Origin of the sequence: Pseudomonas donghuensis (genome assembly GCF_000696345.2) — a bacterium.
In the GTDB taxonomy this organism is placed as follows: domain Bacteria; phylum Pseudomonadota; class Gammaproteobacteria; order Pseudomonadales; family Pseudomonadaceae; genus Aquipseudomonas; species Aquipseudomonas donghuensis.
The window spans coordinates 4,716,552-4,773,417 of sequence record NZ_CP071706.1 but is presented as its reverse complement, the minus strand read 5'-3'; the positions used below and the strand labels follow the sequence as shown (position 1 = coordinate 4,773,417).

Below are 56,866 nucleotides of genomic sequence, written 5' to 3'. Positions count from 1 at the left end.
CTGATGCTTCTGCTGTTCGTTGCCGTGCTCGTTTCTTCGGTAGCGGTGTCCTACAGCGCGCACTGGAACCGTCAGTTGCTCAACTCCCTGTACGGCGAACTCAACGAGCGCGACAAGGCTCAGGCCGAGTGGGGCCGGCTGATTCTCGAGCAGAGCACCTGGACCGCCCACAGCCGTATCGAGAACCTTGCCAGCGAGCAGCTGAAAATGCGCATCCCGGCGGCTGACGAAGTACGGATGGTGGCGCCATGATGAAGCTTGAAGGCGCACTCTACCCGTGGCGGTTTCGCGTGGTCATCGCCCTGCTGGCGCTGATGGTCGGTGCGATTGCCTGGCGCATCATCGACCTGCAGGTGGTCGACCGTGACTTCCTCAAGGGGCAGGGCGATGCCCGCAGCTTGCGGCATATTCCTATTCCTGCGCACCGCGGGCTGATCACCGACCGTAATGGCGAGCCGCTGGCAGTCAGTACCCCGGTGACCACCCTGTGGGCCAACCCCAAGGAGATGCAGGCTGCCAAGGACCGCTGGCCGGCCCTGGCTGCCGCGCTCAAGCAGAACCCGCAGCAACTGGCAGCGCGCCTGGAGCAACAGGCCAGCAAGGAATTCATCTACCTGGTCCGCGGCCTGACCCCGGAGCAGGGCCAGGTGGTGCTCGATCTTAAAGTCCCCGGTGTCTACGGCATCGAGGAATTCCGCCGTTTCTACCCGGCCGGCGATGTCGCCGCGCACATGGTCGGCTTTACCGACCTCGACGACCACGGTCGCGAAGGGGTGGAGCTGGCCTACGATGAATGGCTGGCCGGCGTGCCCGGCAAGCGACAGGTGATCAAGGACCGGCGCGGCCGGCTGATCAAGGACATCCAGGTAACCAAAAACGCCAAGGCCGGAAAGACCTTGGCGTTGTCGATCGACCTACGCCTGCAATACCTGGCCACCCGCGAACTGCGTAACGCCATCGCCGAACAGGAAGCCAAGGCCGGCAGCCTGGTGATCATGGACGTCAAGACTGGCGAAGTGCTGGCGATGGTCAATCAGCCGACCTACAACCCCAACAACCGTCGCAGCATGTTCCCGGCGGCCATGCGCAACCGGGCGATCATCGACGTGTTCGAGCCAGGCTCGACGGTAAAACCGTTGTCCATGAGTGCCGCCCTGCAGAGCGGACGCTGGAAGCCCACCGACAAGGTCGAGGTGTACCCGGGCACCCTGCAGCTGGGCCGTTACACCATTCGTGACGTATCCAAGAGCGAAGGCCCGATCCTCGACCTGACCGGCATCCTGATCAACTCCAGTAACGTCGGCATGAGCAAGATCGCCTTCGATATCGGTGGCGAATCCATCTACCGCGTCATGTCCCAGCTGGGCCTTGGCCAGTACACCGGCCTTGGCTTCCCTGGCGAGCGCGTCGGCAACCTGCCCAACCACCGCGAGTGGCGCAAGGCCGAGACCGCGACCCTGTCCTATGGCTACGGCCTGTCGGTGACCGCGCTGCAACTGGTGCATGCCTACGCCGCGCTGGCCAACGACGGCAAGATGGTGCCGCTGAGCATCCTCAAGGTCGACAAGACGCCGGAGTCTACCCAGGTGGTGCCCAAGGATGTTGCCGAGACCGTGCAGGGCATGCTCCAGCAGGTGATTGAAGCGCCGCGCGGCGTGTTCCGCGCCCAGGTGCCGTCGTACCACGTTGGCGGCAAATCGGGTACCGCGCGTAAGGCCACCATCGGCTCCAAGGGCTACACCGAAAATGCCTATCGCTCGCTGTTCGCCGGCTTCGGGCCGATGAGCGACCCGCGCTATGCGGTGGTGGTGGTCATCGACGAACCGAGCAAGGGCGGTTACTTCGGCGGCCTGGTATCGGCGCCGGTGTTCAGCAAAGTCATGTCCGGCACCTTGCGCCTGATGAATGTTCCGCCGGACAACCTGCCGCCGGCAACACCACCGCAGCAAGTCAACGTTGCACCAGTCAAGGGAGGACGCGGTTGATGACAATGCCATTGAGCAAGCTTTTTACCCAGGCCAGTCGCGATCCGTCGATCCGCGAGCTGACCCTGGACAGCCGTAACGTGCGCCCGGGCGACCTGTTCCTGGCGGTACCGGGTACGCGCATGGATGGTCGTGAGCACATAGCCGACGCGCTCAGCCGCGGTGCGGCAGCGGTCGCCTACGAAGCCGAAGGCGCCAGCGTGTTGCCGATCACCGACGTGCCGCTGATTCCGGTCAAGGGCCTGGCGGCGCAATTGTCGGACATCGCCGGGCGTTTCTATGGTGAGCCGAGCCGTCTGCTCGACCTGGTGGGCGTCACCGGCACCAACGGCAAGACCAGCGTTACCCAGCTGGTGGCCCAGGCGCTGGACCAGCTCGGTCAGCACTGCGGCCTGATCGGCACCCTGGGTACCGGTTTTTATGGCGCGCTGCAAAACGGCCGCCTGACCACTCCGGACCCGATCGCCGTGCAGGCGACCCTCAACGACCTGAAGAAGGCCGGGGCCAAGGCCGTGGCCATGGAAGTCTCTTCCCATGCCCTGGACCAGGGCCGGGTCGCGGCCCTGGCATTCGACATTGCGGTGATGACCAACCTGTCGCGTGATCACCTCGATTACCACGGCAGCATGCAGTCTTATGAAGACGCCAAGGCGCGCCTGTTTGCCTGGCCGAACCTGCGTTGCCGGGTGGTCAACCTCGATGACGAGTTTGGTCGTCGTCTGGCGGCCGAGCAGGGCGAGTCGCGCCTGATCAGTTACAGCCTCAAGGATCCAGCCGCTTCGTTGTACTGCCGCGAAGCGCATTTTGACGACGATGGCGTGCGCGCCGTGATCGTTACCGCGCAGGGCGAGCACTCCCTGCGCAGCCGCCTGCTCGGGCGCTTCAACCTGAGCAACATGCTGGCGGCGGTCGGCACCTTGCTGGCCCTGGATTACCCGCTGGACGAAATTCTCAAGGTCACCCCGACGCTGGAAGGCCCGGTCGGGCGCATGCAGCGCCTGGGTGGCGGCCTCAAGCCGCTGGTGGTGGTCGATTACGCGCATACTCCCGACGCCCTGGAGCAGGTGCTGCAAGCGCTGCGTCCGCATGCCAAAGGCCAGTTGCTGTGCCTGTTCGGCTGCGGTGGCGACCGCGATCGCGGTAAGCGTGCGCTGATGGCGGAAGTGGCCGAGCGCCTGGCTGACCGCGTCCTGGTCACCGACGACAACCCGCGCAGCGAAGACCCGCAGCAGATCTTCGCCGATATCCGCCCTGGCTTTGCCCAGGCCGATAGCGTCGAGTTCGTTGCCGGTCGCGGCGCGGCCATCGCACAGTTTATCGCCAGCGCCGGCGTTGACGATGTCATCGTCCTGGCTGGCAAGGGGCATGAGGACTATCAGGAAATCAACGGCGAGCGCCACGACTTCTCCGACCTGGTCGAAGCCGAAAAAGCCCTCGCCGTGTGGGAGGCCCCCCATGCTTAAGCCATTGTCCCTCAGCCAGCTGACCGCGCCGCTCAATGGCCGCCTGCACGGCCAGGACGCAACCTTCAATGGCGTCAGCATCGACAGCCGCGCAATCACGGCCGGGCAGCTGTTTGTCGCCCTGGCCGGGCCGCGCTTCGACGGCCACGATTACTTGAACGACGTCGCCGCCAAAGGCGCGGTCGCCGCCCTGGTGCAGCGCGAAGTGCCGGGTAGCAACCTGCCGCAGCTGGTTGTGGCCGATACCCGTCTGGCCCTGGGCCAGTTGGGCGCGCTGAACCGCGCCGCATTCGACAAGCCGGTCGCCGCCATTACCGGTTCCAGTGGCAAGACCACGGTCAAGGAAATGCTCGCCAGCATCCTGCGTACCCGTGGCCCGGTATTGGCCACCCGTGGCAACCTCAATAACGACTTCGGTGCCCCGCTGACCCTGCTCGAACTGACCCCGGAACATACTGCGGCGGTCATCGAGCTGGGCGCCTCGCGCATCGGCGAAATTGCCTACACCGTCGGTCTGACCAAGCCGCAAGTGGCACTGATCAACAACGCCGGTACCGCTCATGTCGGCGAGTTCGGCGGGCCAGAGAAGATTGTCGAAGCCAAGGGCGAGATCCTCGAAGGTCTGGGTCAGGATGGCGTGGCCGTATTGAACCTTGATGACAAGGCCTTCGGCATCTGGAAAAAACGCGCCGGCAATCGCCCATTGCTGACCTTCGCCCTGAACAACGCAAATGCCGACTTCCACGCCAGCAGCATTGCTCACGACCCGCGCGGTTGCCCGTCGTTCGACCTGCACAGCCCGCTGGGCGTGGCGCGGGTCCAGCTCAACCTGCTCGGTACCCACAACGTTGCCAATGCACTGGCCGCCGCCGCTGCCGCGCATGCCTTTGGTCTGACGCTGGATGGCATCGTTCAGGGCCTCAATGCCGTGCAACCGGTCAAGGGCCGCACTGTGGTGCAGATGGCGCCCAACGGTGTGCGGGTAATTGATGACACTTACAACGCAAACCCCACCTCCATGTGCGCTGCCGTTGATATACTCGCCGGCTTTTCCGGCCGCACCGTCCTGGTGCTCGGGGATATCGGCGAATTGGGCCAGTGGGCTGAGGAAGGGCATCGGCAGGTAGGCGAGTACGCCAAAGACAAGGTTTCGGCACTCTATGCGGTGGGCACCAACATGGCCCACGCGGTAGCAGCGTTCGGCGCCAATGCCCGACATTTCGCTAATCAAGCTGACCTGATCGACGCCGTTCGCGCCGCGGAGCAGGCCACCAACACCACTATTTTGATCAAGGGTTCGCGCAGCGCTGCGATGGAGAACGTCGTGGCGGCTTTGTGCGGTTCCAGCGGGGAGAAACATTAATGCTGCTGCTGCTGGCTGAGTATCTGCAACAGTTCTATAAAGGCTTCGCGGTCTTCCAGTACCTGTCCCTGCGCGGGATTCTCGGTGTCCTGACCGCGTTGTCGCTGGCCCTTTGGCTGGGCCCATGGATGATCCGTACCCTGCAGATTCGCCAGATCGGCCAAGCGGTCCGTAACGACGGCCCGCAATCGCACCTGTCCAAATCCGGCACCCCGACCATGGGTGGCGCACTGATTCTCTCGGCTATCGGCATCAGCACTCTGCTGTGGGCCGACCTGACCAACCGCTACGTGTGGGTGGTGCTGATCGTCACCTTGCTGTTCGGCGCCATCGGCTGGGTCGATGACTACCGCAAGGTGATCGAGAAGAACTCGCGCGGCCTGCCCAGCCGCTGGAAGTATTTCTGGCAGTCGGTGTTCGGCCTGGGCGCGGCGATCTTCCTGTACATGACCGCCCCGACCAGCGTCGAAACCACCCTGATCGTGCCGATGCTCAAGGACGTCACCATCCCGCTGGGGATCGGTTTCGTGGTGCTGACCTACTTCGTCATCGTCGGCTCGAGCAACGCGGTCAACCTCACCGACGGCCTTGATGGCCTGGCGATCATGCCGACGGTCATGGTTGGCGGCGCCCTGGGTATCTTCTGCTACCTGTCGGGTAACGTGAAATTCGCCGAATACCTGCTGATCCCTTACGTGCCGGGCGCAGGTGAGCTGATCGTGTTCTGCGGCGCGCTGATCGGTGCCGGCCTGGGCTTTCTGTGGTTCAACACTTACCCGGCCCAGGTGTTCATGGGCGACGTCGGTGCGCTGGCACTGGGTGCGGCACTGGGCACCATCGCCGTGATCGTGCGTCAGGAAATCGTCCTGTTCATCATGGGCGGTGTGTTCGTCATGGAGACCCTGTCGGTGGTGATCCAGGTGGCCTCCTTCAAGTTGACCGGCAAGCGCGTGTTCCGCATGGCGCCGATCCATCACCACTTTGAACTCAAGGGTTGGCCCGAGCCTCGGGTGATCGTCCGCTTCTGGATTATCACCGTGATTCTGGTGCTGATCGGCCTTGCCACCCTGAAACTGAGGTAGAAACGCGTGTCCTTGATCGCTTCTGACCACTTCCGCATCGTTGTCGGCCTCGGCAAGAGCGGCATGTCCCTGGTTCGCTTCCTGGCGAACCGGGGCATTGCCTTTGCGGTTGCCGACACCCGTGAGAACCCGCCGGAACTGGACACCCTGCGCCGCGATTTCCCGCAGGTGGAAGTGCGTTGTGGCGAGCTGGACGTAGAGTTTCTTTGCCGTGCCGACGAACTGTATGTCAGCCCCGGCCTGGCCCTGGCCACGCCTGCGCTGCAGCAGGCCGCTGCCCGTGGCGTGAAGCTGTCGGGCGACATCGAACTGTTCGCCCGCAACGCCAAGGCACCGATCATTGCCATCAGCGGCTCCAACGCGAAAAGCACCGTCACCACCCTGGTCGGCGAAATGGCCGCCGCGGCTGGCAAGCGTGTGGCGGTCGGCGGCAACCTCGGTACCCCGGCGCTGGACTTGCTCAGCGATGATGTCGAGCTGTACGTGATGGAACTGTCGAGCTTCCAGCTGGAAACCACCGACCAGCTCAATGCCGAAGTGGCCACCGTGCTCAACGTCAGCGAAGACCACATGGACCGCTACAGCGGCCTGCCGGCCTATCACCTGGCCAAGCACCGGATTTTCCGTGGCGCGCGGCAGGTGGTGGTCAACCGCCAGGACGCCCTCAGCCGTCCGCTGCTGGCTGAAGGCCAGCCGGTATGGACCTTCGGTCTGAACACTCCCGACTTCAAGGCCTTTGGCCTGCGCGAAGAGAACGGCGAGAAGTACCTGGCCTTCGAGTTCCACAACCTGATGCCGGTACGCGAACTGAAGATTCGCGGTGCCCACAACCAGTCCAATGCCCTGGCGGCCCTGGCCCTGGGCCATGCCGTTGGCCTGCCGATGGATGCCATGCTCTCCAGCCTGCGCAGCTTTGCGGGCCTGGCGCACCGTTGCCAGTGGATTCGCGAGCGCAACGGCGTGAACTGGTATGACGATTCCAAGGCGACCAACGTCGGTGCCGCCCTGGCAGCCATCGAAGGCCTGGGCGCCGATATCGACGGCAAGCTGGTGCTGGTCGCCGGTGGCGACGGCAAAGGTGCCGACTTCAGCGCTTTGACTGCGCCGGTCGCCGCCAATTGCCGCGCCGTCGTGCTGCTGGGGCGCGACGCCGAGCGTCTGGCCGAAGCGCTGGGTGACGGCGTGCCGCTGATCCGGGTGAAAACCCTGGATGAAGCGGTGCAGCAATGCGCCGAACTGGCCCGGCCCGGCGACGCGGTGCTGCTGTCGCCGGCGTGCGCGAGCCTGGATATGTTCAAGAACTTCGAAGAGCGTGGGCGCCTGTTCGCCCAGGCCGTAGGAGGGCTGGCATGATCTTCGGCATCATCAAGCCTTACCCATCGCCGCTGATCAGCGGTCGCGGCATCGACCTTGATTTCGCCATGCTCGCCGGTTGCCTGGCGCTGCTCGGCCTTGGCCTGGTGATGATCACCTCGGCGTCTTCGGAAGTGGCCGCCGCGCAGTCGGGCAACCCGCTGTACCACATGTTCCGCCACCTGGTGTACGTGGCCATCGGCGTCTTTGCCTGCATCGTCACCATGATGGTGCCGATCGCCACCTGGCAGAAGATGGGTTTCACCATGCTGGTTGGCGCCTTCGCGTTGCTGGTGCTGGTACTGGTGCCGGGCATTGGCCGTGAAGTGAACGGTTCGATGCGCTGGATCGGCTTCAGCTTCTTCAACGTCCAGCCCTCGGAGATCGCCAAGGTTTTCGTGGTCATTTATCTCGCCGGCTACCTGGTGCGTCGTCAGCAGGAAGTGCGCGAAAGCTGGATGGGCTTCTTCAAGCCGTTCATCGTGCTGCTGCCCATGGCCGGCCTGCTGCTGATGGAGCCGGACTTCGGTGCCACGGTGGTGATGATGGGCGCGGCGGCGGCGATGCTGTTCCTCGGCGGCGTCGGCCTGTTCCGTTTCAGCCTGATGGTGGTGCTGGCGGTGGCGGCGGTGTTCATCCTGGTCCAGGCCCAGCCCTACCGGATGGCGCGCCTGATCACCTTTACCGACCCCTGGTCGGATCAGTTCGGCTCCGGCTACCAGTTGACCCAGGCGTTGATCGCCTTCGGTCGTGGTGAGTGGCTCGGCGTTGGCCTGGGCAACAGCGTGCAGAAGCAGTTCTACCTGCCCGAAGCGCACACCGACTTCGTTTTCTCGGTACTGGCCGAAGAGCTGGGCGTGGTCGGCTCGCTGATCACTGTGGCGCTGTTCGTGTTCGTCACCGTGCGCGCGCTGTACATCGGCCTGTGGGCAGAAAAAGCCAAACAGTTCTTTGCCGCCTACATGGCCTTCGGCCTGGCGTTCCTGTGGATTGGTCAGTTTTTGATCAATATCGGCGTGAACGTCGGCCTGCTGCCGACCAAGGGCCTGACCCTGCCGTTCCTCAGTTACGGCGGTAGCTCCCTGGTGATCTGCTGTGCCTGCGTCGGTTTGCTGCTGCGCATCGAGTGGGAGAGCCGCACGCACCTGGGCAGTGAAGAACACGAATTCAATGAAAGCGATTTTGCCGAGGAGCCGAATCATGGCCGCTAACGGCAAGAACGTACTGATCATGGCAGGCGGCACCGGGGGCCACGTGTTCCCGGCGCTGGCCTGTGCCCGTGAATTCCAGGCGCGCGGTTACAGCGTGCACTGGCTGGGCACCCCGCGCGGTATCGAAAACGAGCTGGTGCCCCAGGCCGGGCTGCAATTGCACCTGATCCAGGTCACCGGCCTGCGTGGCAAGGGCAAGCTGTCGCTGCTCAAGGCGCCGTTCACCCTGGTCAAGGCGGTGCTGCAGGCGCGGCGGATCATCCGTCAGCTCAAGCCGGTGTGTGTGGTCGGCTTTGGCGGTTACGTGACCGGCCCGGGCGGCGTTGCGGCCCGGCTGTGCGGCGTGCCGGTGGTGATTCACGAGCAGAACGCCCGTGCCGGTACCGCCAATCGGCTACTGGTGCCTTTGGCTGGCCGAGTCTGCGAAGCTTTCCCCGACACCTTCGCGGCGTCGGACAAACTGCGCACCACCGGTAACCCGGTGCGCAGCGAACTGTTCATGGAAACCCTGCGCGAGCCCCTGGGCGTGCGCAAGCCTCGTTTGCTGGTGCTCGGCGGAAGCCTGGGCGCCGAACCGCTGAACAAATTGCTGCCCCAGGCTTTGGCCTTGGTGCCTCAGGAGATTCGTCCCGAGGTATTCCATCAGGCTGGCAAGCAGCATGACCAGATTACCGCCGAGCGTTACCGCGAGGCCGGTGTCGAGGCTCAGGTAGAACCGTTCATCAAGGACATGGCCCACGCCTATGGCTGGGCTGATCTGGTGGTCTGCCGCGCGGGTGCGCTGACTGTCAGCGAGCTGGCTGCGGCCGGCTTGCCTTCGATGCTGGTGCCCTTGCCCCATGCCATCGACGACCACCAGACCCACAACGCCCATTATCTGGCCCGTGAAGGCGCTGCCTTCCTGATGCCACAAGCGACAACTGGCGCAGCGCAACTCGCTGAACGCCTGAACGAGGTGCTGATGCAACCGGAAAAACTCATCACCATGGCCGCCACTGCCCGGCGCCTGGCCAAGCCCGCTGCCACCCGCACCGTGGTCGATATCTGCCTGGAGGTGGCCCATGGTTGAAAGTCAGAAAGCCATCCCGCAACCGGAAATGCGCCGTATCCGCCGCATCCACTTCGTCGGTATCGGCGGCGTGGGCATGTGCGGTATTGCCGAAGTGCTGCTGAACCTGGGTTACCAGGTGTCGGGCTCCGACCTCAAGACCTCGCCGGTCACCGAGCGCCTGGAATCCTTCGGTGCGCAGATCTTTATCGGTCACCGTGCCGAGAACGCCGCCAGCGCCGATGTGCTGGTGGTGTCGAGCGCCATCAATACTGCCAACCCGGAAGTGGCCACGGCGCTTGAGCGACGCATTCCGGTGGTGCCGCGGGCCGAGATGCTCGCCGAGCTGATGCGCTATCGCCATGGCATCGCCGTGGCCGGTACCCATGGCAAGACCACCACCACCAGCCTGCTGGCCTCGGTATTCGCCGCCGGTGGCCTGGACCCGACCTTCGTCATCGGTGGCCGCCTCAATGCCGCCGGCACCAATGCCCAGCTCGGCACCAGCCGCTACCTGATCGCCGAAGCCGATGAAAGTGACGCCAGCTTCCTGCACCTGCAACCGCTGGTGGCCGTGGTCACCAACATCGACGCCGACCACATGGCGACCTACGAAGGCGACTTCAACAAGCTGAAGAAAACCTTCGTCGAGTTCCTGCACAACCTGCCGTTCTATGGCCTGGCGGTGATGTGCCTGGACGACCCGGTGGTGCGCGAGATCCTGCCGCAGGTCAAGCGTCCGACGGTGACCTACGGTTTCAGCGAAGAAGCCGACGTGCGCGCGATCAATGTCCGCCAGTCGGGCATGCAGACCCACTTCACCGTGCTGCGCCGCGATCGCGAGCCGCTGGACGTGTCGGTCAACATGCCGGGCAACCACAACGTGCTCAACGCCCTGGCGACCATCGCCATTGCCACCGACGAGGGCATCAGCGATGAAGCCATCGTCCAGGGCCTCTCGGGGTTCCAGGGGGTAGGGCGGCGCTTCCAGGTCTATGGCGAGCTGCCGGTAGACGGCGGCAGCGTGATGCTGGTCGACGACTACGGCCACCACCCGACCGAAGTCGCGGCGGTGATCAAGGCCGTGCGCGGTGGTTGGCCTGAGCGGCGCCTGGTGATGGTGTACCAGCCGCACCGTTACAGCCGCACCCGCGACCTTTACGACGATTTCGTCCAGGTCCTGGCCGACGCCAACGTGCTGCTGCTGATGGAAGTCTACCCGGCCGGCGAAGAACCGATCCCAGGCGCCGACAGCCGTCAGCTGTGCCACAGCATCCGCCAGCGCGGCCAACTCGACCCGATCTACATCGAGCGCGGCATCGAGCTGGCGCCGCTGGTCAAGCCGCTGTTGCGCGCTGGCGACATCCTGCTGTGCCAGGGTGCCGGTGACATCGGTGGCCTGGCCCCGCAATTACTCAAGAGTCCGTTGTTCGCTGGTGCTGTTGCCAGTCAGGGGAAGTCGAAATGACTGATAACGCATACGCTACATTGCACTCGACCATTGATCCGAAAGCCTTCGGCCGCGTAGCCGTGCTTTACGGCGGCAAGAGCGCCGAGCGCGAGGTTTCGCTGAAGTCCGGCGCCGCGGTTATCGAGGCGCTGAGCGGCGCTGGGGTCGACGTGGTCGCCATCGACGTCGGCGACGACCTGCTCGATCGCCTGCAGCGCGAGAAGATCGACCGCGCCTTCATCATCCTCCACGGCCGTGGCGGTGAAGACGGCAGCATGCAGGGCCTGCTGGAGTGCCTGGGCATTCCTTACACCGGCAGCGGCATCCTCGCTTCGGCGCTGGCCATGGACAAGCTGCGGACCAAACAGGTCTGGCACAGCCTGGGTATTCCGACCCCGCGTCACGCCGTGCTCTCCAGCGAAGTTGACTGTATTTCTGCAGGTGCGGAACTGGGCTTCCCTTTGATCGTCAAACCGGCCCATGAAGGTTCCAGTATCGGTATGGCGAAAGTGAGCAGCGTCGAAGAATTGATCGTTGCCTGGAAGGACGCTGCCACCTACGACTCGCAAGTGTTGGTTGAACAATGGATCAAGGGTCCGGAGTTCACTGTGGCTGTGCTGCGTGGCCAGGTTCTGCCGCCAATCGCCCTGGGCACCCCGCACACGTTCTACGACTACGACGCCAAGTACATCGCCAACGATACCCAGTACCGCATCCCGTGCGGCCTGGACGCGGCCAAGGAACAAGAGCTGATCGACCTGACTGCACGTGCCTGCGACGCCATCGGCATTGCCGGCTGGGGCCGCCTGGACGTGATGCAGGACGAGCAGGGGCGTTTCTGGCTGCTCGAGGTCAACACCGCACCAGGCATGACTGATCACAGCCTGGTCCCGATGGCGGCACGCGCGGCCGGCCTGGACTTCCAGCAGTTGGTGCTGGCGATCCTGGCGGCCAGCGTAGAGGCGCGAGGTTAAGCCCATGCAAGGCGCGATGTTACGTCATCAGCAACCCGCCCCCGGCCGTAACAAGCCGGTGCCGCGTGGTGCCAGCCGGATGGTGGCCAAAGAGCCGCTGTCGGCGCGCCTGCCCAAGGCCAACTTTAGCGTGTTCAAGCGTCTGCTCTGGCCGGTGTTGCTGGTCGCCGCAGGGTTTGCTGCCTACGAGGGTGCCCAGCGCCTGATGCCGTACGCCGACCGGCCGATTACCAAGATCGCCGTGCAGGGTGATCTGAGCTACATCAGCCAGCAGGCGGTGCAGCAACGGATCGCCCCGTACGTGGCGGCAAGCTTCTTCACCGTCGACCTGGCGAGCATGCGTGCGCAGCTGGAGCAGATGCCCTGGATCGCCCACGCCGAAGTGCGCCGGGTGTGGCCGGATGAAGTGGTGATCCGCCTGGAAGAACAGTTGCCAGTGGCGCGCTGGGGCGACGAAGCCTTGCTCAATAACCAGGGCCAGGCCTTCACCCCGCGCGAACTGGCCAACTATGAGCACCTGCCGCAGCTGTTCGGGCCGCAGCGGGCGCAGCAAAAAGTAATGCAGCAATATCAGGTACTGAGCCAGATGTTGCGGCCGATGGGCTTTTCGATTGCCCGGCTGGAGTTGCGCGAGCGCGGCAGCTGGTTCCTGACCACCGGTGCCGGTAGCGCCGGGCCAGGTATCGAACTGCTGCTGGGACGCGATCATCTGGTGGAAAAGATGCGCCGTTTCATTGCCATTTACGACAAGACACTCAAAGAACAGATCACGAACATCGCCCGCATCGATCTGCGTTACGCCAATGGCCTGGCCGTTGGCTGGCGGGAACCGATTGCACCGACGACGGCCCAACCCGCCGTTGCGAAGAATTAGAGAGAGGCAGGACCCATGGCAAATGCGCATAGCGGCAAAATGATCGTCGGGCTGGATATCGGCACCTCCAAGGTTGTGGCCCTGGTGGGCGAAGTCGCCGCCGACGGCACCCTGGAAATCGTCGGTATCGGCACTCACCCATCGCGCGGGCTGAAGAAGGGCGTGGTGGTCAATATCGAGTCCACCGTGCAGTCGATCCAGCGCGCGGTCGAAGAGGCCCAGCTGATGGCGGGCTGCCGGATTCACTCGGCGTTCGTCGGTGTTGCCGGCAATCACATCCGCAGCCTGAACTCCCACGGCATCGTCGCCATCCGTGATCGCGAAGTCAGCGCGGCGGACCTGGAGCGCGTGCTCGACGCCGCCCAGGCCGTGGCCATCCCGGCCGATCAGCGGGTCCTGCACACCCTGCCGCAGGACTACGTGATCGACAACCAGGAAGGCGTGCGCGAGCCGCTGGGCATGTCCGGCGTGCGTCTGGAAGCCAAGGTCCACGTGGTCACCTGCGCCGTCAATGCCGCGCAGAACATCGAGAAGTGCGTGCGTCGCTGCGGCCTGGAAATCGACGACATCATCCTTGAGCAACTGGCTTCGGCCTACTCGGTCCTGACCGATGACGAGAAAGAACTGGGCGTATGCCTGGTCGACATCGGCGGCGGCACCACCGACATCGCCATCTTCACCGAAGGCGCGATCCGTCATACCGCGGTGATCCCGATTGCCGGCGACCAGGTGACCAACGACATCGCCATGGCCCTGCGTACGCCGACCCAGTACGCCGAAGAGATCAAGATCCGTTACGCCTGCGCCCTGGCCAAGCTGGCCGGTGCCGGTGAAACCATCAAGGTGCCGAGCGTCGGCGACCGTCCGCCGCGCGAACTGTCGCGCCAGGCCCTGGCCGAAGTGGTCGAGCCGCGTTACGACGAGCTCTTCACCCTGATTCAGGCCGAACTGCGTCGCAGCGGCTACGAAGACCTGGTACCGGCGGGCATCGTCCTGACCGGCGGTACCTCGAAAATGGAAGGCGCGGTGGAACTTGCCGAGGAAATCTTCCACATGCCGGTACGCCTGGGCGTGCCGCACAGTGTTCGCGGCCTTAGCGATGTGGTGCGCAATCCGATCTATTCCACCGGTGTGGGCCTTTTGACCTACGGCCTGCAGAAGCAGTCCGACGGCTTGACCCTGACCGGTATCAGCAGCAGCAACAACGGCTATGGCGATGAACCGAAGGCTCCAGCGTTTGAACGCTTCAAACGTTGGGTCCAGGGCAACTTTTAAAGTTTCAAAGCAGTAGTAGTAGGCGCAAAAAACTAGAGAACTGTAAGGAGAGGGAAAATGTTCGAGCTCGTAGACAACGTCCCGCAAAGTCCGGTCATCAAAGTGATCGGTGTCGGTGGCGGCGGCGGCAACGCCGTCAATCACATGGTCAAGAGCAACATCGAAGGCGTCGAGTTCATCTGCGCCAACACCGATGCTCAAGCGCTGAAAAACATCGGCGCGCGTACCATCTTGCAACTGGGTACCGGCGTCACCAAAGGCCTGGGTGCCGGTGCCAATCCGGAAGTCGGCCGTCAGGCCGCGCTGGAAGACCGTGAGCGTATCGCCGAAGTGCTGCAAGGCACCAACATGGTGTTCATCACCACCGGCATGGGCGGCGGTACCGGTACCGGTGCGGCGCCAATCATCGCCGAAGTGGCGAAAGAGCTGGGCATCCTCACGGTTGCCGTGGTCACGCGTCCGTTCCCGTTCGAAGGCCGCAAGCGCATGCAGATTGCCGACGAGGGCATCCGTGCACTGGCTGACAGTGTCGACTCGCTGATCACCATCCCCAACGAGAAGCTGCTGACCATTCTCGGCAAGGACGCCAGCCTGCTGTCGGCTTTCGCCAAGGCTGACGACGTACTGGCCGGTGCCGTTCGCGGTATCTCCGACATCATCAAGCGTCCGGGCATGATCAACGTCGACTTCGCCGACGTGCGTACCGTGATGAGCGAGATGGGCATGGCCATGATGGGTACCGGCTGCGCCAGCGGTCCTAACCGTGCACGTGAAGCGACCGAGGCAGCCATCCGCAACCCGCTGCTCGAAGACGTCAACCTGCAGGGCGCCCGCGGCATCCTGGTCAACATCACTGCAGGTCCTGACCTGTCGCTGGGCGAATACTCGGACGTCGGTAGCATCATCGAAGCCTTCGCTTCCGATCACGCCATGGTCAAGGTCGGTACCGTTATCGATCCTGACATGCGCGACGAGCTGCACGTTACCGTGGTTGCCACTGGCCTGGGTGCGAAAATCGAGAAGCCGGTCAAGGTTATCGACAACACCATGCAGGCCGCTGCGGCGCAAACCCCGGCACCGGCGCCTGTGCGCAACGAGCAGTCTTCGGTGAACTACCGTGACCTGGAGCGTCCGACCGTGATGCGCAACCAGGCTCACGCCGGTGCTGCCGCTGCTGCAAAACTTAATCCGCAAGACGATCTGGACTACCTGGACATCCCGGCATTCCTGCGTCGTCAGGCCGATTAATGAAATTTATCAGGGGTATAAGGGTGATTGGTGTTCAGCAAAGGCCGGGTCTGGTATTATCCTCAGCCTTTGTTGATACCAGTTCGCAATTTGCGCTGAAGCGGCCAATGCCATGATTAAACAACGCACCCTGAAGAATATTATCCGTGCCACAGGTGTCGGCCTGCACTCCGGGGAAAAGGTTTACCTGACCCTCAAACCTGCACCTGTGGATACCGGCATCGTATTTCGCCGTGCCGACCTCGACCCCGTGGTGGAAATTCCCGCCCGTGCGGCCAACGTCGGCGAGACCACCATGTCGACGACACTGGTCAATGGCGATACCAAGGTAGACACGGTTGAGCACTTGCTCTCGGCCATGGCTGGCCTGGGCATCGATAACGCCTACGTCGAGCTCTCCGCGTCCGAAGTGCCGATCATGGACGGTAGCGCAGGACCCTTTGTATTCCTGATTCAATCTGCCGGCCTGGAAGAACAGGACGCAGCCAAGAAGTTCATCCGCATCCTGCGCGAAGTGACAGTGGAAGACGGCGACAAGCGCGCCACTTTCCTGCCGTTCGACGGGTTCAAGGTGAGTTTCGAGATCGATTTCGATCACCCGGTGTTCCGCAACCGGACTCAAAGTGCCAGCGTGGACTTTTCCAGCACCTCGTTCGTGAAGGAAGTCAGCCGCGCCCGTACCTTCGGGTTCATGAGTGACATCGAGTACCTGCGCAAGCACAACCTCGCACTCGGTGGCAGTGTGGAAAACGCCATCGTGGTCGACAAGGACGGCGTGCTCAACGAAGACGGTCTTCGCTACGAAGACGAATTCGTCAAGCACAAGATCCTCGACGCCATCGGCGACCTCTACCTGCTGGGCAACAGCCTGATCGGCGAGTTCAAGGGCTACAAGTCCGGACACGCGCTGAACAACCAGCTGCTGCGCAAGCTGATCGAGGAAAAAGACGCCTGGGAAGTGGTGACTTTCGAAGATGCCAGCACGGCACCGATCTCTTACATGCGTCCAGTTGCGGCAGTGTAAGTACGAACACTCTCTTCTTTAGTTTTTTTCGGCCACCTTCGGGTGGCCTTTTTTATGCCTGGTTTTTGTGTGGGAGCCGGTCTTGCCGGCGATGGGCTGCGCAGCAGCCCCATGCACGGAATATCAGCCGTCCGCCGCATCCTTGTCCCGCGCATGACTGGCCAACCGCTCCAGCGCCGCCCGCAGCTTGGGATCGCTGATGCCTTCAGCGGTCGCCTGAATGCTCTCGGCCGCCCGGCTCGACAAGTCTGCGGTGTGCCCGACTGCCCGGCTCTGGGTGGTCGGTGGCTGCACCTTGAACAGGATCCGGGTCAGGCTGGCAAAGGCTTCGAGTGTCTGCAACTGGCGCTGCAGGCGTTTTTGCTGGTAGCGCAGGCGGGTGGCCCAGTGGCCGTCGGTGACGATCAGCAGCAGCGTGCCCTCGCGCCAGGAGGCGATATGGCAATGTTCGCGGGCCGCCGGCTGCAGCTGGCTGTCGAGCAGCTTCTGCAGTTGCGCCAGGCGCTGGGCCTGGCTGAACAGGGCTTTGAGCGGCCGGGCTTCGCGCAGAAGAACAGCGGGGGCGCGGGCTGGCGAGGGGCGAAAAGCCATGAAGGGACACCTGAAGTTACAGAGCTGCCATCTTAGCAGATCGCCCGTGCCAGGCCTTGTTTGGGCTGCGAGGGTAAAACTTCATGTTGCAATGGGTTGAAGTTGGCGAAAAAGGCCTTATTTTAACCAGGCCCCGTCAAAGCGCTGTGCCAGCATCGTGGAAATCCGCCACTTTCCTCACCATCGTTTCCGGGTAGAATGCTCGTTCGCATGCGGCCATAAGGGCTGCACGGGCGACTTACGGGGCCGCCCTCCATCCCCACGTGTGGAAGATCCTGCCGATATGTTTGCGCCTTTGTTAAAAAAACTTTTTGGAAGCAAGAACGAGCGTGAAGTCAAACGCATGCTCAAGACGGTACAGATCGTCAATGCCTTCGAAGAGCAGATGGTGGCCCTCTCGGATGAGCAGCTGCGCGCCAAGACCGCAGAGTTCAAAGAGCGCCTGGCCAAAGGCGAGACCCTCGACCAGCTGTTGCCTGAAGCCTTCGCGGTCGCCCGTGAAGCGGGCAAGCGGGTCATGGGCATGCGTCACTTCGATGTGCAGCTGATCGGCGGCATGACCTTGCACGAAGGCATGATCGCAGAAATGCGTACCGGTGAAGGCAAGACCTTGGTCGCAACCCTGGGCGTATACCTCAATGCCCTGTCGGGCAAAGGCGTGCACGTGGTCACGGTGAACGACTACCTGGCCCGCCGCGACGCCAACTGGATGCGTCCACTGTACGAATTCCTCGGCCTGAGCGTCGGTGTCGTCACACCGTTCCAGCCGCCGGAAGAGAAGCGCATCGCCTATGCCGCCGACATCACCTACGGCACCAACAACGAATTCGGGTTCGACTACCTGCGCGACAACATGGCGTTCAGCATGGAAGAGAAATTCCAGCGTGAGCTGAATTTCGCCGTGATCGACGAAGTCGACTCCATCCTGATCGACGAAGCGCGCACCCCGCTGATCATCTCCGGCCAGGCCGAAGACAGCTCCAAGCTGTACATCGAGATCAACAAACTGATCCCGCGCCTCAAGCAGCACATCGAGGAAGTCGAGGGCCAGGTTACCCAGGAAGGCCACTACAGCATCGACGAGAAGAGCCGCCAGGTTGAACTCAACGAAGCCGGTCACCAGTTCATCGAAGAGATGCTCACCCAGGTCGGCCTGCTGGCCGAGGGCGAGAGCCTCTATTCGGCACACAACCTGGGCCTGCTGACCCACGTCTACGCCGGCCTGCGTGCGCACAAGCTGTTCCATCGCAACGTCGAGTACATCGTCCAGGACGGCCAGATCCTGCTGATCGACGAGCACACCGGCCGTACCATGCCGGGCCGCCGTCTGTCCGAAGGCCTGCACCAGGCGATCGAAGCGAAAGAGAACCTGAACATCCAGGCCGAGAGCCAGACCCTGGCCTCGACCACCTTCCAGAACTACTTCCGCCTGTACAACAAGCTGTCCGGCATGACCGGTACCGCCGACACCGAGGCCTTCGAGTTCGCCCAGATCTATAACCTCAACGTTATGGTCATCCCGCCGAACAAGCCACTGGCGCGCAAGGACTACAACGACCTGGTGTACCTGACCGCGGAAGAGAAGTACGCCGCGATCATCGCTGACATCAAGGAAAGCATGACCCAGGGCCGTCCGGTGCTGGTGGGTACCGCTACCATCGAGACCTCCGAGCACATGTCCAACCTGCTCAAGCAGGAAGGCATCGATCACAAGGTCCTCAACGCCAAGTACCACGAGAAAGAAGCCGAGATCATTGCCCAGGCCGGTCGCCCGGGTGCGCTGACCATCGCCACCAACATGGCCGGTCGCGGTACCGACATCCTCCTGGGCGGTAACTGGGAAGTCGAAGTCGCCGCCATGGAAAACGCGACGCCTGAGCAGGTCGCGCAGATCAAGGCCGACTGGCAGAAGCGTCACCAACAGGTGATCGAGTCCGGTGGCCTGCACGTGATCGCCTCCGAGCGTCACGAATCGCGCCGTATCGACAACCAGCTGCGTGGCCGTTCCGGCCGTCAGGGCGACCCGGGTTCGAGCCGCTTCTACCTGTCGCTGGAAGACAGCCTGATGCGTATCTTCGCCTCCGACCGGGTGAAGAACTTCATGAAGGCGCTGGGCATGCAGTCCGGTGAAGCCATCGAGCATCGGATGGTCACCAACGCCATCGAAAAGGCCCAGCGCAAGGTCGAAGGCCGCAACTTCGACATTCGCAAGCAGCTGCTCGAATTCGACGACGTCGCCAACGAGCAACGTAAAGTCATCTACCACATGCGTAACAGCCTGCTGGCAGCCGACAACATTGGCGATACCATCGCCGACTTCCGCGAGGAAGTGCTCGACGCCACCGTCGCCCTGCACATTCCGCCGCAGTCGCTGCCCGAACAGTGGGACGTGGCCGGCCTGGAAGCGGCACTGGCCAGCGATTTCGGGGTCAAGCTGCCGATTCAGCAATGGCTCGACGAAGACGACCACCTGTACGAAGAAACCCTGCGTGCCAAGCTGATGGCCGAGCTGCTGGCGGCCTACAACGAGAAGGAAGAACAGGCCAGCGCCGAAGCGCTGCGCACCTTCGAGAAGCAGATCCTGCTGCGCGTACTCGACGACCTGTGGAAAGACCACCTGTCGACCATGGACCACCTGCGTCACGGTATCCACCTGCGCGGTTATGCGCAGAAGAACCCGAAGCAGGAGTACAAGCGCGAGTCGTTCAACCTGTTCCAAGAGCTGCTCGATTCGATCAAGCGCGATACCATCCGCGTGCTCTCGCACGTTCAGGTGCGCCGCGAAGATCCGGTCGAGGAAGAAGCCCGTCTGCGCCGCGAAGCCGAAGAACTGGCCGCACGCATGCAGTTCCAGCACGCCGAGGCTCCGGGCCTGGAAGCTGAACCGCAGGAAGAGGGCGCTGACGTTGCCGTGGCCACCGCGCCCGTGCGCAACGAGCAGAAACTGGGCCGCAACGAGCCATGCTGGTGCGGTTCGGGCAAGAAGTTCAAGCAGTGCCACGGCAAGATCGACTGATCACACCGTCGTTGCACCCCGCTGACATCTGAACACCGCGCCGCGACTGGTCCTGACCGTCGCGGCGTTGTTCCATCTCAAGCGCCGGTTATCTTGATCCGACGCATTTTTTCTAGGAGCGCTTTCATGGCTGTTGGTCTTGGTCCTTTGCCAACGTTGCACCCGGTTCCAGGTTTTGAACTCGGCATTGCCTCTGCGGGCATCAAGCGCCCTGGGCGCAAGGACGTGGTGGTAATGCGCTGCGCCGAAGGCTCCAGCGTTGCCGGCGTGTTCACCCTGAACGCTTTCTGCGCCGCCCCGGTGATCCTCGCCAAGCAGCGCGTGCAGGGCAGCGTGCGCTACCTGCTGACCAACACTGGCAATGCCAACGCCGGCACCGGTGCCCCGGGCCTGGCCGCGGCCGAGCGCACCTGCGCGAAGCTCGCCGAGCTGACCGGCGTTGACGCCAGTGCCGTGCTGCCGTTTTCCACCGGCGTGATCGGTGAGCCACTGCCGGTCGAGAAGATCGAAGGCGCCCTGCAGGCAGCCCTTGATGACCTGTCGGAAAACAACTGGGCCGCTGCCGCCACCGGCATCATGACCACCGATACCCTGCCCAAAGGTGCCAGCCGTCAGTTCCAGCATGACGGCGTGACCATTACCGTCACCGGTATCAGCAAGGGTGCGGGGATGATCCGCCCGAACATGGCGACCATGCTAGGCTATATCGCCACCGACGCCAAGGTGGCCCCGGCGGTGCTCAAGGACCTGATCCTCGACGGCGCCAACAAGTCGTTCAACCGCATCACCATCGACGGCGATACCTCGACCAACGACTGCTGCATGCTGATTGCCACCGGCAAGGCCGATGTCGCCGAAGTCACCGAAGCCAGCGGCCCATTGTTCGACGCGCTGAAAAAGGCCGTGTTCGAAGTGTGCATGGAGGTGGCCCAGGCCATCGTCCGTGACGGCGAAGGCGCGACCAAGTTCGTCACCGTTGAAGTCAACGGCGGCGGCAACCCCCAGGAGTGCCTGGACGTCGGCTATGCCGTGGCCCACTCGCCGCTGATCAAGACCGCCCTGTTCGCCTCCGACCCGAACTGGGGCCGTATCCTTGCCGCCGTCGGCCGTGCCGGCGTGCCGGACCTGGACGTCAGCCTGATCGACGTTTACCTGGGTGATGTGTGCATCGCCAGCAAGGGCGGGCGCAGCGCCAGCTACACCGAAGCCCAGGGTTCGGCAGTCATGGCCAAGGAAGAGATCACCATCCGTATCGAGCTGGGCCGTGGCCAGTGCAGCGAAACCATCTGGACCACTGACCTGTCCCACGAGTACGTGAAAATCAACGCCGAATACCGTACCTGACCGACTGCAATACCGGCTCCCACAATGCCTGTGGGAGCTGGCTTGCCAGCGATAAGGTCCGCAGGACCTTTTCTCCACTCCATCTGGAGCCGAACCATGAGCTATCACCTGATCATCGGCGACAAGCTGTATTCCTCCTGGTCGCTGCGCGCCGCCCTGGCCCTTGAGCTGGCCGGTGTTTCCTATGAAGAAACCCTGATCAAACTCAACCAGCCCGATACCCGCCAGCGTCTGCTCGAGCATTCGCCCACCGCCAAGGTGCCACTGCTCAAGAGCGAGCATGGTGTGATCGCCGACTCCCTGGCGATCGCCGAGTACCTGGCAGAGCGTCACCCCGAAGCCAATCTCTGGCCAACCGACATCGCTGCCCGGGCCCAGGCCCGTTCGGCCTGCGCGCAGATGCACAGCGGTTTTTTTGCCCTGCGCGGCAACATGCCGTTCGATCTGTCCCGGGATCAAGCGCTGGAAACCGTGCCGCTGGACGTACAAGTCGATATCGACCGTATCGTCGCGCTCTGGTCCGAATGCCGCCTGGCAGCCAAAGAGGCTGGCCCGTACCTGTTCGGCAGGGTGAGCCTGGCCGACGCCTTCTTCGCCCCGGTCGCGGTGCGCTTGCGCACCTACCGGGTTGAAGTGCCGGCGGAAGCGGCGGCCTATATCGAAACCATCTACCAATGGCCAGCCTTCCAGGCCTGGCAAAAGGCCGGCTTGGCGGAGCGTGAAGGGTGAAGCGTGTGCATGTAGCCGCTGCGGTCATTCGCGGCAGCGACGGGCGTATTCTGATTGCCCGCCGCGCTGACAGCCAGCATCAGGGCGGTCTGTGGGAGTTTCCGGGTGGCAAGGTCGAAGACGGCGAAGCGGTCGAGCTGGCCCTGGCGCGTGAGCTGCAGGAAGAGCTGGGCATCGTCGTCACTGCGGCGCGTCCGCTGATCAAGGTCAAGCATGATTATCCGGACAAGCAAGTGCTGCTGGATGTCTGGGAGGTCAACGGCTTTACCGGCGAGCCCCATGGTGCCGAAGGCCAGCCCTTGGCCTGGGTGACCGCGCGGGAACTGCCGCAGTACGACTTCCCCGAGGCCAACCAGCCGATCGTTGCCGCTGCGCGCTTGCCGGCTGAATACCTGATCACCCCCGAGGGCCTGGAAGTCCCGCAGATGCTGCGTGGCATTCAGAAGGCCATTGCCGGTGGAATCAAACTGGTACAACTGCGTGCACCGAACATGTACGACCCCAAGTACCGCGATGTGGCGGTGGATGCGGTGGGGCTGTGTGCGGGCAAGGCGCAGTTGATGCTCAAGGGCCCGCTGGAGTGGCTGGGAGACTTCCCGGCGGCCGGTTGGCACCTGACCTCCGAGCAGTTGCGCAAGTACGCCAGCAACGGCCGGCCGTTCCCCAAGGAACGCTGGCTAGCGGCGTCCTGCCATAACGCTGAAGAGCTGGCGTTGGCCGAGCAGATGGGCGTGGACTTCGTCACCCTGTCGCCGGTGCAGGCAACCCAGACTCATCCGCACGCCGTGCCGTTGGGGTGGGAGCAGGCGCAGCAACTGATCGAGGGTTTCAGCAAACCGGTGTATTTGCTCGGTGGCGTGGGTGCTGCCGAGCGCGACAAGGCCTGGCTGCATGGGGCCCAGGGTGTGGCGGGGATCCGCGCGTTCTGGCCTGAGCTCTGAACTGATCGCGGGGCTAGCCCGCTCCTACAGGATCGCCACCTGTAGGAGCGGGCTTGACCCGCGATGAGGCCCTCAGGGTTTGGCCGCAGCCTGCCACAGCACTTCGGCAACGCCCTGGCGCCGTGCAATCAACCGCGCCGCGACAAACAGCAAATCCGACAACCGATTGATGTACGCCAGGCCGACCCCGGCCAATGGCTCGACACTGTTCAACTGCTGGCAACGCCGCTCGGCGCTGCGCGCCAGGCTGCGGCACACATGGGCCTGGGCAATCAGCGCGGAACCACTGGGCAGGATGAAGTTCTCCAGTGGACCCAGCTCTTCGTTCCAACGGTCGATTGCCGCTTCCAGGCGTTTCACTTCAGCGTTGTTCAGCGCCTGATAAGCAGGCATCGCCAGTTCCCCGCCCAGATCGAACAGCCGGTGCTGACAAGGCGCCAACACTTCACTGAGCTCATCCAGCCCCTGCTCGGTCAACCCGGCCAGCAACACACCCAGCTGGCTGTTGAGGCTGTCCACCTCGCCAATGGCTTCGATCCGTGGGTGGTCCTTGGGCACGCGGCGGCCATCGCCCAGACCGGTTTCACCTTTGTCGCCGGTGCGGGTGTAGATCTTCGACAATCGAAAACCCATGCTCATGACTCCGTTTTGGTGGGGGCAAGCGGCAGGCGCAAGGTGAAGCAGGTACCCTGGCCGGGTGCCGATTGCACCTCCATCTGCCCCTTGTGGTTGTTGGTGATGATGAAGTACGACACCGACAGGCCCAGGCCTGTGCCCTGGCCGATTTCCTTGGTGGTGAAGAACGGCTCGAAGGTACGTTTGCGCACCGTTTCGGGCATGCCGATGCCGTTGTCCTCGACCTGGATTTCTGCCCACGGCGGATTGAGCCGGGTGCGCAGGGTGATACGCCCGGGTTCGCTGTCGTCCGGGCGCAGGTGAATGGCCTGGGCGGCGTTTTTCAGCAGGTTGAGCAGCACCTGTTCCAGTTCGTTGGCGGTGCACGGCACCGGGCCCAGGTTGGGGTCGAACTGGCGGACGATGGCCTGGCCCTTGAAGTCGAAACCGATGGTCAGGTCGAAGTCGTTGCCGGCGATTTCCACCGCCTGGTCGATCAGCGCCGGCAGGTCGCAAGGCGCCAACTGGCGGTTGCTGCGGCGGCTGAAGCTGAGCATGTGGGTAACGATCTTCGCGGCGCGGGCACCGGCCTGCTGGATGCCGTCGAGCAACTGCGGCACTTCGCGGTTTTCCAGGTAGCGGTTGACGGAGGGCAGGTCAATGCCGATTTCGTCGGCTTGTTCGATGTTCTTGGCCAGGTCCGGCGACAGCCGCCGGCGGATGTTCTGCACGTTATGCAGGATGGCGCCGAGGGGATTGTTGATTTCGTGAGCCATGCCGGCTGCCAGGCCGCCGACTGAAAGCATTTTTTCCGACTGAACCATCATTTCTTCCAGCGACAGCCGCTGGGTGATGTCGTCGATGCGGATCACCACGCCACGGCCACCGCCGCCCATCAGCGGGTAGAAGGTCAGGGCGTAATGGCGGGCGTCGTCGTCCTTGGTCCAGGTCACCCGTTCGATCTTCGCCACCTGGTGCTTCTCGACGCTCTCCTTGAGCTGCGGGAGGAACGGCTTGAGCGGTTCGAAGGCGAGGAATATCGGCTGGTTCAGCGCTTCATCCAGCGGCGTACCGGAGAGCGCGCTGGCTTCCTGGTTCCATTGGGTGACGTAGAGCTGTTCGTCGAGGGCGATCAACGCCGAGGGCATGGAGTCGATGATGCTGTTGAGGTAATTCTGAAAGCCGGTGAGTTTTTTCTCGATCTTGCTGCGTACCTGGACTTCCAGCTCCAGCTTGCGGTTGGTGTGGCGGGTTTCTTCGGCCAGGCCCTGGGCTTGGTCGTAGGCTTCCTGGAACTCGTCGCGGGTGCGTTTGAGCTGCTGCTCGCGGGCTTCGATACGCGAAAGCATGGTGTTGAAGGCGTCGGCCAGGCTGCCAATTTCATCGTCGTTGCCGCGTTTGGCACGCAGGGCGTAGTTTTCTTCGCGGGTGACCTGGCGCGAAAGTTCTTCAAGCTGGTAGATCGGTTGGGTGATCAGGCGTTTGATCTGCCGGGCGATGATCATCCACAGCAGGATACTGAACACCAGGATGCCCAGGCTGGCGGTCAGGGTGCCGGTGTAGAAGGCCATCGGCAACTCGCTGCTGGCCACCAGCAACAGGTGCCCGGGCGGGCCGCCAGCGCGTGGCAGGTTCACCAGCTGGGTGCTGCGAAACTCGGTCAGGCGCCAGTTTTCGATAGCGCGGTAGCGTTTGGGCAGTGGCAGCTGCTCGCCATGCTGCAACTGCGCCAGCAACTTGCCGTCGCTGCCGTACAGGGCGGCGGCCCGCAGCGGGGTGTAGCTGTCGAGTTCCTTGAGCAGGGTCTTGGCGGCCTCCGGCGAATCGCTGGCCTGCTGCGCCAGTTGCGGGTTGGACACCAGCCGGCCAATGGTCTGCAGGGCTTGCGGGGCCATGCTCTCCTGGGAGATCCAGTAGGCGGCGCTGATAAAGGTCAGGTTGGCCACCAGCAGGATGGTGATCAACAGCACCAGCAGGGCGGCCAGCAACTTCTGGCCGACCGGCAGGTTCTCCAGGCGTTCGCGCAAGGTCATGTGAAAGGCGTAATCCCGGTTTGTAAGTGAAAGGGCAGGGTAGCGCCGTGCTCAGTCGCTGGGCAATCCGCGCGTGTCCAGGTGTTCGACCAGGCGCCGGTACAGCCGTTCCAGGTGCGGCAACTGCCGACCGTGGCGGCTGGCGGTGCGGCAGGCATGGCCGAGCAGGTAATGGATTTCGGTGCGCCGGCCGTGGCGAACATCCTGGTACATGGAAGAGTAGTTGGCCGCCGTCGCCTGGATCACCCGTTCGACTTCATCGACCAGGCCCTCGGCGGCTTCGGGCTGACCGCAGTATTGCAGCAGCTCGGCGAGTTCGGTGCACAGGGTGGCGACTTCGCAGTGATGTGCCTGCAGACCGCCATTGCGGCAGTCATGCAGTACGGTCAGCGGGTTGATCGCGCAGTTGAGCGCCAGCTTGCGCCACAGCCGGGTCAGGATGTCCGGGGTCCACTGGTGAGGAATGCCGGCGTCGCTCAGATCGTCGAGCCAGTCCGGGGCACCCGGGTTGGCCGGATCACCCAGCCAGTTGAAGCCGTGGCCGGCGAAATTCACCTGCCAGTCCTGTTCGCGAAACGCCCCTTCGGTGCTGGAGGCGAATACGCAACGGGCGTGGGGCACGCGATTGGCCACCGCTTCCTGGCTGCCGAGGCCGTTTTGCAGCAGGATCAGCTCGGCGTCCCGGGCCAGGCGCGGCGCCAGGTGCGCCACCGCCTGTTCGGCGTCATAGGCCTTGCACGCCACCAGCAAGCGATGGATCGGCGTGTTGTCGTCGGCCAGCTGCGCGGGAATCGCCTGCAACTGCGTCTTGCCGTGTTCGATCAGGGTCAGGCCGCCAGCGGCCTCATAGGCCTGCAAGCGCGCCGCATCGCGCAGGATCAGCCGCACCGGTTTGCCCGCACGGGCCAGCCGACAGGCCCAGAGGCTGCCCAGACTGCCGGCGCCGAGAATATGCCAGGTGCTGCTCATCAGCGTTTCGCAACCGTTATAATGATCCGGTATTTTAACCGTCAAACCCTGCGCGCTCCATCGCGCTCTTTCAGCAGAGCCGCGAGGGTGCCGTTATTTTTTGGAGAAAAGGTATGCCGTCGTTCGACGTGGTATCGGAACTGGACAAGCACGAAGTCACCAACGCCGTGGAAAACGCGGTCAAAGAGCTGGATCGTCGCTATGACCTCAAGGGCAAGGGCAGCTTCGAGTTCAAGGAAAAGGAACTGACCGTCAACCTCACCGCCGAAGCTGAATTCCAGCTCGAGGCGATGATCGACATCCTCAAGCTGGCCCTGGTCAAGCGCAAGATCGACGTGCAGTGCCTGGAAGTGAAGGATGCCTTCGCCTCGGGCAAGGTCATGAAGCAGGAAGCAGTGCTCAAAGAGGGCATCGATAAAGAGCTGGCGAAGAAAATCGTTGCTCACATCAAGGATGCCAAGCTCAAGGTCCAGGCCGCGATTCAGGGCGAGCAGGTACGCGTCACCGGCAAGAAGCGCGACGATCTGCAAGAGGCGATCGCCGCCCTGCGCGCCAAAGAGTTCGGCATGCCCCTGCAGTTCAACAATTTCCGCGACTGAAGTCACGGAGCCCGGAACCTTGGCGCCTTTTTGGCGTCCGAGGGCCGAGGCGCCGCTGAATCGTTTGCGGCAGGTCTTTTTCAGCTTTTTGCCGCTCGGCATCAGGAGAGTACACGATGGATTTAAACGCTGAGGTCGACCAGCTGGTCAAGGCTTCGCAAACCTGGCTACCGATGATCATGGAATACGGCAGCCGCCTGTTGCTGGCGCTGCTGACCCTGGCCATCGGCTGGTGGGTAATCAACAAGGTCACCTACCGCCTGGGCAAATTGCTGGCCCTGCGCAATGCCGACCTGGCCTTGCAGGGTTTTATCAGCAGCCTGGCCAACATCATTCTGAAGATCCTGCTGATTGTCAGCGTGGCCTCGATGATCGGCATCGAGACCACCTCGTTCGTCGCGGCCATCGGTGCCGCGGGCCTGGCTATCGGCCTGGCCCTGCAGGGCAGCCTGGCCAACTTCGCTGGCGGCGTGCTGATCCTGCTGTTCCGCCCGTTCCGCATTGGCGACTGGATCGAAGCCCAGGGTGTGGCGGGTACCGTCGACAGCATCCAGATCTTCCATACCGTGCTGCGTACCGGCGACAACAAGACCGTGATCCTGCCCAACGGCAGCCTGTCCAACGGCATCATCACCAACACCAACCGCCAGCCGACGCGCAAGGTGGTGTTCGATGTTGGCGTCGACTACGACGCCGACCTGCAAAAGGCCCGCAACGTGTTGCTGGAACTGGCCCAGGACCCGCGGGTACACCAGGACCCGGCACCCCAGGCCGTGGTTTCGACCCTGGGCGACAGCTCGATCACCGTCTCGCTGCGTATCTGGGTCAACACTGCCGACTACTGGGACGTGCTGTTCATGCTCAACGAGCATGCCCGTGACCGCCTCAAGGCCGAAGGCATCGACATTCCCTTTCCGCAGCGGGTGATCCGCGTGGTGCAGGAAGCGGCGGTGCAGTAAACCTTTCGCGGGGCAAGCCCGCTCCTACCAGGTGGGAGCGGGCTTGCCCCGCGATGCTTTCAGCAGCCATTACACTTGTTCACGTCTTCGCGCTATCTGCGCCCGGTGCATTCTGGCATATAGGCTGGCTTACTTTTGTTTGCCCGGTCTTATCATGCTTACCCCCCTGATCAACATCACGCCTTTGCGGGCGTTTTGTTTCGCCATGACCCTGGCGCTGTTCGAGCTGCTCACCTACCTCGCCAGTGACGTGGTGATGCCGGCCATGCCGGTGGTGGTCGGTGACCTGAACGCCAGCCCCGAATTCATTCCCCACGCCTTGAACCTGTACCTGCTCGGTGGCGTGCTGTTGCAATGGCTGATCGGCCCGCTGGCCGACCGCTATGGCCGTCGGCCGATGCTGCTGGGCGGCTGCGCGTTCTTCTGCCTGGCCTGCATCGCCACCTTCTGGGTGCAGAGCATCGAGTTGTTCAACCTGCTGCGGCTGCTCCAGGGGATCGGCCTGGGCTTTGTGGTAACGGTCAGCTACCCGGCGCTCAACGAGGCGTTCAGCGAGGCCGATGCGGTGCGAATGATGGCTTTGCTGGCCAACATCGCCTTGCTGTCGCCACTGCTCGGCCCGCTGGTCGGTACCCTGCTGCTGGAGTGGGTGTCCTGGCGCTGGCTGTTCGTGCTGTTTGGCACGGCGGCGGTGTTAGCCTGGTTCGCCCTGTACCGGTTCATGCCGGAAACCCTCGGCGTCGAGCGCCGCGACGGCTCGCGCCTGGCGTTCCAGCCGATCCACCTGCTGCCGTTGCTGGCGGGGTATGGGCAACTGTTGGCCAACCGCCGCTTTGTTGCCGGCAGTGCTGCGCTGGGTCTGGTCGGCCTGCCGCTGATCGGCTGGATCGGGCTGTCGCCGGTGCTTTTGATCCATGACGAGGGCCTGAGCACTTTCGATTACGCCCTGTGGCAGTTGCCGGTGTTTGGCGGCCTGATCCTCGGCAACCTGATCATCAACCGGATTGCCGACCGTCATGCGCTCACCGCCTTGGTGCGCCTGGCGTTGTGGCCATTCCTGATCGGTTTGCTGGGCATGATGCTCGGCACCTGGCTGCTCCCTTCGGTACTGAGCCTGGTGATCGGCATGTCGGTGTATGCGCTGGGCCTGGGTATCGCCAACGCCGTGCTATACCGCATGACGCTGTTCTCCAGCGAACAGAGCAAGGGCCTGGTGTCGGCGATGCTGGGGATGATCACCATTGCCCTGCTGGGCCTTGGTGGGGCGTTGCTGGCGATGCTCGGCGCTGGCGCCAGCCTGTTGCACTTCGCCTTGGCGGCAGGCGCGGCGGGGATTCTGGCGCTGTGGCCGCTGTGGGTCGTTCTGAGCGCTTGCAGTCGCTTGCCAGAGGCTATCCCGGAGTCAATCCGGCAATAGCCTCAGCGCGGTTCAGGGGCGCTCTGCAGCGGCGTTTTCGACGGGCTCCTGCTTGCCCCGCTCCTGGTGCCACTGCAGGGCAATCAGAATCAGGGTCGGCACGCCGAGCAGGGCGGTGATCAGGAAGAAGTCGTGATAACCGAACTTCTCGACCATCACCCCCGAGTAGCCGCCGATCAGCCGCGGCAACAGCAGCATGATCGAACTGAGCAGGGCGTACTGAGTGGCCGAGAACTTCAGGTTGGTCAGGCTCGACAGGTAGGCGACGAACGCCGAAGTGGCCAGGCCTGAGCTGAAGTTGTCCAGCGAGATGGTCACGATCAGCATCTGCAGGTTGGCGCCCATGTCGGCGAGCATCAGGAACAGGATGTTGGTCGCCGCCGAAGCCACGCCGCCGATGAACAGGATCGGCAGAATGCCGAAGCGCACGATCAGCAGGCCACCAAAACCGGCACCCACCAGGGTCATGATCAGGCCGAAGATCTTGCTGACACTGGCGATCTGGTCCTTGGTAAAGCCCTGGTCGATGTAGAACACGTTAGCCATCACGCCCATCACCGTGTCGGACATCCGGTAGGTGGCGATCAGCCCGAGCAGCAGCAGGGCCTGCCAGCGATAGCGGGTGATGAAATCGTTGACCGGCGTGAGGACCGGCGCCAGCCCGCGCCGGCCCATGGACGACAGGCACAGGGCGGTGAGGGTGATGTAGAGGATCGCGCGCAGGAAGGCGCGGTCTTCGAGCAGCAGGTCGAGCAGGCTCACGCCTTCGAACAGCACGCTGGCGAAATCGGTGTTGTACAGCTGGGTGAAGGTCGCCGGTACCGATACCAGCAGGATGATCAGCACGAACACCGACGCCAGCTGGTGGGCCAGGCCATAGCGCGCCGCCGACAGCTGGGTGCGCAGCGGCACGGGTGGTTCGCGCATCAACAGGGTGGTGATGACCGCTGGCAGCATCATCACGCCGAACAGCACGTAGGTGCCGGTCCAGGCTTTGTGCAGGTAGCTGAAGCCGGTGGAGCCGAAGCCTTCGGCGAAGAACAGCGCACCGGCGGTGGCCAGCAGCGCAGCAACCCGGTAGCCGGCCATGTAACTGGCGGCAAGGGCGGCCTGGCGCTGGTCGTCGGCGATTTCCAGGCGGTAGGCATCGACGGCGATGTCCTGGGTAGCCGAAGCAAAGGCCACCAGCACCGCCAGGGCGATCAGCCACGACAGATGTTTTTGCGGGTCGCAAAAGCCCATGCCGACCAGGCCGATGACCACCAGGACTTGCGACAGCACCAGCCAGGAACGGCGGCGTCCGAGTTTGCCAAGCAGCGGCAGGCGCCATTGGTCGAGCAGCGGCGACCACACCCACTTGAAGGCATACGCCAGGCCGATCAGGCTGGCATAACCGATGGTTTCACGGGCCACGCCGGCTTCGCGCAGCCAGACCGACAGGGTCGAAAACACCAGCATGTAAGGCAAGCCGGCGGCAAAGCCGAGCAACAACAGCACCAGTGTCGACGGGCTGGCATAGGCAGCGAGCGCAGCGCGCCAGGTTTTACGGGGCATGGGCCAACATCTGCCTCAAGTTTGCGAAAACAAAGCGCGCACTCTAACCGCTGTGCTCCATCGGGCGCCAGCCATGGCGCAGCATATCCACACGATTATTGTGCAAGGTGATGCCTTCTGCGCGCAGTCGCGCACGCTGTTCGTCGCCCGAAGGGGTGCCCAGCGCCAGGCTCAAGCGCCCGCCGGCGCCCAGTACCCTGTGCCAGGGGAGCTGGGTGTCGCTGGGCAACTGGCTGAGGGTACGCCCGACCCAGCGCGCTGCGCGACCAAGACCGGCCAGTTGCGCGAGCTCGCCGTAGCTGATCACCTTGCCCTCGGGCACCTGGCCAAGCACCAGATAGAGTGCCATTCGTCGGGCTTCGGCGCTTTCGGTCGGATCGCCAGGCATCCCGTTCATCGCGGGATGCGCCCATGCCGTGCGAGGAGCACCGGGCCGTGCGGGCAAATAAGAATTGAACTCATCGACATGGGGCAGGTCAGTCCTTGCTCTGATGGCGGGTATCTGGATAATGCCCGACTTTTTTCGCGAACCCGAGTCCGTTGCTGCTTATGTTTTCTAGAGCCCTGTTGTGCGTTGCCCTCGCCGCTGCCTGTTCCCCCGCCCTTGCAGACACCGTGTGGATGAAAAACGGTGACAGGCTCAGTGGCAAGATCAAGGTCTTCGATGGCGGCAAACTGTTGCTCGAAACACCGTACGGCGGCTCCATCGCCCTGGACTGGAAACAGGTCAAGACCCTGGAAAGCGACCAGGAGCTGCTGGTCAAGCAGGATGCCTACAGTGGTGAGAAGGCCAAGTCGCTGCACGCGGCGGACGCAGGCCAGGTGACGTTGGCCAATGGCGAGACGCCCAAGACCGTCGAGCTTGCCAGCATCCAGCAGATCATGAAGCCAAAGCCGGTGGTCGAGGACCTGTCGTGGAAGGGTAACGTCGACCTGGCCATGGACTACAAGCGCGCCGAAACCGACAGCGACGACTATGACATCGACTTCAAGACCACCGCACGCCACGGCCGCTGGCGGCACCAGGCCGAAGGCGAATACAACCGCGAGAGCAAGAACGACGTCACCACCACCAACAACTGGAGCGGCGAATACGCGCTGGACCGCTTCATCACCGAGAAGTGGTTCTGGCAGGGTCGTCTGGAATACAAGCGCGATCATATCGAAGACCTCGCTCGCCAGCGCACCGTGGGTACCGGCCCGGGTTACCAGTTCTGGGACAATGAACTGGGCGCGTTCTCCCTCGGTTCGCTGCTCAACCGTACCGACTATGAATACGCTGACGGCGGCAAGGACAACTTCTATTCCTTGGCCATGAAGTGGGACTACAACCGCTACCTGATCGGCAAGCGCGTCGAGTTTTTCACCAACGGCGAAGTCGGCAAGCCTCTGGGCGGCGTCGCCGAGTACGCCCTGGATGCCGAAGTCGGTCTGCGCTACAAGGTCACCGAGTGGGCGTCGCTCAACCTCAAGGCCGAGAAGGACATCATCAGTGGTACCCGTGACAGCGACCTGGACAAGACCCGCTATACCGCAGGTTTCGGCGTCGCCTGGTAAGCACGCTGGCAACCCTGAGCGATAATGATTATTTTGTCGGTTAACTAGCCTGGCCGTGTGCTCGTGCGCACGGCCAGCATTACGAGGTTTATCCAGCGGGGAGTCATACAGTGAGCGCTAAAGCCGCAACACAGGCACGGGAGCTGCTGCTCAAGGAATACCGCGGGGTGCTGTCGACCCATTCCAAGTCAATGCCGGGGTTTCCCTTCGGTTCGGTGGTGCCGTACTGCCTGGATGCCGACGGTAACCCACTGATCCTGATCAGCCGTATTGCCCAGCACACCCACAACCTGCAAAAGGATCCCAAGTGCTCGCTGCTGGTGGGGGAGCGTGACGCTGAAGATGTCCAGGCAGTGGGGCGCCTGACCGTGCTGGCCGAGGCGCACCAGCTGGTTGCGCCCGAAGCGGTCGAAGCCGCTGCCGAGCGTTACTACCGTTATTTTCCCGAATCGGCCAATTATCACGCCGCCCACGATTTCGACTTCTGGGTGCTCAAGCCGGTGCGCCATCGCTACATCGGTGGCTTCGGCGCGATTCACTGGATCGATCACCTGACCCTGGCCAACCCTTTTGCCGGCAAGGCCGAACAGAGCATGATCGAGCACATGAACAGCGATCATGCCAACGCCATCGAGCACTACGTCCAGCTCAGCGGCCTGCCTCAGGGCACGGCGGCGCAAATGGTCGGCATCGACAGCGAAGGCATGCACCTGCGCATTGGCCAGGCGCTGTACTGGTTGCCGTTCGCGGCGCCTTGCAATACGCCGATACAAGTACGCGAAGCCCTGGTTTTTCTGGCCCGCGCTGATCAATGGCCGCAGCGGGAAACCGCCGAGGCTTGAAATGGCGATGGATCGCATCCATTAAAGGTCTACTGCAAGGACATCTTGCGCAGAGGAACCGTTGATGCGTGCTTTTCTATTGCTGTTTCTGATTTTTCCGGTGCTGGAGCTGTATGTGTTTTACAGGGTCAGCGTCGCGATCGGCTTCTTTCCGGCGCTGTTGCTGATCATTGCCGGCTCCGCCCTGGGCGTGCTGGTGGTGCGGGTGGCAGGGCTTGCCACCGCCCTGCGTGCCCGCGAGAGCCTGCAGCGTGGCGAATTGCCCGCTGAAGACATGTTCCATGGCCTGATGCTGGCGCTCGGTGGCGGCCTGCTGCTGTTGCCGGGCTTTGTCAGTGATGTGATCGGCCTGGTCTGCCTGCTGCCGTTCACCCGCCGCCTGCTCGGGCGCAAGATGCGCGAGCGCGCCGAGGCCCAGGCCATGCGCCAGCGGGCGTTTGGCGATGACCCGTTCATGGCGCGTCCAGGCCAGCCTGGGCGTGGCCATCAGCCCACCGTGATCGAAGGTGAAGTGGTGGGGCGTACCGACCCTGATCAGCCTAACCTGCGGGGTCCGCGCGATCTTTGATGGTTATCCATGCGTTGCCAACGGCCCCTTTCGGGGCCGTTTTGCTTTATCGGATGGCCGTTGCTAAAAAAATTCATCAGCAAGCCTTGTAATTGCCCTTGGCGACCTCATGTATGGGTCACCGCAAGGTTTCTGGTGATTTGCACCAGACATTACATGTGTGGTCCGCCCTGCGGGCTACGAGCGGCTACGCCGCAAGCATCAACCCGCCGGTGTCGATACCGGCCGATGAAAACCACAATTAGGAGAGATCGACAATGAAGCTTCGTCCTCTGCATGACCGCGTCGTTATCCGTCGCAGCGAAGAAGAATCGAAAACCGCTGGCGGTATCGTTCTGCCAGGTTCGGCCGCTGAAAAACCTAACCGTGGCGAAGTCGTCGCTGTAGGTGCCGGCCGCACTCTGGACAACGGTGAAGTGCGTGCGCTGGCCGTGAAAGTGGGTGACAAGGTGGTTTTCGGCCCTTACTCGGGCAGCAACACTGTGAAAGTTGACGGCGAAGACCTGCTGGTGATGGCTGAGAACGAGATTCTCGCTGTCATCGAAGGCTGATTCCGCTGGTTTCCCGTTACTCCAAAGTATTCAAGGATTAAACGATCATGGCTGCTAAAGACGTAAAATTCGGCGACTCCGCCCGTAAGAAAATGCTCGTTGGTGTCAACGTTCTGGCTGACGCTGTAAAAGCCACCCTGGGCCCGAAAGGCCGTAACGTTGTTCTGGCCAAGAGCTTCGGCGCTCCGACCATCACCAAAGACGGTGTTTCGGTTGCCAAAGAAATCGAGCTCAAAGACGCCTTCGAAAACATGGGCGCCCAGCTGCTCAAAGACGTTGCCTCCAAGGCCAACGACGAAGCCGGTGACGGCACCACCACCGCAACCGTTCTGGCTCAGGCCATCGTCAGCGAAGGCCTGAAAGCCGTTGCTGCCGGCATGAACCCGATGGATCTGAAGCGTGGTATCGACAAGGCCACCATCGCCATCGTCAAAGAGCTGAAGTCCCTGTCCAAGCCATGCGCCGACTCCAAGGCCATCGCTCAGGTCGGTACCATCTCGGCCAACTCCGACAACTCCATCGGTGACATCATCGCCGAAGCCATGGAAAAAGTCGGTAAAGAAGGCGTGATCACCGTCGAAGAAGGCTCGGGCCTGGAAAACGAACTGTCGGTCGTGGAAGGCATGCAGTTCGACCGTGGCTACCTGTCCCCTTACTTCGTCAACAAGCCAGACACCATGGTCGCCGAGCTGGATGGCCCGCTGCTGCTGCTGGTTGACAAGAAAATCTCCAACATCCGTGAACTGCTGCCAGTTCTGGAAGCCGTTGCCAAGGCCGGCCGTCCGCTGCTGATCGTGGCTGAAGACGTTGAAGGCGAAGCGCTGGCTACCCTGGTAGTCAACAACATGCGCGGCATCGTCAAGGTTGCTGCGGTCAAGGCCCCTGGCTTCGGTGACCGTCGCAAGGCCATGCTGCAGGACATCGCCGTCCTGACCGGCGGTACCGTGATCTCCGAAGAAATCGGCCTGAGCCTGGAGTCCGCTACCCTGGAGCACCTGGGTAACGCCAAGCGTGTGACCCTGTCCAAGGAAAACACCATCATCGTCGACGGCGCTGGTGTACAAGGCGACATCGAAGCGCGCATCGCCCAGATCCGCACTCAAGTTACCGAGACTTCCTCGGACTACGACCGTGAAAAACTGCAAGAGCGTCTGGCCAAGCTGGCTGGCGGTGTTGCCGTGATCAAGGTCGGTGCTGGCACCGAAGTCGAAATGAAAGAGAAGAAAGCCCGCGTTGAAGACGCCCTGCACGCTACCCGTGCAGCCGTTGAAGAAGGCGTGGTGCCTGGCGGTGGTGTTGCCCTGGTTCGCGCTCTGCAAGCGATTGCCGAGCTCAAAGGCGACAACGAAGACCAGAACGTCGGTATCCAGCTGCTGCGTCGCGCTGTTGAAGCGCCGCTGCGCCAGATCGTTGCCAACGCCGGCGACGAGCCAAGCGTGGTGGTCGACAAGGTCAAGCAAGGTTCCGGCAACTTCGGTTACAACGCTGCTACCGGCGAGTACGGCGACATGATCGAAATGGGCATCCTCGACCCTGCCAAGGTAACCCGTTCGGCCCTGCAAGCTGCAGCTTCGATCGGTGGTCTGATGATCACTACCGAAGCCATGGTTGCTGACGCTCCAGCTGAAGCTGGTGCTGGCGGCGGCATGCCAGACATGGGCGGCATGGGTGGTATGGGCGGCATGGGCGGCATGATGTAAGCCAGCCTGGCCCGCTTGATAAAAAGCCCCGCCTAGTGCGGGGCTTTTTTTTGCCTGAATTCTGGGGTTGCTGTGCAACCCATCACCGGCAAGACCGGCTCCCACAGGGATCTGTATGTGGGAGCTGGCTTGCCAGCGATGCAGTCACCGCGCAGGCCGGTCTTACGAGGACGGCACGGTAACCGCAGCCTTGTGCTTCAATTCAACCGGCCGGCGATACAGCACCCAGTAATAACACCCAAGGCTGATCAGCCAGCAGAACACCGCCGTCCACACGTTGTGTGAAAAAAAGTGCGCGCCCTGCAGCATGCGCCCCACTGAAAACAGCGTACCCAGGCCAAAGGCGAACACCAGCGCTGCCTTGGCCAGGCGTGGACGCCGGTCGCGCAAGACAAAAAACAGGGCAAACAGGGTAAAGCCGGTCGCCGCATGGCCACCCGGCCAGCAGCGTCCGGGCTTATCGGTGGCCGGGCGCGGGCTGAGCAGCTCGCTGTAGGTCTCCTTGCCGCCAAATTCGCTCAGGCTCCAGGGGCACTGCACCGCCGTCACGGCTTTGACCGGCGTGACAAAACTGGTCGACAGCCCCATGGCCAGGACCAGGCAGCCCAGCTCCCGACGCCAACTGAACAGGCGTGTCCAGAAGAAACTCGCGGCGAAGGCGACAACCGCCAGCAAGCCGAGGACGATCACCGCCTGTTTGGCCCGGTCATGCAGGATATCTTCGAGAAAGTAGCTGTGCCGGCCGATGAACTGCCCCGCCACCGGGTCGAACGCCAGCTTGGCCAGGTCCATGTCCAGTGAGGTCAGCTCCAGCAGGATCAATATCACTGCGGTGACGGCGGGGATGCCCAGGGCAATCCAGAAATTCAGCGGACGGGAGTAGGCAGGTAGTGACATGGCAAGTCCAGGCAGGTCAAAGGGGCAGTCCGACCGCCAATTTTCGGCTAGCCGCCATCGCCTGTCCGTGAAGGCTCGGTGAAAAAAACGTTAACCTGCAATAAAGTCGCGCCGACCTAGCCGAGCGCTGCTGATGGCCGTAAGCTGCGCCTGCCAAGCAGGCAAAAGCGCCGGACGGGAGACACCCCATGCGAATTCTACTGGTTGAAGACAACCGCGATATCCTCGCCAACCTGGCCGACTACCTGGGCCTGAAGGGTTACACGGTGGACTGTGCCCAGGACGGTCTCTCCGGCCTGCACCTGGCTGCCACCGAACACTACGACCTGATCGTGCTCGACATCATGTTGCCAGGCATCGACGGCTATACCCTGTGCAAGCGCCTGCGCGAAGACGCCCGGCGCGACACCCCGGTGATCATGCTCACCGCCCGTGATCAGCTGGACGATCGCCTGCAGGGCTTCCGCTCCGGCGCTGACGACTACCTGCTCAAACCGTTTGCCCTGTCGGAGCTTGCCGCGCGCATCGAAGCGGTGCTGCGTCGCACCCAGGGCGGTGGTCGGCGTACCCTGCAGGTCAGTGACCTGGTCTACGACCTCGACACGCTGGAAGTCAGCCGCGAGGGCAAATTGCTCAAGCTCAACCCGGTCGGCCTGAAGCTGCTGGCGGTGCTGATGCAGAAGAGCCCGCATGTGCTGCGCCGCGAAGTACTCGAAGAGGCGCTGTGGGGCGACGATTGTCCGGACAGCGACAGCTTGCGCAGCCACGTTCACCAACTGCGCCAGGTCATCGACAAACCGTTTGAAAAACCCCTGCTGCATACCGTCCACGGCGTCGGCTATCGCTTGGCCGAGGGCCGTGATGGAGTTTAAACAAAGCCTTGCCCAGCGGATCATCATTGCCTTTGCCCTGATGAGTGCGATGGTGGCCGGGGCCTTCGCCTTCGGCATTGTCGCTACGGTCCACCTGGTTGAAGAACGCTTGATCTCCGCCGTGCTGGGCGGCGACCTGCAACGTTTGCTGCGCATGGACAGCGTCAGCGACTGGAGCCACCGGCCGCGGCCGGACCAGCTGTTCTATTTCAGCGGCGGGCGTGATGACTTCGAGCTGCCCAAGGATTTGCGTCACCTTGACCGTGGCTTTCATGAAGTGTTTCGTGAAGATCTGTCCTACCACGCGATGGTCGAAATCGTCGATGGCCGTCGCTACGTGCTGTTGCAGGACCAGAGTGATTTCGAAGAGCGCGAGCGAGTGCTGTTCGCGGTGGTCGTGGTCGGCTTTGTCCTGAGCCTGGCGCTGGCGGTATTCCTCGGCTGGGTCCTGGCCCGGCGGGTGATGGCACCGGTGATTCGCCTGGCCCGCCAGGTGCGCCACCGTGATCAACTGCTGGGCCTGGCGCCGCCCTTGGCGCCCGATTACGCTGCGGATGAAGTCGGTCAGCTGGCCGTGGCGTTCGACGATACCCTGGGGCGTCTGCGCGATGCCCTGACCCGTGAGCGCCTGTTTACCAGTGATGTCAGCCATGAGCTGCGCACGCCGTTGATGGTGCTGGCCAGCTCCTGTGAGCTGTTGCTGGTCAACCCCAACATCGACACCCGCGCCCGATCCCAGGTCGAGCGTATCGCCCGGGCCACCGAAGAGATGCAGGAGTTGGTGAAGACCTTCCTGATGCTCGCCCGTGCCCAGCGTGACGAAGGCGCGGTCGCCTCGCAGGCGAGCATGAAAGAGGTGGCCGATGACCTGATTGGCGTCTGGCGCGATACCATCGAGCAGAAAGGCCTGACATTGCTGTACGACGCCAAGGCCGCAACCCCGACCTTGTACAACGCCACCTTTCTTCAGGCGGTCATGGGCAACCTGCTGCGCAATGCGGCGCACTACACCGATCAGGGCTTTATTCGCCTGACGCTGGAACCGGCGGGGTTCCTGGTCGAAGACAGTGGTGTAGGGATTCCCGAAGAGCAGCGTGAAGCCATGTTCCGGCCGTTTGTGCGCGGCGATGAAAAGCGTGGCGAGGGCCTGGGCTTGGGCTTGTCACTGGTGCAGCGGATTTGTGACGACCAGGGCTGGAGCGTCAGCCTGACCGCCATGGTGCCCCATGGCTGCCGCTTTCACGTAGACCTGAGCCTGGCACTGCAAAGGCCGACTGACCTCGAATAGGGCCATTGGCCAGCCGTGAAAGTTTGTAATTAGTTGAAACTTTTGTCGTGACAACTAACGAATTTTTCACATCAGCATGACCTGACGCCAACGCTTGCCAGCCTAAGGTGGGCACATTGGAGTCAGGAGATGCACAATGCGTAGCCCTATCAAACTCGAGTTTTCGGATAAGTACGACCAGCAGCACGCCCAGGAATACTTCCTCAAGCACCAGGACGGCCTGGCGCGCCGGATGTCCCACCAGCGTGACGAGCAACTGGCCCGTCGCGCCCTGGCCCTGGCTGGCGAACCGGGGCTGGTGCTCGACTTGCCGTGCGGTGCCGGGCGCTTCTGGCCGTTGCTGGCGGAAAAGCCCAACCGGGTGATCATTGGTGCCGACAATTCCGAAGCCATGCTCGAAACCGCGCGGGCCTCGCAGCCGGCTGCGGTGGTGGCACGGGTACGTACGTTGCAGACCTCCGCATTCGCCATCGATTTACCGGACAACTCGGTCGACAGTATTTTTTGCATGCGGCTGATGCACCACATCGGCGATGCGGCCCATCGCAAAACATTACTCTCTGAATTTCAACGGGTTACCCGCGACAGCGTGATCGTCTCGCTGTGGGTGGATGGCAATTTCAAAGCCTGGCGGCGCAAAAAGCTCGAGCAGCGGCGTTACGTCGAAAAAGGGCAGGGCAGTTACCAGAATCGTTTTGTGTTACCTGTTGCCACGGTTGAAAAGGAATTTGAAGCCGCAGGTTTCCGCATTCAGGAACGATTGGACTTTTTACCGTTCTACGCCATGTGGCGAGTCTATCTTTTGCGTAAGGGGTAAGCGGGGAATGGGGTTTGAGCGCACAGCAGCAACGACGAACAAGGATCAGTTCGATCATTTCTGGCAGCAGCAGGGCGAATGGGTCGAGGAGCCCAATCAGCGTCGCGGCGGCGAGAGTGGTGTACAGCGACTGAGCGACGACGCTGGCCATACGTTTTATGCCAAGCGCCAGATCGGCCATATCTACCGCAGCCTGTTGCACCCCTTCGGGCGCCCTACCGTGTTGCGTGAATACGATGCCCTGAACAGCTTCGAGCAGTTGGGGGTGCGGGTGCCGCATATTGTCTATTGCGGCGTTGACCGTGATGCCGAGCATCAGTGGCGAGCCTTGCTGGTCAGCGAGGCGCTGGAAGGCTTCGAGGATATCGACAGCTGGTTCGCCGCTGGTGCCCGAGAGCGGTACCACCCGGCATTGCACGAGCGGGTGCTGGAGGACCTGGCGCAGAACCTGGCGCGGATGCACCGCGGTCATTGGCAGCATGGTTGCCTGTATGGCAAGCATGTCTTCGTCAAGGTCATTGGCCAAGGTGCCGAGGCTCGGGCTGAAGTGGCCCTGCTGGACCTCGAAAAGTGCCGCCGGCGCATCAGTTGTCAGCGTGCTGCGCTCAATGACCTTAAACAACTGCGCCGCCATTCGTCTTTCAACGACGCAGAGTGGCAAAAACTGCTCTATTTTTACCAAGGAGCGTTTGGCAGCGCTGTCAAAGGTTTAGAGTAATGAAACTAGAAATAGCCCGAGGTTTGTTTCTGGTGATTGCCTTGGCCGTGGCAACCGCTGCCGTAGCGGCGTGGGAGGAGCCTCGCCCGCAGGTTTTCAGCAAGGTCGATGCCGGTGCGCAATGCCCGTTGCCACGGGTGGTAAAACCCCAGGTCGATGCCAAGCCGGATCACGACCTGTTGTTATTGCTGTTCGGCCTGAGCCAGGGCGTACGCGCCAGCGGCTGACCCCTGTGGGAGCGGCGGTGTGACGATTCGACTTGCCCCGCGATCGATCCCCAAGCGAAGGTTATTCAGGCACCACCTCTTCGCGGGGCAAGCCCGCTTCCACGGCCAGCAGGGTATAGATGCACGGCAGCACGAACAGGGTGAACAAGGTGCCCACGGACATCCCGGTGGCGATTACCGTGCCGATGTCGAAGCGGCTGACCGCACCGGCGCCGGTGGCGAGAATCAACGGCACCATGCCAAACACCATCGCGGCGGTGGTCATCAGCACCGGGCGCAAGCGAATCGCCGCAGCTTCTTCCACTGCTTCGCGCGCACTGAGGCCTTTTTGCAGGCGCAACTGGTTGGCGAACTCGACGATCAGGATGCCGTGCTTGCTGATCAGCCCGATCAGGGTCACCAGCCCCACCTGGGTGTAGATGTTCATGCTCGAGATACCCAGGAACAGCGGAATCAACGCGCCGCAAATCGACAGCGGCACGGTTACCAGGATCACCAACGGGTCGCGGAAACTCTCGAACTGTGCCGCCAGCACCAGGAAGATGATCGCCAGGGCCAGGCCGAAGGTTACCCACAGGGCGCTGCCTTCCTGGACGAACTGACGCGCCGCGCCGCCATAGTCAAAGCCATAGCCCTCCGGGGCTTCTTCGCGGGCGATGCTGCGCACGGTATCCAGCGCCTCACCCATGCTGACCGTCGGGAAGCCCTGGATGATTACCGAGTTCAATTGCTGGAACTGGTTGAGCTGGCGCGGTCGGGCGCGGTCGCTGATGCTGATCAGGGTCGACAGCGGCAGCATCTGCCCTTGCTGGTTTTTTACGTAGTAGTTGTTCAGCCAGTCGGGGTTATCGCGGTAGGGCCGCTCGACCTGGGCGATGACCTTGTAGCTGCGCCCGTCGATGGTAAAGCGGTTGATCTCCGCTTCAGCCAGCAGCGTCGCCAGGGTACCGCCCAGGGCGTCCATCGACACGCCCATCTGCGCCGCCTTGGCCCGGTCGATATCGACCACCACCTCCGGCTTGTCGAAGGCCAGGTCGATGTCGAGGAAGGCGAATTTGCCAGAGGCCTGGGCGCGCGTCTTGACCCGCTCGGCGACCTCGAGCAGCGACGCATAGTCGTTGGCGGTGTTGATCACGAAGGCGAACGGCAGGCCTTCGCCAGTGCCTGGTAGCGAGGGCAGGTTGAAGCCGAAGATCTGCAGGCCGCTGATGCCCTCAAGCTTGGCCTGCACCAGCGGTAGCAGCTCCATCTGGGTGCGCTCGCGCTCATTCCAGGGCTTGAGCAAAAAGCCGCCGATGCCCGACTGCACGCCATTGAAGCCGTTGATCTGGAACGAAGAGTAATACTCGGGGAAGTCCTTGAAGATCGTGATGAACTCATCGGTATAGCTGTTCAGGTAGTCGAGGTTGGTCGGCTGTGGCGCGGTAGCCATCATGAAGATGACGCCCTGGTCTTCATCTGGCGCCAGTTCATTCTTGGTGAACATCAGGAACACCGGAATCAGGCACAGCACGATCAGCGCAAATACCAGCACCACCGGCCGTGTGTTGAGGGTGCCATGGAGGATTTTCTGGTAACGCTGCTTGAGCCGCTCGAACAGCACATCCAGGCGATGCGCCAGGCCCGTGGGATTCTGCTCGTGACGCAGGAGCAAGGCGCACATCATCGGTGACAGGGTCAGGGCGACGATGCCGGAGATCACCACGGCGCCGGCCAGGGTCAGGGCGAACTCCTTGAACAGCGCGCCGGTCAGCCCCTCCAGAAAGCCGATAGGGGCGTACACCGCGGCCAGGGTGATGGTCATCGACACCACCGGCATGGCGATCTCCCTGGCGCCTTCCAGGGCCGCTTCGTACGGCGATTTACCTTCTTCGATATGACGGTGGATGTTCTCCACCACGACAATGGCGTCATCGACCACCAGGCCGATGGCCAGCACCATCGCCAGCAGGGTCAGCAGGTTCAGTGAGTAGCCCATCAACTGCATGAAGAACAATACGCCGATCATCGACAGCGGAATGGTGACCACCGGGATCAGCACCGAGCGCAAGGCGCCGAGGAACAGGAAAACCACGACGATGACGATCAGCACCGCTTCGACCAGGGTTTTTACCACTTCGTTGATCGACGCCTGGATGAACAGTGTGGCGTCGTAGGCAATCGAGGACTTCAGGTTCGGCGGCAACTGGCTTTCAAGCTCGGGCATGAGCTTGCGCACCTCCTTGATCACCTCCAGCGGGTTGGCCGCCGGGGTAGCCTTGATGCCGATGTACACCGATGGCGTGCCGTCGAAGGAGCTGACCGTGTCGTAGTTCTCCGCGCCCATCTCGACCCGCGCCACATCGCCGAGCAGCACCCGGCTGTCGCCGCTGGTCTTGAGCGGGATCTTGGCGAAGGCTTCGGCGCTCTTCAGTTCAGTGGTGGCGTTGATGCTGGTGACGATGTATTCACCCTTGAGCTCGCCCGCCGCGGAAAGGAAGTTGTAGCCGCGCACCGCCTGGGTCACGTCATTGGCGCTCAGGCCGTAGCCTGCCAGCTTCACCGGGTCGATCCACAGGCGCATGGCGAACAGCTGGTTGCCGAGGATCTCGGCCTCGGCCATGCCGGGCAGGGTCGCAAGCTTGGGCTGGATCACCCGTGACAGGTAATCGGTGATTTGCGGGTTGCTCAGCTCGCTGCTGTAGAAGCTGATGTACATCAGCGCCGAGGCGTCGGCGACTTCCTTGCTCAGCACCGGGTCTTCGGCATCCTGGGGCAGCTTGTTCTTGACCTCGTTGGCCTTGGCCAGCAGCTCGGTGAACAGACGGTCGCTGTCTGAACCGATGCGTGCATAGATCGAGATCACCGAGAAGTTCTGCCGGCTCACCGAGGTCATGTAATCGATGCCTTCGGCGCTGGCCAGGCTCTGCTGCAGCGGTTGGGTGATGTAGCCCTGGATGGTCTCGGCGTTGGCTCCGGGGTAGGCGGTGGTCACCGTGATCAGGGCGTTTTCCATCTGCGGATATTGGCGGATCGGTAACTTGCTCCAGGCCTGGAAGCCCAGCAGCACGATCAGCAGGCTGACCACGCTGGCCAGCACCGGGCGGCGGATGAACGGATCGGTAAAGGCCATGGCGGTTCCTTGATCAGTTGCTGCGCGGCTGGCGGGTGGGGGCTTGCAGGGTCTTGTCCGGGCTGATGCTGATCGGCGCGCCCTGGGTGAGTTTCAGTTGGCCGGCGGTGACCACCGTTTCACCGGCCTTGAGCCCTTTGCTGATCACCACCAGGCCATCGCGGCGTTCACCGGTTTCCACGAAACGGCGCTCGGCGATCAGTGTCGCCTGGCCTTCGGGGGTGGCCTGTGGCTTGGCGTCCTCGGCCTTCTCGGGCTTTTTCGCCACGGCGACGTACACCGAGTTGCCGTAGAGCGTATAGGTGACCGCGCTTTCCGGCACCACCACCTGTAGCTGCGGATCGGGCAGCAGCACCTGCAGGCTGGTGAACATGCCGGGCAGCAGCTTGCCGTCGGGGTTGGCCAGGGTGGCGCGGACCTGCACGTTGCGGGTGCTGTCCTCAACCTTGGGGTTGATGGCGCTGAGGGTGCCGGGGAAGTTCTCCTGTGGGTAGGCGGCGACGTTGACCAGCACCTGCTGGCCAATGCTCAGCTTGGGAATCGACTGCTCGGGGACAAAGAAGTCGACGTAGAGGCTGCTCAGGTCCTGCAGGGTCGCGATGACTGTGCCGCTGGCCAGGTAGTCGCCGACGTCCACCTGGCGGATGCCGATGGTGCCGCTGAACGGTGCGTTGATGCTCTTTTTCGCCAGTGCGGCCTTGAGTTGTTCGACCACCGCCTTGGTGCGCTTGAACTGTGCGCTCAAGCGATCGAACTCGCCCTTGGAAATGGCCTGGCTGCCGACCAGCTGGCTGCCGCGGTTGTAATCGACCTGGGCCAGGCCCAGGTCGGCCAGGGCGGTACCCAGCAGCGCGGTTTCGACATCACTGTCCAGTTGCAGCAACAGCTGGCCCTTGCTGACCTGCTGCCCGGACTCGAACTGCAGGGCCTTGACCGTGCCGGCGATCTCCAGGCTCAGGTCGACCCCTTGCAGGGCCTTGAGGCTGCCCACTGCCGGCAAGCGGTTCTGCCAGGCGCGTTCGCTGGCCTCGGTCGCCGCCACGTTGATCGGTGGCTTGGGGGCCGCGAACATCTGGATCTGCTGATAGATGGCAAAGGCTTTGTAGCCCCCCAGGATCAGCACGAGCAGCAGGACAACACCCAACATGATCAGCATGCGGCGGCGCAGCATAGTCCAGTTCCTTGGAGACGAATTGTGGTTCGCTTGGCACGACGACGGGCGTCCCTGCCCACGTGCGATGTAGCCGAATATTACTCTGTTGACCGGGCCTGGGAAGCCTGTGTTCCCGGCTATTTTCAGGCCAGGTGCAGGTGGTTGTCCCAGAGCCCCGAGGGCAGTTGCAGCGGCTGGCCGATCAGCTCGTTTTTGCGGCAATCGTACAGGCGGCAACGGCCCTGTCCGGAGGTCACGACAAAACCGTCGGCCACGGCGCCGACGCCGGCGCAATCGGGCATCGGGGCGTCCAGGCGTACCTGGGCGCTGTCCAGGTCCCAGATGAACAAGCGGTTGGCCCGTGGTGCGGTCAGCGCCACCAGGCGCAGCTCATTGTGAACAGCGACGCTGGCGGTGTAGTGGGCCATTGACTGCAACTGATGCTCGGGCACCGGGAAGGCTTCGAATGCCTGGCCCGGACGTTTGATCGCCAGCAGTTCGGCCGTCTCGTGGCTGGCGCCCATGAACTGTTGGCCGGCGACGATGGTGCCGTCGGCGGCAATCGCCAGGTGGCGCACACTGTTCATCTGCTGGCCGAGTACCTCTTTGCTCAGCAGGGTACCGTCGCGCTGCATCAGCACCAGGCTTGGCTGCATGGCATCGAGGTTCATCTCCACCCGGCTTTCGGCCTCGGTGCGGATACCGCCGTTGGCCACCACCAGGGTCTCGCCGTCGGGCATCCACGACACCTGGTGCGGGCCGATGCCGTGGGTCGGGATTTCACCGCTGTGCTGCAGACGTTCGCCGTCGAACCGATACACCCCGAGCACGCCACGACCGGGGTCGGTGGTGTCGTTCTCGGTGGCATACAGCCATTCACCGCTCTTGTGGATCACCGCGTGGCCGTAGAAGTGCCGGTTCGGCTGCGAGGTGATGGTCTGCAGCAAGCGGCCATCGCGCAGGTCGATCAGGTAGCTCTCGGTGCCGGGGCGGCGGGCGACGAACAGGGCAATCGGCTGCTCGGGGTGGTTGATGATGTCGTGGCAACGCTGGCCCACCTGGGTGGCGAATACCTGGGTACCGTCCAGGCGGTAGCCGACGGCATAGTGCTTGCCGTCGCCATCGTCACGCGCCGAGAGCAGGAGCGGGGCGCTGCTCTTGTTGCGAAACAGGGCCCAGCCGCCGAGGGTGAGGGCGCTGAGCACAACGCTACCGAGTTTGAGAGCCTGGCGTCGCAACATGATCAGTCACCGTCGTTGGCATTGAAGCCCAGCTGGATGCCCAACGCCTTGGCCAGCTCGCCTTCGTGCAGGCGGTGGACGACGTTGAGGCTGTCGTAAATGGCGTTCAGTTGCTGGCGACCGGCTTCGTCGTCGAGCAACTCGCCCAGGGTTTTCTGGTTGCTGGCCAGCAGCTTGATCGCATTGGCGTAGGCGGCGTCGATCTTGTCGGCCAGGGCCTGCTGATCCTTGCCCAGCAGGCCACGCAGGCCTTTGTTGTCGACCCCGACCCAGACGGTCTGGGCCGCGTTCAGGCTGGCTTCCAGGCTTTTCAGCGAGGAGTGGCTGCGCCAGGCTTCGGCCTGCAGCGGCTGCGGGATGCCCTTGCTCAAGCGGCCCATCGGCGCGCCGAGCTTTTTCTTCAGGGTGTCCAGGGCGGTGACCTGGGCGCGCAGCAGGTCGGCAATGGCTTCGTGGGAGTCGGCATAGCGCTGGTTGGGGAACTTGGTCATCTGCGCCAGCATGCCATCGGTGCTGTTCCAGCCTTTGAGGATTTCTTCGGCCAGGGTCTTCTGGTGTTCGCCGATGGCCACCAGCAGCGGGCAGTAACGGGCTTTCTGTTCGGCGTTGGCGGCGTCCGGCTTGCTGTCGAAGAGGATGTACTCGTAAGCCGACAGGCCGCGCACGACGACACTGGATTTGCCCAGGGTTTCGGCATCGACCGGCGTGTCGGCATTGATCAGTTGCTCGACCTGACGACCGACCAGGTTCTTCTTGTCGGGCCAGAACTGCACCTGCCAGGCGCGGTTGCCTTCCGCCAGCGGGCCAATCAACAGCGGCTGCAGCTCGGCCCAGGCTTTTTGCGCATGGAGGAAGTCGGCGCGGGCAGTGGCCAGGTCCGCTTTGCCTTCACAGAAAGCCAGGGCACTGACGGCCAGTTGGCGGTCGGCTTCGACCCAGCGGCTGTAGGTCGGCAGGATCACCTGTTGGGCGATCGCCGCCGAGGTCAGCGCTTGCGGGTCTTGCGGCGAGCAGGCGCCGAGGGCGAGGGCGGCAAGGCTGGTGAACAACAGTTTGGGACGGAACATGCCCGGCTCCTTTGCTTAAAGTGAATTCAGAAAGGCCAGCAACGCGGCGCGCTGCTCGGCATTGAAGGTCAGTACGTGCTGCTTGGCCGCCTCGGCCTCGCCGCCGTGCCAGAGCACGGCTTCGAGCAGGTCGCGGGCGCGGCCATCATGAAGAAACTGGGTGTGACCGCTGACGGTCTGGTTCAAACCGATGCCCCACAGCGGCGGGGTGCGCCAGTCCTGGCCGCTGGCGGCGAACTCGGTGCGGTTATCCGCCAGGCCCGGGCCCATGTCGTGCAGCAGCAGGTCGCTGTAGGGGCGGATCAGCTGGCTGGCCAGCTCCGGCTCGGCGGCGTCGCTGGCGGTGGTGAACTGTGGCGTGTGGCAGCGTTGGCAACCGGCCTGGTGGAACAGGTTCTTGCCGGCCAGGACCTGGGTTGAATCGACGTCCTTGCGCACCGGCACCGCCAGGTTACGGGTGTAGAACAGCACCAGGCGCAGGATGTTGTCGCTGACTTCCTGCTCGCCATTGGCGCCGTTACCGTTGGCGGCGTTGAGGCAGTCGGTTTGCGCCGGGGTGCAATCGTCCATCGGCCGCAGGCTGGTGGTCAGGCCCATGTCACCGGAAAAGGCGTGGACATTCTGCTGATTGAGGTTTGGCTGCCCGGCCTTCCAGCCAAAGCGGCCGACTACGGTCTGGCCCAGGGTATCGTCCCAGACCCGGTTGGCGCGGCCACGGATGCCATCGCCATTAACGTCATCGGGGTCGGCGTTGGCCAGGATTGCCGCCTCAGGGATGGCTTCGAGCAGGCCCAGGCCGATCATCGGCGGGGCGACCCGGGCGGAGAATCGGGTGTCCGGGTGCATCGGGCCGTAGCCCAGCTGGCTGATCTGCAACCGCGGCGTGCGCAGCTCCACGTGCGTACCGTCCTTGAAGGTTACGGTGTGCGCATCGTATTCAACGCGCACCTTGCCTTCGGGGGCGACACCGGGCACTGCCATGTCCTGCAACTGACCACCATACACAGGCTCCGGGACGATGCCCAGTTGCTCGATGACCTTGGCGTACTGTGGTTGGTCAGAGATCGACAGGCGCACCAGCATCGACACCGAGTTGGCCGCGTTGGGCCCGGGCGGATGGCCGCGACCGTCCTTGATGTGGCAGTTCTGGCAGGCATTGGTATTGAACAGCGGGCCCAGGCCGTCGCGGGCAGTGGTGGTTGACGGCGCAATCACCCAGGGGCTGCGGAAAAAGCTGTTGCCGACGCTGAAGTCCAGGCGCCGGCTCGGCGGCAGGTTGGCCGAAGGCATGGAGTAGGCGTTCTGGTCGCGCTTGTTCACCGTGGCCTTGCCACCGGCCAGCGCCTCACCGGGCTCGGCCTGGGTGAAATGCGGGGCATCGTCGCAACCGGCCAGGAACAGGGCCAGAAGCAGGGGGCTGAGGCGGGAAAGCAACGAGGACATCAATAATCCTGGGGCTTGGGCAAAAAACCGGCGTGCAAGCTTAGCAGGCTCAGGGAAATTGAATAAGAGGGATTTGCGTTTGCTGGATGAAATCTATCGCGGGGTAAGCCAGCTCCTACAGTGGGAGCGGGCTTGCCCCGCGATAATGCGCATAAAAAAGACGACCCGAAGGCCGCCTTTGTTAACCGCTACTGAATCAGAACTCGTGATCAGCGCTGTCTGGCGCCAGGTTGGCAATCCCCAGCTTGCTTGCGGCCTGTTCGATCGCACCGGTCTGTTTGACCAGGGCGGCGATGGCGTCACGCACGATCTGGTTGCCGGCAGCGTTGTCGGCCGCGATCAGCTGGTCGTAGTGCTCGCCTTTGGCGGCGTGGTCGACCATGACCTGGATCTTGGCTTCGGTCGCTTCCAGGTCGGCCTTGAGGGTGGTGTCGGTAGCCGCGTCGACCTTGGCCACCAGCGACGACAGGCTTGGCCCAGTCAGCTTGGTGCCGTCGGTGCGGGTGTATTCGCCCAGGTAGACGTTGCGGATGCCCTTGGCGTCGTAGAAGTGCGAGTTGTGGGTGTTGTCGCTGAAGCAGTCCTGCTCGTCTTCAGGCGAGTTGGCTTCCAGGGAAACTTTCATGCGCTCGCCAGCCAGTTCGCCCAGCGACAGGCTGCCCATGCCGAACAGCATCTTGCGCAGGCCGTCGTTGACAGGCTCGGCTTCGAGGGTGGCGCGGTAGTTGGTGGCGACGTTCGGCGCCCAGTTGCCGACCATTTCTTCGAGGTCATTGACCAGCAGTTGGGTCACGGCTTTCAGGTAGGCGCGACGGCGTTCGTTGTGGCCGCCGGTAGCGCCCTTGCCTTCCAGGTAGTCGGAGGCAGGGCGGGCGCCAGCGCCTGGGCCGGAGCCATTCAGGTCCTGGCCCCAGAGCAGGAATTCGATGGCGTGGTAGCCGGTGGCGACGTTGGCTTCGGAGCCGCCCAGCTCGTTCAGGCTGGCCAGTTTCTCCGGGGTGATGTCCTTGACGTCGATCTTGTCTTCGCCGACCTGCACTTGCAGGTTGGCGATGATGTTGGCGGTCGCGCCAGGGTTGCCCAGGGCGTGCTCGTAGCTCTTATCGACGTAATCGATCAGGCCTTCGTCCAGCGGCCAGGCGTTCACCTGACCTTCCCAGTCGTCGATGATGGTGTTGCCGAAGCGGAACACTTCACTCTGCAGGTACGGCACGCGTGCGGCGACCCAGGCGGCCTTGGCGGCGTTCAGGGTTTCGTCGTTGGGCTTGGCGAGGAAGGCGTCGATGGCGGTTTGCAGGGTCTTGGCGGTGCTCAGCGAGTCGCTGTAGACGGCATGGACCATGTCGGCGTAATGCTTGACCACGGCCTTGGCCGCTGCCTCGTCAACGGCGCCAGCAGGTGCGGCAGCCGAGGTGGTGGCGGCCGGAGTTTGCGGTGCGGCGGCCTTGTCCTTGTCCTTGCTGTCGCCGCAACCGGCGAGAGAGATGGCAATGGCCAACAGACTGGCGGTGGCCAGAGGCATACGAATCATGGCGAATTCCTGCGTCGAGAGGTTGGACAAGCGTACCGGGGCACGCAAAACTGCAACATAATGCGAAAGATTTGCATTTTGTGTAAAGGGGCAGTCACGTAAATATTCAAATGCGTGTTTTTGTCACTTCTGGCGATGCGGACGGGGGTTACAGAATCGAAACCTGGTTGCGCTGCGCCTGTTTCAGGAACGCGGTCAACTCCCGGGCTGGCAGTGGTTTGCTGTAGTGATAGCCCTGACCTTCATGGCAACCCTGGGCAATGATGTAGGCCTCCTGTTCAGCCGTCTCCACGCCCTCGGCGATCACCTGCATGCCCAGGCTCTTGCCCAGCTGAATGATGGCGCGAACGATGGTGGCATCGTCGTCGTCATCGAGCAGGTCCTGGACGAAGCTCTTGTCGATCTTGATCTTGTCCAGCGGCAGCGATTTCAGGTAGCTGAGCGAGGAGTAGCCGGTACCGAAGTCGTCAATGGCGATCAGCGCCCCGGAGCGGCGCAGGCTCAGCAGGTGCTGGGCGGCGGTGCTGATGTCTTCCATCAGGCCGGTTTCGGTGACCTCCAGCTCCAGGCTGCGCGGTGGCAGGCGGTAGATCTGCAGCAGGTTGTTGACCACCCGCGGCAGCTCGTTGTGGTGCAGTTGCACGGTCGACAGGTTGACCGCCATGCGCAGTTCGCTGAAGCCCTGGTCATGCCAGTCGCGCAGTTGCCGGCAGGCCTGGTCGAGTACCCACTCGCCGATGGTGATGATGTTGCCGTTCTGCTCGGCCAGAGGGATGAACTGGTCGGGCGGGACCATGCCCAGCTCCGGATGCTGCCAGCGCAGCAGCGCCTCGACGCCGACCACGCGGTGGTCGCGGTAGCTGATCTGCGGTTGATAGACCAGAAACAGCTGGTTGCGCGGCAGGGCTTCGCGCAGGTCTTTTTCCAGCTCGCGACGGCGGCGCATCTCGCTGTCGACGCTGGCGATGTAGAACTGGTAGCGGTTGCGTGAGCGGGCCTTGGCCAGGGTCATGGTCTGCTCGGCTTTTTGCAGCAGCTTCTCGGTGCTGTCGCCGTCTTCGGGGAACAGGGTGATGCCGATGGTGGCGCGCAGGCGGATTTCCTGATGGTCGAGCGCGAACGGCGCCTCGAGGTCATCGAGAATGCTCTGGGCCAGTTCTGCCGCTTCGTAGGGCTGCTCGATATCGGCCTGGACCAGGGCGAACTGGTCGCCACCCAGGCGTGCCAGGGCGCCAAGCCGGCCACTGTGGGCGCGCAGGCGATCGGCCAGGGCCAGCAGCAACTGGTCGCCGGCCTGGTAGCTGAATTGCTCGTTGATGCTCTTGAAGTCATCCAGGCCGACACACAGCACTGCCACCCGGCGTTGCAGGCGACCGGCGTCGATCAGGATCTTGTCCAGTTGCTGCTGTAATTGCTGGCGATTGGGCAGGCCGGTGAGAAAGTCGTATTGGGCCATGCGCAGCAGGCTGTTCTCGGCCTCGTGACGCAGGTGGGTGTTGCGCTCGATCGACGCCAGCAATTGGTTGGCGGTATTGACCCACAAGCCCAGCTCGTTCTTTTCGTGGCCCTTGATCAGCGGCAACTGATGCTGGCTGGGGCGGTCGGGGTTGATCTGGGTGAGGTGCTCGATGATCTTCGACAGCGGCTTGGTCAGCATCCAGTGATAGACCAGGTACAGCACCAGGCCCATGGCCAGGGCGCGCAGCACACCGGAAATGAAGATGATCACCGAACTGACCAGAAAGCCCTCGCCATAGGACGCGGTGTCGAGGGTGATGCTCAGGTCGCCGTAATATTCGCTGTAGGGGCCACGGCCGACCAGCTGGGTGGTGAAGCTGCGTTCCTGGCCGAGAATCAGGTCGGTCAACCAGCGGCTGGAGACTTCCTGCAGCGGGCGGGATTTTTCCGCCAGCATGGTTTCATTGGGATGGCCGATGGCGGCCATGCGCACGGACTCGTCCTGGAACAAGCCCTCCATGACCTGCATGCCCATTTCCTTGTCCAGGCTGTACACCGCCTGGGTTGAAGGATCACGGAACATGTCGAGGATCCGTTGGGCGTCATTGGCGACGGCCTGGCGGGTCTTGTAGGCATCGAAGACGATCTGCGCACAACTGAGAACTACACCGACGACCAACGCCGAGAGCAGTACTACCCTGAGCAACTTGACCGATAAGCTGTTCTTGAGTTCCAGCTTCAATGGGGTTTCCTTAATCCATGCGCATGGCATCATTTTGCCATCAAACTTGGCAATCCACTATCGGCCGTCAACAGGACTTCTCCAGCTCCGTGAGGGTGCATTTTTGCCCCTGGAGCAGGTTGGGTGCCTGCCGTCACTGTATCGGTTGCCCGGCCTTGCGACTTTAATCCGTGGGAAAGAGTTTCCCAACGTTTGATGTTAGCGTGCTCTGCGTGCGCGGCAAGATGCACGGCGCGGGAATAGGATGAAAAATGTTGCAGCATCGGCGCCCATAAAAAAGCCCACCGCTAGGGTGGGCTTCTCGGTCGCTCGATACCGGATCACGCGTATCGATCAGCAGCCGTCTCAGGCAGTGAAGGTCTTGCCTTCGAACTGCTCGGCAACGAACTTCCAGTTGACCAGGTTCCAGAACGCCTCGACGTACTTCGGACGCAGGTTGCGGTAGTCGATGTAGTAGGCGTGTTCCCAGACGTCGCAGGTCAGCAGCGGGGTATCGCCGCTGGTCAGCGGGTTGCCGGCGCCGATGGTGCTGGCCAGGGCCAGGGAACCGTCGGCTTTTTTCACCAGCCAGCCCCAACCGGAACCGAAGGTGCCGACCGACGTCTTGGTGAACTCTTCCTTGAACTTGTCGAAGGAGCCGAACGCGGCGTTGATGGCTTCAGCCAGGGCGCCGGTTGGTTGGCCGCCGGCGTTTGGCGCCAGGCAGTTCCAGTAGAAGGTGTGGTTCCAGACCTGAGCGGCGTTGTTGAAGATACCGCCCGAGGAGGTCTTGACGATCTCTTCCAGGGTCTTGCCTTCGAACTCGGTGCCAGGCACCAGGTTGTTCAGGTTCACGACATAGGTGTTGTGGTGCTTGTCGTGGTGGTATTCCAGGGTTTCCTTGGAAATGTGCGGCTGCAGGGCGTCGTGGGCGTAAGGCAGCGGCGGCAATTCAAAAGCCATGGTGATTCTCCTAATCAGGTCTGTTGCGGTGAGCGCAAGGCCGATCACGGGCGGCCGGTGTGCGTCGGCGAGTCTGTACTCTTTGCGACGCAAGGGCTGGATCATAGCACCGGGCCCGGTGCTTAACCACGCAACAAGTGTACGGGAAAGAGGTTCCAGAGCCTTTGCCGGTGCCGGACGAGCGGCGCCTCAGGTAAAGATCAGCTGCGCCGCCACGGCAAACATCATCACCGCCACCATCAGGTCGAGCAGCCGCCAGGTCCCAGGCCGCGCCAGCCACGGGGCCAGCCAGGCGGCGCCCAGGGCCAGGGTGAAGAACCACAGCAGCGAGGCGCTGGCGGCGCCGGCCACGTAGGCGCCGGGCACGGTTTGCTGGGCGCCCAGTGAGCCGATCAGCAACACGGTGTCGAGGTACACATGCGGGTTGAGCAAGGTCACCGCCAGGGCACTGAGCAGCACTGCCCGGCGCGAGCGCAGGCCCTGGCCTTCGCCTTGCTGCAGGCTTTGTTGCGAGCAGGCCCGCAACAAAGCCTTGCCGCCGTACCAGAGCAGAAATACTGCACCGCCCCAGCGTGCCACGGCCAGCAGGGTCGGGTTCTGCGCCAGTACCGTGGCCAGGCCGAACACTCCGGCCGCCACCAGGATGGCGTCGCAGACCACGCACAGCGCCGCCACCGGCAGGTGATGTTCACGGCGCAGGCTTTGCGCCAGGACAAAGGCGTTTTGCGTGCCGATCGCCATGATCAGGCCGAAGGCGACCAGCAGGCCGTTCAGGTAGCTTTGCCACATAGGGAGGACTCCACGGACGCCCGCAGGGCGCGGGCGCAAATACAAAGAAGATGCTGGCCATTGTGGGGATGTCATCTGTATAAGAAAAACAAATAAAGCTGATCAGGCATTAGGAAAAATAATGTTCGATTACAAACTGCTTTCTGCCCTCGCTGCCGTCATCGAGCAGGCCGGTTTCGAGCGTGCCGCCCAGGTGCTGGGCCTGTCGCAGTCGGCGATTTCCCAGCGCATCAAGTTGCTTGAAGCGCGGGTCGGCCAGCCGGTGCTGGTGCGCGCCAACCCGCCAAGCCCCACCGATGTTGGCCGGCGCTTGCTCAACCATGTGCAGCAGGTGCGCCTGCTTGAACGCGACCTGCAGAGCCAGGTGCCGGCGCTGGACGAGGAGGGTATGCCGGAGCGTTTGCGCATTGCCCTGAACGCCGACAGCCTGGCGACCTGGTGGGCCGCTGCGGCGGGTGAGTTCTGCGCTGACCAGCAGGTGCTGCTGGACCTGGTGGTGGAAGACCAGGAAGTCGGCCTCAAGCGCATGCGAGCCGGTGAAGTGGCCGCCTGCCTGTGCGGCAGCGAACGGCCGGTGGCGGGCGCCCGCAGCCTGTTGCTTGGTGCTATGCGCTACCGTGCCCTGGCCAGCCCGGCGTTCATGGCCCGCTACTTTCCTTCGGGCTTTGATGCCGGCCGTTTGTCGCGTACCCCGGCGCTGGTGTTCGGGCCGGATGATTTTCTCCAGCACCGTTACCTGGCGTCCCTGGGTATTGAGGACGGTTTCCTGCATCACCTGTGTCCGTCGTCCGAGGGCTTTTTGCGCATGACCGAAGCGGGCCTGGGCTGGGGGCTGGTGCCGGAACTGCAGGTACGCGACCAACTGGCCAGCGGGCGTCTGGTAGAAATATCGGCGGATAAACCCATCGACGTGCCCTTGTACTGGCATCATTGGCGCAATGGCGGGCAGTTGCTTGGCCAACTGACGGAGCACCTGCGCCTCACGGCCGGGCAATGGCTGGTGCCCTTGTAGGCACGGGCGGCGTCAGCAGTATCTGAAAAACCTGTTTTAGGCGGAGTGCTACATGCGAATTCTGGTCACCGGCGCGAGCGGCTTCATCGGCGGGCGCTTTGCGCGCTTTGCCTTGGAGCAGGGCTTTGACGTTCGGGTCAACGGCCGCCGCGCCGAAGGTGTCGAGCACCTGGTGCGACGCGGCGCGCAGTTCATCCCGGGTGACCTCAACGACCCGGACCTGGCCCGGCGCCTGTGCCAGGGCGTCGAAGCCGTGGTGCATTGCGCGGGTGCCGTGGGCAACTGGGGGCGCTATCAGGATTTCTACCAGGGCAACGTGGTGGTGACTGAAAACGTGGTGGAAGCATGCCTTAAAGAGCATGTGCGGCGGCTGGTGCACTTGTCTTCGCCGTCGATCTGTTTCAATGGCCGCTCGCAGTTGGGCATCACTGAAGAGCAGGTGCCGCGGCGCTTCCATAACCATTACGGGGCAACCAAGCACCTGGCCGAGCAGAAGGTCTTCGGCGCTCAGGAGTTCGGCCTCGAAGTGCTGGCCCTGCGTCCACATTTTGTCACTGGCGCTGGCGACGTGAGCATCTTCCCGCGCTTGTTGCAGATGCAGCGCAAGCGGCGTTTGGCAATCATCGGCAATGGTTTGAACAAGGTCGACTTCACCAGCGTGCAGAACCTCAACGAGGCGTTGGTCAGTGCCTTGCTCGCCGACGAGGCCGCGCTGGGCCAGGCCTACAACATCAGCAATGGCCACCCGTTGCCATTGTGGGATGTGGTCAATTATGTAATGCGACAAATGCACCTGCCGCAGGTCACCCGTTACCGTTCCTACGGCCTGGCCTACAGCCTTGCGGCCTTGAACGAAGGTGCCTGCCTGCTCTGGCCTGGCCGTCCGCAACCGACCCTGTCGCGCTTGGGCACGCAGGTGATGAGCAAGGACTTCACGCTCGACATCAGCCGCGCCCGGCAGTTGCTTGATTACCGCCCCAGCGTCAGCCTGTGGTCGGCACTGGATGAGTTCTGTGGCTGGTGGAAAGCCCAGGACCTTCCGTCCGGCAAGGACTGAACCGGACCAGGGCTTTGCGGTCGATCAGTGCGCTGATCAGGCTTTATACTACTGACCATTTGCTATCACCGTGGTTGAAGGGATCCCATGCGTAACGATGCTCCAGATGATTTCGATAACGTGCCGACCTTGAGTGCCGGTAGCCGTGATGACGATGATTTCGTC

50 protein-coding genes (2 of these 50 only partly in view) are annotated in these 56,866 nt (G+C 62.7%); 34 read left to right on the top strand and 16 right to left on the bottom strand.

What is annotated here, in order from left to right; all coding sequences use genetic code 11:
• The 14 genes from ftsL to lpxC all read left to right on the top strand — a co-directional run.
• On the top strand, positions 1 to 252 hold the 3' portion of the coding sequence (gene ftsL, locus BV82_RS22130; RefSeq protein WP_036996796.1) for a cell division protein FtsL. The gene continues 42 nt to the left of window position 1, outside the view; the window shows 252 of its 294 coding nt (coding positions 43–294); its start codon lies beyond the left edge, outside the window; the stop codon is at positions 250 to 252.
• The gene (locus tag BV82_RS22125; protein WP_162472686.1) at positions 252 to 1,985 is read left to right on the top strand and encodes a peptidoglycan D,D-transpeptidase FtsI family protein; all 1,734 of its coding nucleotides are present in this window, start codon (positions 252 to 254) and stop codon (positions 1,983 to 1,985) included. Before ftsL ends, BV82_RS22125 begins: the two co-directional genes overlap by 1 nt.
• Entirely contained in the window at positions 1,985 to 3,448 is a 1,464-nt protein-coding gene (locus tag BV82_RS22120) for a UDP-N-acetylmuramoyl-L-alanyl-D-glutamate--2,6-diaminopimelate ligase (protein ID WP_036996794.1), read from the top strand. The genes BV82_RS22125 and BV82_RS22120 overlap by 1 nt, the downstream gene beginning before the upstream one ends.
• Positions 3,441 to 4,811, top strand: a complete 1,371-nt coding sequence (locus tag BV82_RS22115; protein WP_036996793.1) for a UDP-N-acetylmuramoyl-tripeptide--D-alanyl-D-alanine ligase — start codon at positions 3,441 to 3,443, stop codon at positions 4,809 to 4,811. Before BV82_RS22120 ends, BV82_RS22115 begins: the two co-directional genes overlap by 8 nt.
• Entirely contained in the window at positions 4,811 to 5,893 is a 1,083-nt protein-coding gene (mraY, locus tag BV82_RS22110; RefSeq protein ID WP_036996790.1) for a phospho-N-acetylmuramoyl-pentapeptide-transferase, read from the top strand. Before BV82_RS22115 ends, mraY begins: the two co-directional genes overlap by 1 nt.
• 6 nt (positions 5,894 to 5,899) lie before the next feature.
• Positions 5,900 to 7,246: a UDP-N-acetylmuramoyl-L-alanine--D-glutamate ligase gene (murD, locus tag BV82_RS22105; protein WP_010220784.1), complete on the top strand. Its 1,347-nt coding sequence runs from the start codon at positions 5,900 to 5,902 to the stop codon at positions 7,244 to 7,246.
• Positions 7,243 to 8,457: a putative lipid II flippase FtsW gene (ftsW, locus tag BV82_RS22100; protein ID WP_010220786.1), complete on the top strand. Its 1,215-nt coding sequence runs from the start codon at positions 7,243 to 7,245 to the stop codon at positions 8,455 to 8,457. Before murD ends, ftsW begins: the two co-directional genes overlap by 4 nt.
• Positions 8,447 to 9,526 (top strand): undecaprenyldiphospho-muramoylpentapeptide beta-N-acetylglucosaminyltransferase, encoded by a 1,080-nt coding sequence (gene murG, locus BV82_RS22095; protein ID WP_036996788.1) that lies wholly within the window; start codon positions 8,447 to 8,449, stop codon positions 9,524 to 9,526. The genes ftsW and murG overlap by 11 nt, the downstream gene beginning before the upstream one ends.
• Positions 9,519 to 10,973 carry a UDP-N-acetylmuramate--L-alanine ligase gene (gene murC / locus BV82_RS22090; RefSeq protein WP_010220790.1) on the top strand — a complete coding sequence of 485 codons (1,455 nt, stop codon included), beginning with the start codon at positions 9,519 to 9,521 and terminating at the stop codon, positions 10,971 to 10,973. The genes murG and murC overlap by 8 nt, the downstream gene beginning before the upstream one ends.
• Entirely contained in the window at positions 10,970 to 11,929 is a 960-nt protein-coding gene (locus BV82_RS22085; protein WP_036996786.1) for a D-alanine--D-alanine ligase, read from the top strand. The genes murC and BV82_RS22085 overlap by 4 nt, the downstream gene beginning before the upstream one ends.
• A 4-nt stretch (positions 11,930 to 11,933) precedes the next feature.
• Positions 11,934 to 12,803 carry a cell division protein FtsQ/DivIB gene (locus BV82_RS22080; RefSeq protein ID WP_010220792.1) on the top strand — a complete coding sequence of 290 codons (870 nt, stop codon included), beginning with the start codon at positions 11,934 to 11,936 and terminating at the stop codon, positions 12,801 to 12,803.
• Between the two features lie 15 nt (positions 12,804 to 12,818).
• Positions 12,819 to 14,078, top strand: coding sequence for a cell division protein FtsA (gene ftsA / locus BV82_RS22075; RefSeq protein WP_010220793.1), 1,260 nt, complete (start codon positions 12,819 to 12,821; stop codon positions 14,076 to 14,078).
• A 57-nt stretch (positions 14,079 to 14,135) separates the two neighbouring features.
• Positions 14,136 to 15,326 (top strand): cell division protein FtsZ, encoded by a 1,191-nt coding sequence (ftsZ, locus tag BV82_RS22070; protein ID WP_010220794.1) that lies wholly within the window; start codon positions 14,136 to 14,138, stop codon positions 15,324 to 15,326.
• Positions 15,327 to 15,438: 112 nt separating this feature from the next.
• Positions 15,439 to 16,350, top strand: a complete 912-nt coding sequence (gene lpxC / locus BV82_RS22065; RefSeq protein ID WP_010220795.1) for a UDP-3-O-acyl-N-acetylglucosamine deacetylase — start codon at positions 15,439 to 15,441, stop codon at positions 16,348 to 16,350.
• A 123-nt stretch (positions 16,351 to 16,473) separates the two neighbouring features.
• Here lpxC and BV82_RS22060 read toward each other — a convergent pair whose 3' ends face one another.
• Positions 16,474 to 16,941, bottom strand: a complete 468-nt coding sequence (locus tag BV82_RS22060; protein WP_010220796.1) for a DUF721 domain-containing protein — start codon at positions 16,939 to 16,941, stop codon at positions 16,474 to 16,476.
• A 283-nt stretch (positions 16,942 to 17,224) separates the two neighbouring features.
• Here BV82_RS22060 and secA point away from each other — a divergent pair, with 283 nt between their 5' ends.
• The 4 genes from secA to BV82_RS22040 all read left to right on the top strand — a co-directional run bounded on the left by secA (position 17,225) and on the right by BV82_RS22040 (position 22,971).
• The gene (secA, locus tag BV82_RS22055) at positions 17,225 to 19,957 is read left to right on the top strand and encodes a preprotein translocase subunit SecA (protein WP_010220798.1); all 2,733 of its coding nucleotides are present in this window, start codon (positions 17,225 to 17,227) and stop codon (positions 19,955 to 19,957) included.
• Between the two features lie 126 nt (positions 19,958 to 20,083).
• Positions 20,084 to 21,301, top strand: coding sequence for a bifunctional glutamate N-acetyltransferase/amino-acid acetyltransferase ArgJ (argJ, locus tag BV82_RS22050; protein WP_036996784.1), 1,218 nt, complete (start codon positions 20,084 to 20,086; stop codon positions 21,299 to 21,301).
• Positions 21,302 to 21,397: 96 nt separating this feature from the next.
• Entirely contained in the window at positions 21,398 to 22,030 is a 633-nt protein-coding gene (locus tag BV82_RS22045; RefSeq protein WP_010220800.1) for a glutathione S-transferase, read from the top strand.
• Positions 22,027 to 22,971 (top strand): Nudix family hydrolase, encoded by a 945-nt coding sequence (locus BV82_RS22040; RefSeq protein WP_010220802.1) that lies wholly within the window; start codon positions 22,027 to 22,029, stop codon positions 22,969 to 22,971. Before BV82_RS22045 ends, BV82_RS22040 begins: the two co-directional genes overlap by 4 nt.
• 72 nt (positions 22,972 to 23,043) lie before the next feature.
• On the opposite strand, the gene BV82_RS22035 is transcribed toward BV82_RS22040, so the two are convergent.
• The 3 genes from BV82_RS22035 to BV82_RS22025 are packed head-to-tail and all read right to left on the bottom strand — an operon-like array spanning position 23,044 to position 26,588.
• Positions 23,044 to 23,604, bottom strand: coding sequence for a cob(I)yrinic acid a,c-diamide adenosyltransferase (locus BV82_RS22035; protein WP_036996781.1), 561 nt, complete (start codon positions 23,602 to 23,604; stop codon positions 23,044 to 23,046).
• A gap of 2 nt (positions 23,605 to 23,606) precedes the next feature.
• Positions 23,607 to 25,619 carry a sensor histidine kinase gene (locus tag BV82_RS22030; RefSeq protein WP_010220804.1) on the bottom strand — a complete coding sequence of 671 codons (2,013 nt, stop codon included), beginning with the start codon at positions 25,617 to 25,619 and terminating at the stop codon, positions 23,607 to 23,609.
• A gap of 51 nt (positions 25,620 to 25,670) precedes the next feature.
• Positions 25,671 to 26,588: a putative 2-dehydropantoate 2-reductase gene (locus BV82_RS22025; protein ID WP_010220806.1), complete on the bottom strand. Its 918-nt coding sequence runs from the start codon at positions 26,586 to 26,588 to the stop codon at positions 25,671 to 25,673.
• A gap of 113 nt (positions 26,589 to 26,701) precedes the next feature.
• On the opposite strand from BV82_RS22025, the gene BV82_RS22020 reads away from it, so the two are divergent.
• The 3 genes from BV82_RS22020 to BV82_RS22010 all read left to right on the top strand — a co-directional run bounded on the left by BV82_RS22020 (position 26,702) and on the right by BV82_RS22010 (position 29,563).
• On the top strand, positions 26,702 to 27,187 hold the full coding sequence (locus tag BV82_RS22020) for a YajQ family cyclic di-GMP-binding protein (protein ID WP_010220808.1): 486 nt from the start codon (positions 26,702 to 26,704) through the stop codon (positions 27,185 to 27,187).
• Between the two features lie 116 nt (positions 27,188 to 27,303).
• A complete protein-coding gene (locus BV82_RS22015) occupies positions 27,304 to 28,146 on the top strand; it encodes a mechanosensitive ion channel family protein (RefSeq protein WP_010220809.1) in 843 nt (280 codons plus the stop codon).
• A gap of 154 nt (positions 28,147 to 28,300) precedes the next feature.
• Positions 28,301 to 29,563, top strand: coding sequence for an MFS transporter (locus BV82_RS22010; RefSeq protein WP_036996779.1), 1,263 nt, complete (start codon positions 28,301 to 28,303; stop codon positions 29,561 to 29,563).
• Positions 29,564 to 29,575: 12 nt separating this feature from the next.
• Here the strand turns inward: BV82_RS22010 and BV82_RS22005 are convergent, their stop codons facing one another.
• Positions 29,576 to 31,117: an AmpG family muropeptide MFS transporter gene (locus tag BV82_RS22005; protein WP_010220811.1), complete on the bottom strand. Its 1,542-nt coding sequence runs from the start codon at positions 31,115 to 31,117 to the stop codon at positions 29,576 to 29,578.
• Between the two features lie 43 nt (positions 31,118 to 31,160).
• On the bottom strand, positions 31,161 to 31,514 hold the full coding sequence (locus BV82_RS22000) for an MGMT family protein (protein WP_026001181.1): 354 nt from the start codon (positions 31,512 to 31,514) through the stop codon (positions 31,161 to 31,163).
• A 152-nt stretch (positions 31,515 to 31,666) separates the two neighbouring features.
• Here BV82_RS22000 and BV82_RS21995 point away from each other — a divergent pair, with 152 nt between their 5' ends.
• The 5 genes from BV82_RS21995 (at position 31,667) to groL (ending at position 36,335) form a co-directional block, all read left to right on the top strand.
• Positions 31,667 to 32,674, top strand: coding sequence for a DUF481 domain-containing protein (locus tag BV82_RS21995; protein WP_010220813.1), 1,008 nt, complete (start codon positions 31,667 to 31,669; stop codon positions 32,672 to 32,674).
• A 110-nt stretch (positions 32,675 to 32,784) separates the two neighbouring features.
• Complete coding sequence (locus BV82_RS21990) at positions 32,785 to 33,516, top strand: HugZ family pyridoxamine 5'-phosphate oxidase (protein ID WP_010220814.1); 732 nt, start codon at positions 32,785 to 32,787, stop codon at positions 33,514 to 33,516.
• Between the two features lie 64 nt (positions 33,517 to 33,580).
• A complete protein-coding gene (locus BV82_RS21985) occupies positions 33,581 to 34,084 on the top strand; it encodes an FxsA family protein (RefSeq protein ID WP_036996777.1) in 504 nt (167 codons plus the stop codon).
• A 257-nt stretch (positions 34,085 to 34,341) separates the two neighbouring features.
• Positions 34,342 to 34,635 carry a co-chaperone GroES gene (locus BV82_RS21980; RefSeq protein WP_010220816.1) on the top strand — a complete coding sequence of 98 codons (294 nt, stop codon included), beginning with the start codon at positions 34,342 to 34,344 and terminating at the stop codon, positions 34,633 to 34,635.
• Between the two features lie 47 nt (positions 34,636 to 34,682).
• Positions 34,683 to 36,335, top strand: a complete 1,653-nt coding sequence (groL, locus tag BV82_RS21975) for a chaperonin GroEL (RefSeq protein ID WP_010220817.1) — start codon at positions 34,683 to 34,685, stop codon at positions 36,333 to 36,335.
• Between the two features lie 162 nt (positions 36,336 to 36,497).
• Here the strand turns inward: groL and BV82_RS21970 are convergent, their stop codons facing one another.
• Entirely contained in the window at positions 36,498 to 37,232 is a 735-nt protein-coding gene (locus BV82_RS21970) for a phosphatase PAP2 family protein (RefSeq protein ID WP_010220818.1), read from the bottom strand.
• Between the two features lie 188 nt (positions 37,233 to 37,420).
• On the opposite strand from BV82_RS21970, the gene colR reads away from it, so the two are divergent.
• From colR to BV82_RS21945, 5 genes are all read left to right on the top strand, one after another.
• On the top strand, positions 37,421 to 38,104 hold the full coding sequence (gene colR / locus BV82_RS21965) for a two-component system response regulator ColR (RefSeq protein ID WP_010220819.1): 684 nt from the start codon (positions 37,421 to 37,423) through the stop codon (positions 38,102 to 38,104).
• The gene (locus BV82_RS21960; protein WP_010220820.1) at positions 38,094 to 39,392 is read left to right on the top strand and encodes a sensor histidine kinase; all 1,299 of its coding nucleotides are present in this window, start codon (positions 38,094 to 38,096) and stop codon (positions 39,390 to 39,392) included. Before colR ends, BV82_RS21960 begins: the two co-directional genes overlap by 11 nt.
• A 136-nt stretch (positions 39,393 to 39,528) precedes the next feature.
• On the top strand, positions 39,529 to 40,209 hold the full coding sequence (locus BV82_RS21955) for a class I SAM-dependent methyltransferase (RefSeq protein ID WP_036996775.1): 681 nt from the start codon (positions 39,529 to 39,531) through the stop codon (positions 40,207 to 40,209).
• 7 nt (positions 40,210 to 40,216) lie between these two features.
• Positions 40,217 to 40,927, top strand: coding sequence for a lipopolysaccharide kinase InaA family protein (locus tag BV82_RS21950; RefSeq protein WP_036996773.1), 711 nt, complete (start codon positions 40,217 to 40,219; stop codon positions 40,925 to 40,927).
• Positions 40,927 to 41,154 carry a hypothetical protein gene (locus BV82_RS21945; RefSeq protein WP_026001182.1) on the top strand — a complete coding sequence of 76 codons (228 nt, stop codon included), beginning with the start codon at positions 40,927 to 40,929 and terminating at the stop codon, positions 41,152 to 41,154. Before BV82_RS21950 ends, BV82_RS21945 begins: the two co-directional genes overlap by 1 nt.
• Positions 41,155 to 41,215: 61 nt before the next feature.
• On the opposite strand, the gene BV82_RS21940 is transcribed toward BV82_RS21945, so the two are convergent.
• From BV82_RS21940 to BV82_RS21900, 9 genes are all read right to left on the bottom strand, one after another.
• Complete coding sequence (locus tag BV82_RS21940) at positions 41,216 to 44,266, bottom strand: multidrug efflux RND transporter permease subunit (protein WP_036996770.1); 3,051 nt, start codon at positions 44,264 to 44,266, stop codon at positions 41,216 to 41,218.
• Between the two features lie 13 nt (positions 44,267 to 44,279).
• On the bottom strand, positions 44,280 to 45,437 hold the full coding sequence (locus tag BV82_RS21935) for an efflux RND transporter periplasmic adaptor subunit (RefSeq protein WP_036996768.1): 1,158 nt from the start codon (positions 45,435 to 45,437) through the stop codon (positions 44,280 to 44,282).
• 125 nt (positions 45,438 to 45,562) lie between these two features.
• Positions 45,563 to 46,660, bottom strand: a complete 1,098-nt coding sequence (locus BV82_RS21930) for a DUF1513 domain-containing protein (RefSeq protein ID WP_036996766.1) — start codon at positions 46,658 to 46,660, stop codon at positions 45,563 to 45,565.
• Positions 46,661 to 46,662: 2 nt separating this feature from the next.
• The gene (locus BV82_RS21925) at positions 46,663 to 47,727 is read right to left on the bottom strand and encodes an imelysin family protein (RefSeq protein ID WP_036996764.1); all 1,065 of its coding nucleotides are present in this window, start codon (positions 47,725 to 47,727) and stop codon (positions 46,663 to 46,665) included.
• A gap of 15 nt (positions 47,728 to 47,742) precedes the next feature.
• Positions 47,743 to 49,170 (bottom strand): di-heme oxidoreductase family protein, encoded by a 1,428-nt coding sequence (locus tag BV82_RS21920; RefSeq protein WP_036996761.1) that lies wholly within the window; start codon positions 49,168 to 49,170, stop codon positions 47,743 to 47,745.
• A gap of 196 nt (positions 49,171 to 49,366) precedes the next feature.
• Complete coding sequence (locus BV82_RS21915; RefSeq protein ID WP_036996758.1) at positions 49,367 to 50,701, bottom strand: imelysin family protein; 1,335 nt, start codon at positions 50,699 to 50,701, stop codon at positions 49,367 to 49,369.
• A gap of 148 nt (positions 50,702 to 50,849) precedes the next feature.
• Positions 50,850 to 52,931: a putative bifunctional diguanylate cyclase/phosphodiesterase gene (locus tag BV82_RS21910; protein WP_374045286.1), complete on the bottom strand. Its 2,082-nt coding sequence runs from the start codon at positions 52,929 to 52,931 to the stop codon at positions 50,850 to 50,852.
• A gap of 315 nt (positions 52,932 to 53,246) precedes the next feature.
• Positions 53,247 to 53,843: a superoxide dismutase gene (locus BV82_RS21905; protein WP_010220832.1), complete on the bottom strand. Its 597-nt coding sequence runs from the start codon at positions 53,841 to 53,843 to the stop codon at positions 53,247 to 53,249.
• Between the two features lie 189 nt (positions 53,844 to 54,032).
• Positions 54,033 to 54,632 carry a LysE/ArgO family amino acid transporter gene (locus BV82_RS21900; protein ID WP_010220834.1) on the bottom strand — a complete coding sequence of 200 codons (600 nt, stop codon included), beginning with the start codon at positions 54,630 to 54,632 and terminating at the stop codon, positions 54,033 to 54,035.
• Positions 54,633 to 54,753: 121 nt separating this feature from the next.
• Here BV82_RS21900 and BV82_RS21895 point away from each other — a divergent pair, with 121 nt between their 5' ends.
• The 3 genes from BV82_RS21895 to BV82_RS21885 form a co-directional block, all read left to right on the top strand.
• The gene (locus BV82_RS21895) at positions 54,754 to 55,644 is read left to right on the top strand and encodes a LysR family transcriptional regulator ArgP (RefSeq protein ID WP_036996756.1); all 891 of its coding nucleotides are present in this window, start codon (positions 54,754 to 54,756) and stop codon (positions 55,642 to 55,644) included.
• Positions 55,645 to 55,696: 52 nt separating this feature from the next.
• A complete protein-coding gene (locus tag BV82_RS21890) occupies positions 55,697 to 56,701 on the top strand; it encodes an NAD-dependent epimerase/dehydratase family protein (protein WP_036996754.1) in 1,005 nt (334 codons plus the stop codon).
• 87 nt (positions 56,702 to 56,788) lie between these two features.
• On the top strand, positions 56,789 to 56,866 hold the start of the coding sequence (locus tag BV82_RS21885; RefSeq protein ID WP_010220840.1) for a hypothetical protein. It continues 765 nt past the right edge of the window; 78 of the gene's 843 nt are visible here — the first part of the coding sequence; the start codon lies at positions 56,789 to 56,791; its stop codon lies beyond the right edge, outside the window.

Coding starts and splice junctions, on each gene's coding strand:
- BV82_RS22125 (WP_162472686.1), top strand. CDS start 252: ATGAAGCTTGAAGGCGCACTCTACCCGTGGCGGTTTCGCGTGGTCATC.
- BV82_RS22120 (WP_036996794.1), top strand. CDS start 1,985: ATGACAATGCCATTGAGCAAGCTTTTTACCCAGGCCAGTCGCGATCCG.
- BV82_RS22115 (WP_036996793.1), top strand. CDS start 3,441: ATGCTTAAGCCATTGTCCCTCAGCCAGCTGACCGCGCCGCTCAATGGC.
- mraY (WP_036996790.1), top strand. CDS start 4,811: ATGCTGCTGCTGCTGGCTGAGTATCTGCAACAGTTCTATAAAGGCTTC.
- ftsW (WP_010220786.1), top strand. CDS start 7,243: ATGATCTTCGGCATCATCAAGCCTTACCCATCGCCGCTGATCAGCGGT.
- murG (WP_036996788.1), top strand. CDS start 8,447: ATGGCCGCTAACGGCAAGAACGTACTGATCATGGCAGGCGGCACCGGG.
- murC (WP_010220790.1), top strand. CDS start 9,519: ATGGTTGAAAGTCAGAAAGCCATCCCGCAACCGGAAATGCGCCGTATC.
- BV82_RS22085 (WP_036996786.1), top strand. CDS start 10,970: ATGACTGATAACGCATACGCTACATTGCACTCGACCATTGATCCGAAA.
- BV82_RS22080 (WP_010220792.1), top strand. CDS start 11,934: ATGCAAGGCGCGATGTTACGTCATCAGCAACCCGCCCCCGGCCGTAAC.
- ftsA (WP_010220793.1), top strand. CDS start 12,819: ATGGCAAATGCGCATAGCGGCAAAATGATCGTCGGGCTGGATATCGGC.
- ftsZ (WP_010220794.1), top strand. CDS start 14,136: ATGTTCGAGCTCGTAGACAACGTCCCGCAAAGTCCGGTCATCAAAGTG.
- lpxC (WP_010220795.1), top strand. CDS start 15,439: ATGATTAAACAACGCACCCTGAAGAATATTATCCGTGCCACAGGTGTC.
- BV82_RS22060 (WP_010220796.1), bottom strand. CDS start 16,941: ATGGCTTTTCGCCCCTCGCCAGCCCGCGCCCCCGCTGTTCTTCTGCGC.
- secA (WP_010220798.1), top strand. CDS start 17,225: ATGTTTGCGCCTTTGTTAAAAAAACTTTTTGGAAGCAAGAACGAGCGT.
- argJ (WP_036996784.1), top strand. CDS start 20,084: ATGGCTGTTGGTCTTGGTCCTTTGCCAACGTTGCACCCGGTTCCAGGT.
- BV82_RS22045 (WP_010220800.1), top strand. CDS start 21,398: ATGAGCTATCACCTGATCATCGGCGACAAGCTGTATTCCTCCTGGTCG.
- BV82_RS22035 (WP_036996781.1), bottom strand. CDS start 23,604: ATGGGTTTTCGATTGTCGAAGATCTACACCCGCACCGGCGACAAAGGT.
- BV82_RS22030 (WP_010220804.1), bottom strand. CDS start 25,619: ATGACCTTGCGCGAACGCCTGGAGAACCTGCCGGTCGGCCAGAAGTTG.
- BV82_RS22025 (WP_010220806.1), bottom strand. CDS start 26,588: ATGAGCAGCACCTGGCATATTCTCGGCGCCGGCAGTCTGGGCAGCCTC.
- BV82_RS22020 (WP_010220808.1), top strand. CDS start 26,702: ATGCCGTCGTTCGACGTGGTATCGGAACTGGACAAGCACGAAGTCACC.
- BV82_RS22015 (WP_010220809.1), top strand. CDS start 27,304: ATGGATTTAAACGCTGAGGTCGACCAGCTGGTCAAGGCTTCGCAAACC.
- BV82_RS22010 (WP_036996779.1), top strand. CDS start 28,301: ATGCTTACCCCCCTGATCAACATCACGCCTTTGCGGGCGTTTTGTTTC.
- BV82_RS22005 (WP_010220811.1), bottom strand. CDS start 31,117: ATGCCCCGTAAAACCTGGCGCGCTGCGCTCGCTGCCTATGCCAGCCCG.
- BV82_RS22000 (WP_026001181.1), bottom strand. CDS start 31,514: ATGAACGGGATGCCTGGCGATCCGACCGAAAGCGCCGAAGCCCGACGA.
- BV82_RS21995 (WP_010220813.1), top strand. CDS start 31,667: ATGTTTTCTAGAGCCCTGTTGTGCGTTGCCCTCGCCGCTGCCTGTTCC.
- BV82_RS21985 (WP_036996777.1), top strand. CDS start 33,581: ATGCGTGCTTTTCTATTGCTGTTTCTGATTTTTCCGGTGCTGGAGCTG.
- BV82_RS21980 (WP_010220816.1), top strand. CDS start 34,342: ATGAAGCTTCGTCCTCTGCATGACCGCGTCGTTATCCGTCGCAGCGAA.
- groL (WP_010220817.1), top strand. CDS start 34,683: ATGGCTGCTAAAGACGTAAAATTCGGCGACTCCGCCCGTAAGAAAATG.
- BV82_RS21970 (WP_010220818.1), bottom strand. CDS start 37,232: ATGTCACTACCTGCCTACTCCCGTCCGCTGAATTTCTGGATTGCCCTG.
- colR (WP_010220819.1), top strand. CDS start 37,421: ATGCGAATTCTACTGGTTGAAGACAACCGCGATATCCTCGCCAACCTG.
- BV82_RS21960 (WP_010220820.1), top strand. CDS start 38,094: ATGGAGTTTAAACAAAGCCTTGCCCAGCGGATCATCATTGCCTTTGCC.
- BV82_RS21955 (WP_036996775.1), top strand. CDS start 39,529: ATGCGTAGCCCTATCAAACTCGAGTTTTCGGATAAGTACGACCAGCAG.
- BV82_RS21950 (WP_036996773.1), top strand. CDS start 40,217: ATGGGGTTTGAGCGCACAGCAGCAACGACGAACAAGGATCAGTTCGAT.
- BV82_RS21945 (WP_026001182.1), top strand. CDS start 40,927: ATGAAACTAGAAATAGCCCGAGGTTTGTTTCTGGTGATTGCCTTGGCC.
- BV82_RS21940 (WP_036996770.1), bottom strand. CDS start 44,266: ATGGCCTTTACCGATCCGTTCATCCGCCGCCCGGTGCTGGCCAGCGTG.
- BV82_RS21935 (WP_036996768.1), bottom strand. CDS start 45,437: ATGCTGCGCCGCCGCATGCTGATCATGTTGGGTGTTGTCCTGCTGCTC.
- BV82_RS21930 (WP_036996766.1), bottom strand. CDS start 46,660: ATGTTGCGACGCCAGGCTCTCAAACTCGGTAGCGTTGTGCTCAGCGCC.
- BV82_RS21925 (WP_036996764.1), bottom strand. CDS start 47,727: ATGTTCCGTCCCAAACTGTTGTTCACCAGCCTTGCCGCCCTCGCCCTC.
- BV82_RS21920 (WP_036996761.1), bottom strand. CDS start 49,170: ATGTCCTCGTTGCTTTCCCGCCTCAGCCCCCTGCTTCTGGCCCTGTTC.
- BV82_RS21915 (WP_036996758.1), bottom strand. CDS start 50,701: ATGATTCGTATGCCTCTGGCCACCGCCAGTCTGTTGGCCATTGCCATC.
- BV82_RS21910 (WP_374045286.1), bottom strand. CDS start 52,931: ATGCCATGCGCATGGATTAAGGAAACCCCATTGAAGCTGGAACTCAAG.
- BV82_RS21905 (WP_010220832.1), bottom strand. CDS start 53,843: ATGGCTTTTGAATTGCCGCCGCTGCCTTACGCCCACGACGCCCTGCAG.
- BV82_RS21900 (WP_010220834.1), bottom strand. CDS start 54,632: ATGTGGCAAAGCTACCTGAACGGCCTGCTGGTCGCCTTCGGCCTGATC.
- BV82_RS21895 (WP_036996756.1), top strand. CDS start 54,754: ATGTTCGATTACAAACTGCTTTCTGCCCTCGCTGCCGTCATCGAGCAG.
- BV82_RS21890 (WP_036996754.1), top strand. CDS start 55,697: ATGCGAATTCTGGTCACCGGCGCGAGCGGCTTCATCGGCGGGCGCTTT.